The following is a 57,671-nucleotide window of genomic DNA, read 5'->3' on the forward strand; positions in this document are numbered from 1 at the left end:
TACAGTGGTATTCAGCCATCCACCAATCGGCACAATTGGTTTAACAGAGCAGCAAGCGATTGATCAATACGGCAGCGATAACGTTAAAGTATATAAATCAAGCTTTGCTGCAATGTACACAGCGGTTACTCAGCACCGTCAAGCATGTAACATGATGCTAGTGTGTGCAGGCGAAGACGAAAAAGTTGTTGGCTTACACGGCATTGGCTTTACCGTTGATGAAATGATCCAAGGCTTTGCAGTTGCAATGAAGATGGGCGCAAACAAGGCAGACTTTGATGCTGTTGTGGCTATTCACCCGACTGGCTCTGAAGAGTTTGTTACCATGAGATAAACTCGAGTTGCGAGTCAATTTTAAAACCTTGTGGTGCTGCCACAAGGTTTTTTTATGCCTATGATTACAAAGTGAGGGTGAGTTGTTAAACTCAGTTAAAAGAATAAAAACGTAAACTACTTTGCAATCAATCACTTTATTCCCTGTGCACCTTGTCCAGTGCATCTTTCTGTTTCAAATGTTATTTGGTGCATTATTAATTAATAGCCAAAAACAAAGTCGTTCCTTGGTGCTGCTGTTTGCGTTTCAAGGCTGTGTATGTGCCTTTAACCTGCTAGAAGGGTTAGGGTTTTCTAGTTACTTAATCACCCCTGCATTTACATTACTGTATGGGCCTATGATTTACTTTTTTACCTTGTCGATTACAGGTAAACAGCCCTTTAAAACATCACACTACGCGGTTCACTTAATTCCTGCGGCTATTTCCTTAGCCTTTACCCATTACACGCAAGCGATTATTTTACTTGGTTCGCTCAGTCAACTTGGCTACTTTTACTTTGCTTATTGCATTTTAAAGCGCTATCACAAACAACTTATGCATGCGCGATCAGATGCTGAGAGCCTTAAATTAAAGTGGCTGATCAAAGCATTATTTATTTTTGCCATTATTGTCATATTCGATTTGCTGCGCATGAATGCGCAACCAATTACTCCGCTCGATTTAAAGATGCACTGGTATTTATTAAACGAAATACTGTTACTGCTAATGTTTAGCTTTTTGTTGTTTCACACCATCAAAAATAGCTTTCAATTCGAGCCAGTCACATTGTCTGAAGAACCCGAAGCTGAACAAACTGATTCGTCTGACGAGCAACTTGCACAGCAAATTTTCTCAACCATTGATGACTTGATTATTAACGAATCGCTTTATCGACAACCTAGGCTCTCACTGAACGACTTAGCAAATCAAACTGGACTCGGTAGTAAAGAAATATCTTGGGCTATTAACAGCACAACGGGAAACAACTTTTGTGAGTACATCAACCAGCATAGAGTGAATGATGTTAAACGCGAAATAGAGCAAGACTCACCTCAAAAACTCAGCCTGATAGAGCTGGCATTTCAAGCTGGCTTTAATTCTAAATCGACGTTTAATGCCGTGTTTAAAAAAGAAACGGGATTAACACCGAGTCAATTTAAGAAGCAAACGCAAAATAATTAGCTCATAAAATAGACAAAAAACGTCCTAAATCCTGTTTTAGGACGCTTTTTTACAACCCAAACGCTAATTTAAACAAAAAACAGCTTTGAGACTCCTGATGAACAAGTCCTATTTTTTACTACTCACATTGTGCCTATTAATAAACTTTTCGGGTTTTGCGTTTGCAACGAATCACTCTTTAGAAGTAACGAATCAAGCCTTAAAAGTACAACCAAGTCGTGTTGGTGCAAGCGACCCAATCGCTTACTTTCAATCGAAAACAGCAGCAATAGAGTTTGCTAAACAACAAAACTGGGCTCAGGTGAATAAACTCACAGAAAAGCTCATTAATGAATATCAACATGATGGCGATACTTGGTATTTACTTGGTCTCAGTTATTTTCAATTGGCCGATTATCAAAATGCCAGCAATGCTTTGAAACGCGCACTTGCAATTGGAACTAGCTTAAAAGGCATTCCTAATGGGGCCAGTAACCCTAACGATTTAATGGTGAAAATTGCAGAGGCATATGCAGAGCTTAATAACCAACAGCAAGCCGAGTATTGGCTTAAAGAAGCACTGGCAGCAAGATGGGATGACCGCCCAACACTTGCTGGCACCAGCTTATTTAAATCTGGTATTAACCCTCACTTTGAAGGCTTTGCGCAATCAGCCAGTTATAAATCACTTGCAGGTAATGATTTAGATACTGAGCTCAATCGAGATCAAAAATGGCGCGCCGATTTAGCGTTTTTAGTCGCAGAGATTAAACGTTTACACGTGGCAATGTATCAAAACATGAGCTCACAACAGTTTGCAGAAAAAGTAGCTGAGATTGATAAATCGATTCCTGTTCTGACTGATCAGCAAATTGTTTTTCAGTTTATGGAGCTAATTGCATTGCTTGGCAATGGTCATAATCTATTGATCCCAGCATGGGGTAAAAAAGGCAACTTTCAGCAACTACCATTTCAGTTTTATCAATTTAGTGACGGTTTATATATCACCAAAGCTAGTAGCGATTACCAACAATATGTTGGCTATAAAGTTGAGGCATTTGCCGATACACCAGCCCAGCAAGCTCTTGAGTTAACTAAGCGTGTTAATGCTCGCGATAATGAAATGCAAACCCTTTGGCTAGGCCCATATTATTTAAGTTTGCTTAATGTGCTAAACGGGCTTGGCATTAGCAAAGGTAACGAGGTAACACTCACGCTCAGCTCACCAAAAGGCGCTATCACCACAATTACACCAGCGCTCAAATCAATGCAATTTGCAGGCTTTCCTAAGTTACCAAAACTTGCTGAACACCCTACGCTTAGATACTTAGCAAAAAACAATACGCCGTTTTGGAGCGAGCAAATCAAAACGAATAAATTACTGTATGTGCAATTCAATGATGTGCGTAATAGCAAAAATCTCACCCTTGCTGAATTTGCAATGCAGCTACAAGCACAAATCAAACACGATGGTATTGAGCATATGGTGCTAGACCTTCGCCATAACAGTGGTGGTAATGGCTCGCTCACCCCGCCTTTGGTGGCAACAGCCGCATTTTTTAAGGTATTAAAGCCACAAGGAAAGTTACTTTTATTAATTGGCCGCAATACGTTTTCGGCAGGTCATGATGTAGCAGTTAAGATAGCCAATATAGTGCCAGCGATTATTGTAGGTGAATCATCAGGCACCCGCCCTAATGTGGTAGGTGAAGCAGGCTGGTTTAACCTGCCATACAGTAAGCAAACAGGCCTTAATTCGAGCCAATTCCACCAGCAAAGCCGCGCAGAAGATCATCGTATTTGGTTAGCACCCGATATGCCAATTACGCTTTCTGCAAAAGACTACTTTGCAGGTGTCGACCCAGTAATGGATGCCGTTTTAACTATAACTAAGCAATAAACAGTGCTGGCATAAACCTTGTAACTGTTAATAAAGTAACCAGTTATAGCAACAATTTGCCCTTATTTACTGTGTAATTAAGCAATTATTACGCAGTAAACAAGGCATTTTTACAAGGAGGCACTGTGTCTAAGTCTGCAATTTTATATCGCATGGTAACCGATGAGCATATTTGCCCATTCGGTTTAAAATCAAAAGATTTATTAGAGCGTAATGGTTACGATGTTGATGATCGTCACTTAACCAATCGTGAGCAAACCGACGAATTCAAACAGCAGCATGATGTAAAAACCACACCACAAACCTTTATCAATGATAAACGCATTGGCGGTTACGATGATTTGCGCGACTTTTTTAATCTGCCCGAGGCAGGTCAGCAAGGTACTAGTTACACCCCTGTATTAGCGATTTTTGCAGTGACCATGTTACTAAGCTGCGGTTTTACTTATGCCAGCGGTGAAGCTTTATTTTCTATGCAAAATCTGATGCTGTTCGTGGCATTATCAATGGCGGTATTAGCGATACAAAAGCTGCAAGATTTATTCAGCTTTTCTAACTCATTTATTACCTATGACTTACTAGCCATGCGTGTCGTGCCCTATGCCTATGTCTATCCCTTTATCGAGGCGTATGTAGCGATTGGTATGGTGGCTGAATTACCCGCCTTAGCTGTAGCACCCTTTTCACTATTTATTGGTGGCATAGGTGCGGTATCGGTTATTAAAGCTGTGTATATCGATAAACGAGAGCTGAAATGCGCCTGTGTTGGTGGCGACAGTAATGTGCCGCTCGGCTTTATCTCACTGAGTGAGAACTTATTTATGATAGCCGCAGGTATATGGATGCTTATTACTTTTTAGCGTTTTATTAGTATTTAAAGTGGCTTAATTAAGTAATTAAGCCGCTTTAAACGAATGGTTAACCACCATTCCGTAAATCGCGCTCGAATTCACTTTCGGTTTTTACTGGATGACAGGTCGATTTAACCTCAGCCTTTTTGCTATCGTCATCATCGGTGCTAAAAATGGTATAGCTATAATCAGTTTCGAGTTCACCGCCTAAACACTCATGCTCAGCGTAAACCTCATTTGCAGAGCCATCTTTTACTGCCTGTGATGCACAGCCTGTAAACATTAAAAGCGCTATTAAAACTGTAAAAACTTTCATATCGTTATCCCCAAACTTACGTTTTTATTTTTACTGTAAGAAATAAGTTAACTATAAAGTACCTGTATTGGTACTGCTTTTATGTAAGTTTTTGTGTAAAGAGTAGGCAAACTGAAATAAGGCAGGTTAAGAGTTTAACCTGCCATAAGGTAGAACGAGCAAGTGGTTTTAAGCCGTACCACCCACCGTTAAGTTATCAATTTTAAGGCTAGGTTGACCCACTCCAACAGGAACGCTTTGGCCATCTTTACCACACACGCCAACACCTTTATCAAGCGCTAAGTCGTTACCTACCATCGAAATTTGCTGCATCACTTCTGGGCCATTACCAATCAGTGTTGCGCCTTTGATAGGTTGTGTGATTTTACCGTTTTCAATTAAGTAGGCTTCAGAAGCACTAAATACAAACTTACCCGACGTAATATCCACTTGGCCACCACCGAAGTTAGGAGCAAAGATACCTTTTTTCACTGAGCTGATGATATCGGCTTGGCTGTGCTCGCCACCTAGCATATAGGTGTTGGTCATACGTGGCATAGGTAAATGAGCGTACGATTCACGGCGCGCATTACCAGTAGGGTTTACACCCATCAAACGGGCATTTAGCTTATCTTGCATGTAGCCTTTTAGAATACCGTTTTCAATAAGCACGTTATACGCAGCTGGTGTCCCTTCGTCATCCACGTTCAATGAACCACGGCGATCAGCAATGGTGCCATCATCCACAACTGTGCACAGCTCAGATGCCACCTTTTGACCTACTTTACCGCTAAACGCCGATGCGCCTTTACGGTTAAAGTCACCTTCTAGGCCATGGCCTACAGCTTCGTGTAGTAACACACCCGGCCAACCTGCGCCTAGCACAACTTCCATACTACCAGCAGGTGCATCGATTGCTTCTAGGTTTACTTTTGCTTGGCGAACAGCTTCTTCAGCGTATTCCATCCAACGCGGTTTGCCATCGACTAATTCTTTAAAATAGCCATAATCTAAACGCGCACCGCCCCCTGCACCACCGCGCTCACGACGGCCGTTCTTCTCAAGTAACACTGAGCAATTTAAGCGAATAAGCGGGCGAATATCGGTGGCAAAGGTGCCATCACTTGCAGCAATTAACACTTCTTCATAAACCGCCGACATTGAGCTGATCACTTGCTCAGCATCCGGCGCTAATTGACGAATATAGTTTTCAAGTTCACGTAACAGGCTTACTTTGTCATCGTTGCTCATGCTTTGAATTGGTTGATGCGGTGCATACTGCTCTTTAGCAGCAACATCACTGAATACTTGAATCGTTTTGTTTTCGCCAGCATTGGCAATGCTGCGCGCTGCTGTTGCGGCTTTGTTTAACGCTTCAAGGTTAATCGCATCTGAGTATGAAAAACCGGTTTTTTCACCGCTAACAGCACGCACACCCACACCACGCTCAACGTTGTATGAGCCTTCTTTTACTAAACCGTCTTCAAGCACCCAAGATTCGTGGTGACTCGATTGAAAATACAGATCGGCATAGTCCACTTGGTGCTGATGAATAAAAGCGAGCGTTTTTTCTAATTCTTCTCTCGTTAGTTGGCTGTCATGTAATAAATGCTGTTCAACCGTGTTCATAATAAATGCTCTCTAAATCGTTGCTGAGACTGCACAGGCATGTCTTGGCGAATTGTATTCAAGCGGTTTAAATCAAGCTCATGGCTGATAAACCCGGTACCAGAGGCAAGCTCACTGAGCGTTTCTCCCCATGGTGAAATAATAATGCTGTGGCCATACGTGTGGCGGCCATTCTCGTGCTCGCCCCACTGTGCTGCGGCAACCACATAACATTGTGTTTCGATTGCACGCGCAGCTAATAAAATATGCCAATGAGCAGCGCCGGTAACTGTGGTAAAGGCACTGGGCACTAAAATAAGCTCAGCCCCTTGGCGCTGCATGGCGGTGAATAAGCCACTAAAACGTAGATCATAACATACTGCTAAGCCAATTTTACCAAATGGCGAGTCGACCACCACAATATCCTTGCCTGCTTGCGTCGCATCAGACTCTCGGTAACTGCGCGTAGTGTCGGCAACATCTACATCAAATAAATGAATTTTATTGTACTGCGCAACCACATCGCCTTGGTTATTAAATAAAAACGAGGCAGCTAAATACTTACCATTTTGCTGTGAAACAGGCAGGGTGCCAGCAGCTAACCAAATATCATGTTGCTTACATAAATCGGCAAGCTTCGCTTTATATGACTCACTTTGCAGACCTAATTCATAACTTGCTTGGCTTTGCTTACTAAAGATCAAAAAGCTTTCGGGTAAACACACTAGCAATGGCCGAGTTGCAGGAAGGGTTGATAATGTCTGTGCTAAAAAAGCGAGGTTTTGCTCAGCATTCATGCTTGAGCACATTTGCACTGCAACAACCTGTGGGTGAGGGTTAGCCTTCATTGTTATCTAAACTCGCTGAAGATGCGGCATCTTTTAATTTTAGTTGTGTCGACGACTGCGGCTGGCTTTGCGCAGCTTGCGGTAACGTCACTTCACGGCTCTTACGATCCACTTCTTTCACAACTGGGTCATTCATACTACCTGTTACTTTAAAGTTGATCTCTGAGATCACCCGCGCCGAGTGAATCACCTTATCGATTGCCAGCGCTGCCAGACCACTTACAGGGTTAACCATCCATGCCACAATCACTGGAATACTCGACGTCACCTGTGGTGCAACCGCTAGGTCGTAATCAATTTCAAAGGTGTTTAAATTAGTATGGCCTTTAATCGTTAGATCGGCAGGCACACCATCAAGCTTGGTATCTTGAGTGTAAGCTATGCCCTTTTCTAGCTGCATGGTGCCTTGCATGCTGTTATAGAAAAAGCCTTTCGAGAATACATCTCTAAAATCCAGTTTCAGCTTACGCACTAACGAATCTAAACTCAGTAAAGAGAATACTCGCGCACCACCATCACTTATTTCTGCAAGGTGCCCTTCACCTAAACGCCAATCTAATTCACCAGCTAAACTTGGTACATCAAAGCTATAAGGTGCGCCTTGCCAAGCAAGATCAAACTTAATATTGGCATCTGAATCTTTGACTGTGGTGGTGATATCAAACTCATCAAATAACTCGCCAATGTCGTCACTTTGTAAGTTACCGCTAAAGCGTGTTTGCCCATCAGCAAATTGCCCTTTACCACGTAATACGTGATCGCCTTTGTCGATGACCAGCTCAGTGAACAAGAGTTTATCGTTCTCCCCAACTAAGCTGCTTTTAATTTTATCGAGCTGATACTCAGCCACTTTACAATCTTCACAGTTAAACTCGATGGCTGGGACTCGGGTTAACCAGCTTAAATCTTCTGGTTCAGCGTCTTGCTCTGTTTGCTCTGTGGCTTCGTTAAAATTAATACGCAGGTAGTCTGTAAAAATTTGAATTGGTCTGCGTGTCTCACCTGTTGGAATAAGCGCATCGGCACGTAATTCTTTAGCATTTAGCTTTAACTCTAAATCTGATTGCTTTGGTGCTAAGCGAAATTCAAAATCATTAAAGTCGATATTGTGTAGTGCCAGTTTATTAAATTTACCCGTTACGTTATTGAACGCCGGCATCACACTTGGCGCATCTGACTTAACTTTGGTAAGCGCAATAATCTGATCAATTAAGCCAAACCAAGGCACTATTTCAGTTTCTGGTAAATCGATAGATACTGCAAAACCTTCACGATTAAGCCCTAAATCTTGTGCTCCCAAAATTAAATGGGCATTACTAAATTTCTTTTCGCTGTTATCTAAAATCGCATTAAAGAATAACTGCTCATCGATATTCGCGGTGATCAAGTTAGAAATACGGTCGCCCTGTACCACTGCGGTTAATGGCCATTTCTGCTCTGCGCTTTTGTTATAAGGTGCAGGCAGCTGGCTAGTCACACCGATTAAATTACCACTCACATCGGCGCGGTAATTAAAGTCATTCGGTAAAAAGTTAAGCGACACATTAATATCTACATCACTTTGGCCGCTTAAGTAACCGGCCAGTAAACCATGAGCTTGTTCAATTAAAGGCTCAGCTTCAAGGCCCAGCTTTACCGCAATTTCGGCGCGATAGGTATCAGCCACATTTTCACTGTTGTAGTTGGCTGTAAGTGGCATGCCCATCCAATCTGCTTTGGCATTTTTTAAGTCGATTTTATCGTTATTAAACTTAACAATACCGGTCATATGGTTAAGGGTGATACCTGGCTGTGCAAGGTAAACTGGAATATTAGCTAACTCAACTTCACCAATCGCATCAACATGACCCGAACGTAAATTTACTAACAGCTCAATATCGGCCGTCGCTTCGCCTTGCGGTTGCACAACTTCAAAAACACTCGCCAAAGGCTTAGCAAGCGGAGTTGCTGTAAAGAACGGATTAAGCTTATCGCCATGAGCACGTTTATTAATGGCAACTTTTAGAATTTCTGCATTCATTAAATCAGCAATACTGACATGAACACTCTCCCCTAGAGAGAGGTTAACCAGCTTGCCCGACTTACTATAGATATCCATACGCTCATTTTCGAAATGTAAAATGACGTTAGCATCTTCAACTTCAGGCCAGCTTGGTGAAAACTTATATTTAGCGTTTTCAACATTCGCTAACACTTCAAATTGACCTTGCTGCTCTTTAAACGGGAACCCTTTAAATGGCCCCGAGTACAGCACTTGAGCTTTATTGACTTCACCGCCCTTAATTGCGCCATTAAGGTAATTAACTAGCTTTTCGCTCATCACAGGTAACGGGAAATAATGCCCAGCGACTTTGGCATCAGGGGCATAGGCTTCGGCATATAAATCTAACCGCGGTTCATCGGTCAGGCTTAGCATCATCTCAGCAGCCACAGTTACTTCGTCGTTATCAAGCCAGATATTATCGCTACTGATACGCCAGCCATCATCGTAATGGTGAAGGTCGAGTTCTACATTTAATTGATTGTAGGCAATATCTTGGCTAAAGCTGCTGTTCGTTAGCAGTTGATTGTTCTCGCCATATAGCTGAATTCGCCCAGCTGATTGATTAATTAAGCCATCAACACGAATCGCCTGACCACCTGGAATGCCCTGCAGCGACAGCCAATTAATTTGTTCGCCCTGAAACCAAAGTTGCCAGTTATCTTGCTGACCTAACTCAAGATAGGCATCACTTAACTGACCATTGGGTTGACGGGCTAAAAACGGGGCAAGTACTTCAAAGTTACTTAACTGCGATAACTTTGCCAGTAATGCAAAATCAAATTGCTTTAACCAAATTTGGCTTTTATCGCCAAGTTGAGCTTCAAACTGTAAGGTTGGCCATTGTTTTAAGTCACTTTCAAAGGTGAGTCCGGTGCTTTTTAAGCGCCAGCCATTTTGCTTTGGAAATAAATGAAAACCACCTTCACTTAAACTAATTTGGTGCGCTTCTTGGTTTTGTTGCCAGTTAATGAAACTCGGTAGCCACTGCACTTTTACATCGCTGATCAGGCCTTTTTCAAGACTAAACCAGGTTTGTAAATTGATGTCTGAAGTAAGTTGCTGCTTGTCGGTATTAATATATTGCGCCAGCCACTTAGATACATCAACGTTAGCTGCTTGCACATAGATATCGCCAGCCATGGTTTCAAGAGTCGAACCATTCAGCGCCATGCGAGCGTCAAAGCTACCAACAGAAATTCCCGGTAAGGCTAATGTGCCTGAGCCTTGATGTTGCTCTGGGGTATTTTGCCAGACAATATTTTCAAGGATCAGTTTGCGCTCTTTACCATCATTGAGGGTAAAATTAAGGCTACTGTCTTGCACCGCAAAGTGACCAGTTTCACCAAGGAATAAGCCTTCAATTAGCTCTTTTTGCTCAAAGTTGCTGGTTTGCTGGTTATTTCCCAAATCAAGCATAGTGGGTAAATCAACATCAGCATGAAAACCATTGATCACAAAATAGTTCGATTTAAGCTGACGGGTTTTTACTGATTCCCATAAGTTAACTTCAAGGCTCGCTTTATCAATGGTGAGGGCAATCGGTGAGGTCTGGTTATCTTCAAAAGAAATATCTTCGATGACTAAGGCAGGGCCTTGCCCATGCCAACTGGCTGAAATTGAGCCAATCGCTAAATTTACATCAAAGCGTTCGTACAAAAACGCTTCAATGTCGTCTTTATAGTCATTCGCGTATGGTAGTGAATACTTTACCACAGAGACAATAACGGCCAGCAGTACGAGAGTAATAGCAAATACTTGCCATAACTTACGTAAACAATAAAAGCAGACCGTTTTTGCCTTCATTACATCATTACCACATCAAACTGTTCTTGGTTATATAAACTCTCTGTTTGAATACTGACTTGCTTACCGATAAATAGTTCCAGCTCAGCAAGGTTATGATACTCATCGTTGATCAATGCTTCGCTTACTGAAGGAGCTGCGTAAACCATAAACTTATCAGCTGCATAAGCACGGTTTACCCTAACGATTTCACGCAAGATTTCGTAGCAAACCGTTTCTACAGTTTTTTGCGAGCCGCGCCCTGAACACGCTGGACACACATCACAAAGAATGTGCTCTAAGCTTTCGCGGGTACGTTTGCGGGTCATCTCTACTAAGCCTAGTGCAGATAAGCCATTTATGTTGGCTTTTGCACGATCTTTTGCAAGCGCAGACTCAAGTGAATGCAAGACTCGGCGTTTATGCTCATCACTAACCATATCGATAAAGTCGATGATAATGATGCCGCCTAAATTACGTAAACGTAGCTGACGAGCAATTGCTGAGGTTGCTTCGATATTAGTATTAAAAATAGTTTCTTCGAGGTTACGATGGCCAACAAACGCACCGGTATTCACATCAACGGTTGTCATCGCTTCGGTTTGGTCGATAATTAAATAACCACCCGATTTAAGCTCAACTTTACGATGCAGTGCTTTTTGGATCTCGGTTTCAACATCGAATAAATCGAAAATAGGTCGCTCACCCGGGTAGTATTCTAATGCTCCCGATAACAGCGGCACAAATTCTTCAGTAAATTCTTTAAGCTCTTGATAGGTTAATTTTGAGTCAACACGAATACGCTCCATGTCTTCACCTACGTAGTCACGTAGAGTACGAAACGCCAGTGTTAAATCTTCATGCAAGATACTTTCTTTACTGGTTTTTTTGCGCTTAGTGACGATTTTTTGCCACAGTTTTTTTAAGAATTCCGCATCGTGACGTAGCTCAGCTTCCGACGCCCCTTCTGCTGCGGTACGAACAATAAAGCTGCCGTCATCATCACCATATTCGGCAACAATTTTCTTTAAACGCGAACGCTCTTCTTCGGTTTCAATGCGCTGGCTTACCCCTACGTGTGTTGCATCTGGCATAAACACTAAATAACGAGAAGGAATAGTGATATCAGTTGTTAAGCGCGCGCCCTTGGTACCTAACGGGTCTTTAACCACTTGCACCATGATATGTTGGCCTTGACGCACAAGCTCACGAATATCTTGTACTTTTTTTATTGGCTGCTCATCGACGCCTTCTACAATTGAGGCACTGTTTACAATATCTGATGCATGTAAAAAGGCGGCTTTCTCTAAGCCAATATCGACAAACGCAGCCTGCATACCCGGTAGTACGCGGCTGATTTTACCTAAGTAAATATTGCCCACAATCCCAAGGTTGCCAATACGCTCTAGTTGGATTTCTTGCAGTACGCCATTTTCGATAAGCGCAACGCGACTTTCGCTCGGTGTAACGTTGATCAGTAATTCGGTGCTCATGTTACCCTCTTAAAAATTCGTTTAATAACTGCTCTGTCTCATATAAAGGTAAGCCGACAACTGCAAAATAGCTACCCGAAAGGTGACTAACAAAGCGACCACCTAAGCCTTGAATGCCATAACCACCGGCTTTATCTTGCGGCTCACCACTATGCCAATAAGCATCAATTTCAGTATCGCTGAGCGGTTTAAATGTAACATCGGTGACAACAAGGCAGCTTTTTACTTGCTCACTATCAGCAATTGCCACAGCCGTCATCACTTGATGAGTACGGCCAGATAAGCGCTTCATGGTGGCGGTAAAATCAGCTTGGTCTAGCGGCTTACCAAGTGCGGTATCATCAATGACAACCACGGTATCGCTGCCAAGTACTGGGCGGTCAGTGTAACCCATAGCAACGCCCGATTGCGCCTTGAGTCTAGCAAGACGCTCTACATAGTCGCGCGGGGCTTCGTTTGGGAATTGGCTTTCATCAGCATCAACGCTAAATTGAGAAAACTCAACGCCAAGTTGGCTGAGCAACTCTTTTCGGCGCGGTGATGCAGACGCCAAATAAATTGCGGTTTGCATTATCTAATCCTGAAATGACGGCGATATTTACGCAAAATTAAGAATATCCACCACCAACAAAGCATGCCGGTTAGTACTGGCCACATATAATGCGGGCTAAAATAAACGCCCATTAAAAAGTGGTTAAGCCAAAATTGCATGAGGTGGTAAAGCGTTAAAAACAAAGCAATTAAAATGCTTTGCTGCCATAAAGAAAAGTTTCTAATTTTTTGGAAGTTACTCGCAGTGATAAATATACACACTGAATAAGTCAGTGAGTTCACACCGAGTGGCGAGCCTGATGCAAGGTCCATTAATAAACCAACCACCCAAGCTGTGCCAATATTTAAACGGTGTGGCACCGCTAACGACCAATACATTAATACCATTAACACCCAGTCTGGGCGGTATGGTTCAAACGAAATCGGTAACGGCATTAATGCCATTACCAATGCAAAGAAGATACTGATAGCAATCAGCAAAAAGTGACGACTATTCATTGCTGATGCTCTCCTGCTGATTACGCCACAGCACAACCAATAAGCGAATACGGTCAAGTTGTGCAATTGGCTCAGCATAAACCTGCGCAAAAGGACGCCCTTCATCACGGTTAATTTCGGTCACCACTGCAACCGGATAACCTTCTGGGAAAGTGCCACCTAGGCCAGACGTAACCAAGATATCGCCAATGCGAACATCAAGGCTATGTGGTACATGCGAAAGTTTTACCACGTTGATTTTGCCAATCCCCTCAACCACGGTACGCACATCGTTACGTAAAATACGCACAGGTGTGGCATGAGTTGTATCGGTCATCAGTAGTACGCGCGAGGTAGTTGAACCCACTTGAGTGATTTGCCCCACTACCCCCATTTCGTCAATCACAGCTTGGCCTTCGCTTAGGCCATCCGTTGTACCACGGTTAATAACCACTTGGTGGCTATACGGGTTTGAATGAACAGAGAGCACTTGTGCAATAATTTTACGATTTGATTGCTTAGCCGATGAACCGAGTAAAGCGCGTAACTTATCATTTTCACGAGATAAAAATTGCAGTTGTTGTAGTTGTTCGCTTTGTAGTAACTGCTTCTTTTTTAACGCTTCGTTTTCGGTTAAAAGCTGTTCGCGGGTATGAAGGTTTTTCGCGCCAATACTAAATAACTCATAGGGCAAGTTGGCAAGGTAAATAAGTGGGCTAACCAAAGTGTTTAGGCTGGTGCGGATTGTTGTACCACCTTGAGTGTAGCGATCGCCCACGATCAGCACGACACTCAAAAGCACTGCGACAAAAAGTCGCAGTTGCAAAGAGATGGTACGACCAAAAAGTAACTTCATTAGTCGTAGCTAAATACGTCACCACCGTGCATATCAATCATTTCTAGTGCCTTACCGCCGCCACGCGCAACACAGGTTAAAGGATCATCAGCAACCACAACTGGAATACCAGTTTCTTCCATTAATAGACGGTCTAAGTCTTTTAGTAATGCACCACCACCGGTTAATACCATACCGTGTGCAGAGATATCAGACGCAAGCTCTGGTGGAGATTGCTCTAATGCAACCATTACCGCGCTTACAATACCCATTAATGGCTCTTGCAGTGCTTCTAAGATTTCGTGTGAGTTAAGCGTGAATGAACGCGGTACACCTTCAGCAAGGTTACGACCACGTACTTCAATTTCAATAGGCTCGTCTGTTTTGAAAGCTGAACCGATTTGGTGCTTGATGTTTTCAGCTGTCGCTTCACCAATTAAGCTACCGAAGTTACGACGTACATAGTTGATGATAGCTTCATCAAATTTGTCACCACCAATGCGTACAGATGAAGAGTAAACCACACCATTTAAAGAAATAATGGCAACTTCAGTTGTACCACCACCGATATCAACAACCATTGAACCGGTTGCTTCAGACACTGGTAAGCCAGCACCGATAGCCGCAGCCATTGGCTCTTCGATTAGGTACACTTCACGAGCACCGGCACCCATAGCAGACTCACGAATAGCACGTTTTTCTACTTGCGTTGCACCACAAGGCACACAAATAAGTACACGTGGGCTTGGGCGCATAAAGTTGTTGTTATGCACTTGCTTGATGAAGTGTTGCAGCATTTTTTCAGTAACGTAGAAATCAGCAATAACGCCGTCTTTCATTGGACGAATTGCTTTAATGTTACCCGGTGTACGACCTAACATTTGCTTAGCTTCGGTACCTACAGATGCTACGCTCTTAGGGCCACCAGCACGCTCTTGACGAATAGCAACAACTGAAGGTTCGTTTAATACGATACCTTCTTCTTTTACATAAATTAGGGTATTGGCTGTACCCAAGTCGATCGATAGATCGTTTGAAAAAATACCACGGAGTTTTTTAAACATGAGGCTGGATGACCTTTGAAAATTCGTTCTTATACTAGCTGCTCTCACTCTATCATGCTAATCATGAAAAAGCGCAACTGCTTTAATTAAAATGCTAAAAAAGGAAGCATCCATTGCTTCCTTTTTAAATTCTTATCGTTCGCGTACTAAACGGAAACCGATATAGTTTGCACGAAAATCTGGCGCTAAGATTAAGCGCGTTGATACGCGTGCTAGGCTAGGAGCAAAATTCCATGCACCGCCTCGAACAGCCACATCAGACTGTCCTGACTTTTTGTTTGTCCATTCCCACACATTACCTACAGTATCGTATAGGCCATATGCGTTAGGAGAAAACGACCCTGTTGGTGCAGCGCTCTTGTTTGACCATTCGCTACCACACCAGCCACAGTTCGCTAAATTTTTACCAATTTCGTTACCCCAAGGGTATTCAGTTTCTTTACCTGCACGTGCAGCGTATTCCCACTCAACCTCATTTGGTAAACGAAATAGCTGACCTGTTTGACCCGACAACCAATCTGCATATGCTTTGGCATCGTTGTAAGTTAAACACACCGCCGGAAAATCACTTTCTTGATCAAAGCCTGGGTTACGCCAGTTTAAGGTTGCTTCCCACACTGGTTCGCCATTTAAGTAATACGCACAGCCGCGATCTTTTTCTGCTTCTGTTTTATAGCCGGTATTCGCAACGAATTGCTCATACTCACCAACGCTTACTTCTTTGCTTTGCATTGCAAATGAGTTAGCAATGGTTTTTTCTACCACTGGGCGCTCATTCGCTAACCCATTGCCGTTAATGTCACCCATCTTAAATTTACCAGCGGGAATAACTACAATGCTGGCAGAACTGGTTTTATTAACAATACTTGCAACAGGTGCTGTTACAGGTTGCTCTGGTGCCGCAGTCACTTCAGCAACAACAGGCTCTGGCACTTTAACTAGGTTTGCATTAATGGTTTGTGCTTTACGCAGATCAATTCGCGCTTTATAGCTTTTGTAGCCACGTTTGCGAATTTCAATATCATGAAAACCTTTTGGTAATGATGTCGTTAACCTAGTTGCACCATAGCTAACACCATCAATAAACACTTCATCGTCATAAACATTTGAACGCAGTGTTAATTCAACCATTTTAGATTTTTTTAGATCAGGTAATGGTTCAACCTTTATTGGCTTTTTTACAGAATAATCGCTTACTGGTTGCTCACTCATACGTGAAACCGATACCACCTGCCCATTATCCTGAGAGTCACTGAATGTTAACTGACTATCTGAATAGGTAGTGCCGTAGCTTGGCTGAAAGTTACCAGCCAGTGGCGTGCCATAGTCAGCACAAAAACGATTATCTAAGTTAAGTAAGCTACATAAACGGCTGCTGTTTACATCACCGCGCATCGTCACACTTAAGTTAACGTTGTAGTTACCTTGACCACTGAACGCGCTATTCACGACATGGCTACTTAAAATCTTAACTTGTGCACCAGCAAGGTTTCGTTTTGGCTCAACCAAACGCTCTTCAGTTAAGTTTGCAAAAATCTGGTCTACAAAACGTTTAGTGGCTTTTTGTAAGCCCATTTGTTGGCCACGTTGTTCACAGGCAGCAAGTGTTTCGGTGCGCTTACAGTTAATCGTGTGATTAACCTCTAATGTGCCTTCACGAGTGAATTCGTTACGTAAACGCTCAACACGTGCCGTTGCTAACTGCTCTTTTAAACTTTCTAAGGTGTTTAACTGGGTGTGCTTTGATACACGAATTTGCTCAATGTCTTTTCTATGTGAAGCAATTGCCGCCAATTGCATCGAAATATCATCTTTGTTTTGTTTGTGATCAACCACAGCTTTTTGATAGCGCGACTGCGCATTGCTGATATCAAGAGTTGGGTCATCAATAAGTCGGCGGTACATCTCGTTCATTGCATCTAGCGCTTGGTTTTTTTCTTTATCTAGCTCAGTTGAGCGGGCGCGCAATAATTCGAGTTGTTTTTGTAACTGACTTTCTTCTTTTAGGTGTTTTTCGAGGATTAAGGTCGAGTTATCGTATTCGGCTTGTTTTTTACTGATCTCTGATTCAATGCCAGTTACCGTAGCAGTATCTTGTGCAAATGCACTAGTTGCTAGCAAACTAACTGAAATTAACAGAGATAAAGGAGCAATTCGCATATATTCCATTCCCAAAAAGCGGCAATTATTTGGTCATTATTATTTTTTTATAATTAAACTCTTATGCTATGTACTTGCAAGGCAAAACACAAGCTTTGTTCAATTATTATCTGAGTTTACATCTATTACCTTAGTTGATGCCAGTAAATAACAAAATCATTTGAGTTTAATTGACTAATTTCTATCTGTAAGACGACTTTGCTACAATAAGACGTGTTTTTTTACGAAAATTAATGCCGTGAATAGTTCTTTTGAATCACCAGTACAAACAATTCATCACCCCTTATTAGCTGCACTTAAAATTCAGCTGAGCATCAAGCGAGATGATCTTATTCATCCGCAAATTAGTGGCAACAAATGGCGTAAGCTAAAGTTTAACTTAGATGTTATGCAGCAACAGGGTAAATCTGAACTACTCACTTTTGGTGGCGCGTTTTCAAATCATATTCATGCCACGGCAACTGCAGGTAAACTATTTGGCTTTAAAACCCACGGTATTATTCGCGGCCCTGAGCTAGACGAAGCAAATCCAACACTCAACTACGCAAAGCAATGCGGTATGAGCTTACACCCAGTAAATCGAATTACTTACCGCTTAAGGCACGACCAAACGTATTTAGCACAGTTACAAGCGCAGTTTCCGAATGCCTACATATTGCCAGAAGGTGGTACCAACTCAGCTGCTCTTTTAGGTTGTAAAGAATTAGCGCAAAGCCTACCAAGCTCTGATGTGATTGTTTGCCCAACCGGTAGTGGCGGCACACTAGCAGGTTTAATCGAAGGTGCACCACAACACACAAAGCTGTTAGGTGTCGCAGTACTGAAGCAAGCGCACTACTTAATTGATGAGATAAAGCAGCTAAGTAATAAAGCAAATCAGCAACAAAACTGGCAGCTGCTTTGCGACTTTCATGATGGTGGTTACGGAAAGTTTAGCGATGACTTGTGGCAATTTTGCCAAACCTTTAGTGAGCAGCACGTAATCCCGCTTGAGCCAATCTACAGCGGCAAAATGCTCTATGCCGTTTGGCAGTTAATAGAGCAAGGTTACTTTAGTCAAGGAACGCATATCATTGCAGTTCATACTGGTGGGCTACAAGGTTTAGACGGCCTTAAGTACCGAGGGCTAATTGTCTAGCTGTAAGGTGTAATATCCGCCAGTTTTTGCAATGGCTCAGCAAAGTAAAAGCCTTGAGCCGCAATGATCCCTAGGTTTTTTAAGGTCGCAAGTTCGTTCTGTGTTTCTACTCCAACCGCATAAACAGGAAAGTTTAGCTCAGTACCCTTAGAAATTATTTGCTTTACAATTTTTTGCTGTTGGGTGTTGGTATCTATATTGTGTATCAGTTCAAATGCTAACTTAATACTGCATACATTTTTGATATTTCTATAAGTTGCTATATGTTCTGCGCTACGCACGTTATCAATAACAATACCAGCAGACAGTTTCTCTAAACATTCAAACTGTTCACTGAGCTTTTTATGCTGTTTTAGATAATCGTCTTCGCTTAGTTCAAATTGCAATTTGTCTGCGCTATTAAACCCTTCCATTTGCTGTTTAAACCACAGCCAAAACTCGTCATTAAACCAGTTCATTGCGTGTAAGTTTATACTCACCGTTAATGAGCCCGTTTCGTTCAGCAGCATTTTCTTCACTTGAGAAATCACAGTTTGGTCCAATAACAAGACATCTTTTTTACTACTCATGTGAGGAATAAAATGCCGAGCCGCAAGCAAGCCTAAACTCTTGTGGCGAATACGGATCAACGCCTCATGCTGTAAAATATCGCCTGTTTGTAAGTCAAACAAAGGCTGAAAAAACAACATAAAATGTTTTTTCTTAATGTACTCAAATAGGTGTTCTTTACTATCAGCAAGCATGCTTGACTGCGTATGACCAAAGGGTAAGCGATGAATGTGCTGCCAAGCACTTTGTTTCGCCAGCGCTAATGCTGATTTAGTAAGCTGATAAACCACGGCCTGATCAGCCCCTGTGCGGTAATTACACACACCAATTTTTATATCAGCACGAGACAAGTCACTACGATAATTTAAACAAGCTTGATATATAACCTGATGTAATCGTTTAGTGTATTTATCAACTTCGGTGGCAGGCACACTGTTTAAGGTCACAGCAATACCACCCGATGGCAATAATTTCACAGAGCGATTTACAAGCTCACCAAATCCTTTTGCAATGACTAACTTAAAATAATTATCAACGTCGAGGTTAGCAGGGAAAGGGGTCTTCCAAAAGAATAGCGAAAACAAATGGTTATAGTTTGTTGGTACACCATACAAAATATTTAAATCCTGATGACCTAATGGTTTAGGTGATGCAACTTTCTTGGCTGTAACCTGAGTGCTTAATTGTTCAAATGGTTTGCTCAGCGGTTTTTCTGTTATTGCTAATTGCTTGAACATTTTTTTCCACCAGCGGAAGCCCCAATACCCAGTGCCAAGCAATATTAAATTTAGGAAAATAAATAAGTGACTTTCGACCAACCAAGAAGGCCAATGAAATAAACGCAAATTAACCGTTTTATAGCTAAATACCTCTTGCTCTAAGTCGATAAAGTTTGCAAAGTTATGTGGTACATCACTAGCGCTCATTGCAAAGCCTTGGCTTTTAACTAAGGTAGCAATAATATCTTGCGAGGCAATCGGGTCGAGGTTTAATTCATACACTTGTTTGGCAAGCTCTGTACCGGTGCGATGAACTTTGTCGTGCAACACATCACTTAAGAAAATATTAAAAACAACTAATAGCAAAAAAGCGGCCGCCACATAGATGGCCACCGGTTGCTTTATTTGTGAAGCTAAGTCTCGTTTCATTTCACAGGTTAGTTGCTTAAACATATACAAAGTGTTGTTCAAGAACCCTATAAATACAAGGCTACAGGGCGATTTAAAGCAATATCAGAAATATCCTAGAACCAGCGCTGTCAAAAGTTTTGTAATTTTAAACACCTAGCAAAAACAGTTAATGAGAATTATTTTGTAACTGGCAAACTGCTACTTAAAGAGTAGTAAGAAAGTTTGCAGTGCTGAAGCTTCCTCAAAATCAACGCAGTTGCTAATCAACTTTAAACACATTTAGGGCATCGGATGTTCTTTGCTGTGCATTTTCTAAATCTGTAATTAACTTCTCAAGTAACGCTAATTCGTTTTGAACATCATGCATGTTTGAAGTGATATTTTGACTTGCTTTGCTCGCTTCTTCAGCAAGCTGACTTTGCGATTCAATCGCATCGGATACCGTATTTGTTTGACTGCTCACATCAGCAATATTCGCTGTTAACGTATCTATATTCGTTAACGCTTGTTCACTGTTATCACTAACCATTTGCGTTGAGTCAGAGGTATTTTCCATATACACCTGCAACTGCTGAACCTGCTGTTTTATATCATCTAGTACTGAAGATATTTCAGATGTAGAGTCTTGGCTACGTGTAGCTAAACCACGAACCTCATCGGCTACAACAGCAAAGCCACGGCCTTGCTCCCCTGCCCGAGCAGCTTCTATTGCCGCATTCAATGCAAGTAAATTAGTTTGCTCTGCAATGCTCGAAATCGTATCGAGTACAGATTGAATACTGTTTGTTTTAGCACTTAGGGCATCTGATTGTTCATGGGCTTGCTGTATTAACTCTGACAACGAGCTAATACTTGCTTTATTCCTACCAATAATTTGTTTAGTACTTGCAGATAGATCATTCGCCTTTATCGTATTTTTAGAGCTCTCTTCTGCAGATACTGCTATTTGCTCTATCTGGCTATATAGCCTAGTGAAGTTGTCATGCAATGTTGCGGTCGTTGAATTAATATTTTCAACACGCTCAGATAGCTCTTTTGCAAATGTGATCAATGATTGAACACTGGATTCGCTGGTGTTATTTGCTTGCTGAACTTGCCTAATTAAATCGGTAAGCGCATCGACGAGCTCATCAACGCTTCTGGAGATTGCACCAATTTCATCACTCGAATTATCGTTAATTCTCACCGCTAAATCATGGCTGGTAGCAATAGTGCTAATCACATCTCTAACCCTAGTTACTTTTCTCGCCAGCGACTTAATAACGAATAACCCAAAAGCAAAGAACAAACCTATAAGAATAATGGCAAAGCCACTAGTGGCATAAACCCTAGTATTTGCACTACTACGACTTTGCTCAATCAGCGACTCTAAAACTTGCTGCTTTTGTAGAATATGCTTACGGACCTTACCTATTAACTCAGTGGAGTGAGCAAACCAATCTGATGGTGTTGGGTAGTTTAAAGATAACTCACCACTTTCTTGATTAAGCTTTTCAACAATGCTCTTTACATCTTGATAAGTTTGCGAGTTGGTCAATTCTGCTAACCACTTTTTATCAGCATCACCTGTGAGTGTTAAAGAAAGCAAAAACAAGGTTTCTTCAATATTGTGAAAATAGCTACTGACTAAGACTTGATTACTCTCAGAAATAGACTTGGAAGATAAGACACCATTCACTTTACCTCGCACTTGCCCAAGCCTCTCCTTCAATAAAGACATTTCGACTATTGCAAGACCAGAGGCGATTGCCTCACTTTGTTTGACCTGTGAGACTCGCCTGTTGGTAACATCGAGCATAAACTTGTTTGAATCAGAATAGACCACAAACGCTTGTTTACCTTGCTTCTTGTCGACACTTTCTCTCAGCTCAGTGATTTTCTTATGTTTTGCTAATACCGCATTGAATAGTGTTGATGAAACCTTATGCTGCTGAGTGTAACGGGCAAATTTATCAAATGCTTTATCGACCACTACACGCTGCTGTGCAACACGCTCTTTATTTTGACTATAACCAGAGCCAATTAGGCCTGCCGTTAAGCCTCTTTCAACAGCCGTTTCGTGAGCTATCTCATCAATCATTAAAGCTTCACGTATATATACAGCATCTTTCTCAACTGTGCTTTTTCTAACAAGCGACTCATTGATAACAGTATAAGACGCTGCAAACATCACAACCAAAGCAAAAGCGATAACCGCTGCAAGCGCCTGTTGAAAACTAATCTTCCTTAAAAGCTGCATAGTTAATAATAAAGTTGTGGAATTAAGGTTCTATAAACTTAGACCAGGTTTTGAATATAGCCAATTCAGCCTATCAAATTGTTTTTATACCAATCCGCTTAATTAAGTAGTCTATTTTGAGGCAATAAAACCTCGTTGATAACAAGGCAAAAATTTCGTTATTTAGTTGTTCTAAATGAGAAATTTTTAACGCAGTTAGCGACAGGTTTAATCCCTCAAAATGATTAAGTATTATTGCGGGTTGGTATTAGGTTAAGCATTAACTCTCGCACATAAAAAAGCCCCGCTAATGCAGGGCTTCTTAAAAACTAATTACATAGTTTTGTATATCATTTAGAACGGAATATCGTCATCAAAGTCGATTGGTGGTTCCATTGGGTTTGATGCGCCGCCTTGTGGTGCATTTTGTGGTTTAGGAGCAAAACCGCCTTGTTGAGGTGCGCTGCTTTGCTGCTGACCATAACCGCCACCATATTGGTTATTGCTTTGTTGTTGTGGTGCAGATTGCTGTTGTGGACGCTGTTGCTGCTGTGCTGGCGCAGACTGTTGCTGTGGAGCATAGCTATTATTACTTTGTGATTGCTGTGCACCACCGCCGTAACCGCCACCTTGTTGTTGACCACCTTGGTAACCGCCTTGTGATTGACCACCTTGATAGCCACCACCTTGCTGCTCACCACGACCGCCTAACATTTGCATTTGACCGCCCATGTCTACCACGATTTCTGTGGTGTATTTTTCTTGGCCTGATTGGTCAGTCCATTTACGCGTTTGTAAACGACCTTCAATGTACACTTGTGAACCTTTACGAAGATACTCACCAGCAACTTCTGCTAGTTTGCCAAATAACACAACACGGTGCCATTCAGTACGCTCTTGCATTTGCCCTGTGTTTTTATCTTTCCAGCTATCTGTCGTAGCAATGCTGATATTCGCTACGCCATTGCCATTAGGCATATAACGTACTTCTGGATCTTGGCCTAAATTACCAACCAAGATAACTTTGTTCACACCGCGTGCCATGGAACTTCTCCTATAAAACGTTAGATTAAACCAGCCACTTTGCGTGCTTGGTCTAGGTCAAATTCTTTATCATTAATCTTTAAATAGCTGCGATTTTCATCACAGACAACCGTTGCTTCAATTACGCCCGGTAAAGCAACAAGACGAGAAGCAAGCGCTTGTGCCTGCTGCTCTGAACTTAATTCAGTCATTAAGCTAATTATTTTACTTCTTGGTGGGACTTGCATATTCCAAGCAAGGATAAGCCATATTACCCCAACAAGTGCCGCCGCCGCAAACACTGCTTGCGCACTTAATGCTTGAGCAACGTAACCCCCTAATAAACCACCTAAAAAGGCACCAAAAAACTGCGTAGATGAAAATACTCCCATCGCAGAACCTTTCTGGTTTGCAGGGGCAATACGCGAAACAAGTGCAGGCATGGTTGCTTCTAAAAAGTTAAAAGCAATAAAGTAAACCAACATACAAATACCGATGCCAATCACCGAATCAACCCATAACGACATCGCGAGCATACTTAAAACAAGCAGCGCGATTGAGCCAATAAAGGCTTGTTTTTCTTTTTCTTTACGAATAGCCACAATCATCATTGGTGCCATTAAGAAAAACGCTAAAAACAGTACAGGGATATATAAATACCAATGGTGGTCTGCGACTAAGCCATCTTTTATCAGCTGGCCCGGTAAGGCTACAAATACGGTAGTTAATGTAAGATGAAGCAGCATCACACCAAAATCAAGGCGTGCTAATTGTGGGTGTTTAATTAGTTGCTTAATATCATCAAGGGTAGCAAGTGTGTCACCTTTTGGCGCCTTATTGACAGCATTTGGCACTAAAAACAACACAATTAAAATACCTAAAATGGCCAGTCCTGCAGTAAGCCAAAATACTCCAGCAACTCCCCACGATGCAGCAACAATTGGCCCTAGTAGCATAGCAATGGCAAAGCTCATACCAATACACATACCAATAACGGCCATAACTTTCGGACGTTGTTCATCACGGCTTAAATCAGAAGCAAGCGCCAATAAGGCACTGGCAATTGCCCCCATGCCTTGTAGTGCACGCCCTAGCGTAACCATTTGCACAGACTCAGCGGTTGCCGCAATAACAGAGCCAAGTGCAAACACACAAAGGCCACCAATAATCACTTTTTTACGACCAATTTTATCAGACAACCAACCCATAGGAATTTGCAGCACGGCTTGCGTTAAACCATAAGCACCAATAGCAAAGCCAATCCAAAGCGGCGAAAACCCTTCTAATTGCTGACCATAAATCGCCAATACTGGCATCAGCATAAATAGGCCAAGCATACGAAATGCAAAGACGCTCGCCAACGAAACGGCAGCGCGTTTTTCTCGAGAGTTGAGTGAAGATGCTGTCATGAATTACTGATCTTGCTGTCTATTAAAATTTGAGCGTGGATTCTACCACAAGCGAAAACTAAATAATCACCTGTAAGTGATGATTTTTTCTTTGATCAAGGATTAATCTTATCGCGTATTATGAGATACTGAAAAAATAATTAGGTAATAAAACGAGATAGCATGGAAAACATTGAAGTCCGAGGCGCCCGTACGCACAATTTAAAAGACATCAGCCTAACCATTCCCCGTGATAAGCTGATAGTTATCACTGGCCTATCTGGTTCAGGGAAATCGTCTTTAGCGTTTGATACTTTGTACGCAGAAGGGCAACGTCGTTATGTTGAATCACTGTCAGCGTATGCAAGACAGTTCTTATCGCTAATGGAAAAACCCGATGTTGATCACATCGAAGGTTTATCACCAGCTATCTCTATCGAACAGAAATCAACGTCACATAACCCGCGTTCAACGGTCGGTACTATTACCGAGATTTACGATTACCTTCGTTTATTATTTGCCCGTGTAGGTGAGCCACGCTGCCCTACTCACGACTTGCCACTTGCCGCACAAACTATCAGCCAAATGGTCGATACGGTTTTAGCTCTGCCAGAAGGTAGTAAGCTAATGCTATTAGCACCAGTGGTAAAAGATCGTAAAGGTGAGCACGTTAAGCTGCTTGAGCAACTCGCAAGCCAAGGCTTCATTCGCGCCCGTATCGATGGCGAAGTCTGTGACTTATCAGATCCACCGACCCTTGAGCTTCATAAAAAGCATACTATCGAGGTTGTGGTTGACCGCTTTAAAGTAAAAGATGGTCAGCAACAGCGTTTAGCTGAATCATTCGAAACGGCACTTGAGCTATCAAGTGGTATTGCCCATGTAGCGGCAATGGACGATTCACTCAGCGAAGACATGCTGTTTTCTGCTAATTTTGCCTGCCCAACGTGTGGCTATGCCATGAGTGAACTTGAGCCGCGTTTATTCTCGTTTAACAACCCTGCGGGTGCGTGTCAAAGCTGTGATGGTTTAGGTGTGCGTCAGTATTTTGATCCAAACCGTGTTGTGCAAAACCCAGAACTAAGCTTATCGGGTGGTGCTATTAAAGGCTGGGACAAACGTAGCTTTTATTACTTCCAAATGCTGCAAGCAGTCGCAGAGCATTATAAATTTGACCTAGAAGTGCCTTTCCAAGAACTTAGTAAAGAAGCGCAAAAGGTGATTCTTGAAGGTTCAGGTAAAACTAAAGTTGCCTTTAACTATCGTAACGACCGTGGTGATTTAATTACGCGTAACCATGAGTTTGAAGGCGTTTTAAATAATATGAATCGCCGCTACCGTGAAACCGAGTCAAACTCAGTGCGCGAAGAGCTTGCTAAATACCAAACAAGCCAAGCGTGTCCGAGCTGTCATGGCTCTCGATTACGCGAAGAAGCTCGCCACGTATTTATTGGCCAAACAAACCTGCCAGCCATCACCACGATGAGTATTGGTGAAAGCATGGCATTTTTTGATGGCTTGAACCTAACTGGTCAGCGCGCCCAAATTGCCGAAAAAATTCTCAAAGAAATTCGCGACCGTTTATCTTTCTTAATTAATGTAGGCCTTAATTATTTATCACTTGAGCGAAGTGCCGATACCCTGTCTGGTGGTGAAGCGCAGCGTATTCGTTTAGCGAGTCAAATCGGTGCAGGTCTTGTTGGTGTTATGTACGTATTGGATGAACCATCAATTGGTTTGCACCAACGCGATAACGACCGCCTACTAAAAACCCTTATTCACTTACGCGATTTAGGCAACACCGTCATTGTGGTTGAGCATGACGAAGATGCTATTCGCGCTGCCGATCATATTATCGATATCGGCCCGGGTGCCGGTGTTCATGGCGGCCATGTTATTGCACAAGGTACCCATGACGATATTCTAGCCAGTAAAGATTCAATCACGGGTCAGTACCTCTCTGGTGAGAAGAAAATTGAAGTACCGGAGGCTCGCCATCAAACCAACGACAAATGGCTTGAGTTATTTGGTGCCACAGGTAACAACTTAAAGAACGTTGATTTACGTATTCCATTTGGCTTAATGACCTGTATCACAGGTGTATCAGGCTCAGGTAAATCGACGCTTATCAACGACACTTTATTTAAACTGGCTCATACCGAGTTAAATGGCGCAACGACCGCAGAAGCGGCACCGTATAAGTCAATCAAGGGTCTAGATCATTTTGATAAAGTGATTGATATTGACCAAAGCCCTATTGGCCGTACTCCGCGTTCAAATCCTGCCACTTACACCGGCATTTTTACCGGTATTCGTGAGCTATTTGCGGGTACTCAAGAAGCCCGTTCACGTGGCTATAAGGTCGGTCGTTTTAGCTTTAACGTTAAAGGTGGTCGCTGTGAGGCCTGCCAAGGTGATGGCGTGATCAAGGTAGAAATGCACTTTTTACCTGATGTGTATGTACCTTGTGATGTATGTAAAGGTCAACGCTACAACCGTGAAACCCTTGAAGTACAGTACAAAGGTAAAAACATTCACCAAGTACTCGAAATGACCGTAGAAGATGCCCGTGACTACTTTGATAAAATTCCGGCTATTGCACGTAAACTGCAAACATTAATGGATGTAGGCTTGTCGTATATTCGCTTAGGTCAAGCTGCTACTACTCTCTCGGGTGGTGAAGCGCAGCGTGTGAAACTGGCTCGTGAACTTTCAAAACGCGATACCGGTAAAACCTTATATATCCTTGATGAACCAACTACGGGTTTACACTTTGCTGATATTCAGCAATTATTAGTAGTACTTCACCGCTTACGCGATCACGGTAATACCATTGTTGTTATTGAGCATAACCTTGATGTGATCAAAACCGCAGACTGGATTGTCGACTTAGGCCCAGAAGGTGGCTCTGGCGGTGGTGAAATTTTAATTTCTGGTACACCTGAAGACGTTGCCGACTGTGAGCGTTCACACACAGGAAGGTACTTAAAACCACTACTATAAAAAGGATATTGCGTGCGTAGGTATTTAAAAATTGCAAAATGGCGCGCTAATAAACAGTTTCAACAACAGCAACGGAGCTGGCAGCCTCATAAAACGAGGCTGGTCGAACGATTACAAGCCATTTGGTTTAACTTAAGTACCGCACAAAAGCTCTATCTTTTAGCATTAAGCAGCCTGATTGTTCTGCAATCGGGCTGGTTAAGTGCCACCATCACCATTATTGCGCTTGTTATTGAGTTTTGGCCTAAGTTTAACCAACTTTGGCACTCTCTTGCCGGCAAAGCACTGATTTTAATCTTCTATGCCAGTATCGCTAATTTTGTATTAGCTGGTGCGAGCGGCATAGTTAATGATGTAACTCATGTGTCTTCCAGTCATTTTAACTACACCCATAACTTTGCAACCCTGTTATATTTACCCCCTTGGGCAATGGGAATAACCTTAGGTACTTTATTGTTATTTCAACTTTTTTTACCCTTCTATATCTTTGTTTTATTGCTAATAAAGCCATTTGGCTCTGAGCGAGTTAAGTTTATTAGTCAAAGCTATTCACCACTGTTAACTGCCATCGTGCGCTTTGTTTTAGCGTCAGTGGTCTTTATTAACCTAATTTCGTTCCTTGATGATAAGCCACCTGAAGAAGTACTCGATAATATGGTTAGCACCTTTTTAGATAGCAAAGTTATTGCTAAAGAATCAGGTGAAGAGCAGCAAAAAGCAGTCGAACAACTCGGTGAAAAACTCGAACAACAACTTCCTGAAAGTACACAAAACTCAACCCCTAACCAAGACGTCAATATAGAAGGTGACAGTGAAACCGCCGAAAACCTTCGTCAGTTTCTAGATACCAAAGGTTACTTTGAGCGTAGCAAACGTTTAATTGCGATGTTTGCTTACAGCTTTGAAGCCGATAGCTATTCACGCTGTTTAAAAGCAGAAAACAGTAAAGCCGTTGAGCTGAATGATTACGAAATAGTGCAAGTAACCCCTGATCACCATGCTGAGTATGGCTATCGATTTGAAGTCATTGCTTGTGACTCGCCAGGCGTTACCCCTGTAGAAAAATAGCGCAGCAATCTATACTACTCACTTGGCTTACTGCGTTTTTCTCTTATGAAATGAAATATCGAAAGCCCAATAAAACCAAAGCAAACTAAGGCGATTACTAAATTAGGTATAAAAATAAGTAACATAGTAGCATCATAGCCGATCTTTGCGAATGCAGCACAAAGGCTACCAATAATCAGTTCGGTTAAAATTAGCTCCCATTCTAATGAGCTATTCGCAGGTACAGTTTTAGCCGCATAATGTTTTACTTTAAAACCCATATCAAAGCCTCCAAGCTCCTATTTGCTACATTCAAATTATCATCAATAGGCAAAAACACAAAAATAAAATGATTTAAAACCTTATTTCCTCTCATAAGAATTACACTTAAACTATTGAAAATATTTAAGTTAACATTTTAAAACCTTATATATAAATCGCTTAGAACTAGATAAGCGACTCAAGCAACTTTCCTCGCTATTGTAGTTTCCATCAACGGGCCACCAACCAACTTTGCTTCGCTGATAAAACTAATCAACCAATTAAGAGAATAAAGTTATGAGCAACTCAGCTTTAAAAATAGTGTCGATACTCGCAGTAAGCACGCTTGTTGTTACACTGCCAAACCCCTTATTTAATAGCCAAGATACTCAAAAATTAGAACAACATCTTGAGATATCTATCGAGGTTTCTATCGAGCAAATGAACAAAAAAGTTGACCATCAAATTGAGTTAAAACTCAACAAGTAATGCCCTGCTTGCCCAGAACATTGGGCAAGCTTTTTCAATTAACAGGCTAAAAGAATGAAACAACTAACTCAATTACTGCTCTCAACAATTGCTGCATCATGCTTGTTAACAACGAGTATTTGTAATGCAAAAAGTGCCGTTTGGCAGGTAAGTAAAGGTGATGAATTTATTTACATTGCCGGGTCAATTCATGTTTTACCGACCAAGGAACTACCGCTACCGGCCGAATTTAATCAAGCATATAAACAAGCCGATACCCTAGTACTTGAAGCCGATATGCCAGCGCCAAGTAATAGCTCAGCACAACTTACTATGCTTAAAGCACTAAGCTACCAAACTGGTGAAACATTAAGTAGTAAGCTCTCTGCAACAGTAAAAAAACAATTAGAAGCACAGCTTACTCAATACGATATGCAACTTAGCGAACTCGACAGCTTTCGCCCTTTTATGGTGAGCTTGCTGATGATGTCGCTAGAACTACAAAAGCAACAGCTTTTCGGTGAAGGTGTTGATAGCTATTTCGCAAAGCGAGCCAAACAAGACAGCAAAGAATTAGCTTTCCTCGAAACCTTGGCATTTCAATTACACCTTTTTAAGCAATTAGGCAGCCAAGACGAAGATGCCTTTATTCAGTCACAGTTAGCTCAAGTATCAAGTTACCAAGCGCTTTACAGTGCAATGCTTGATGCATGGCGCAATGGCGATATGCACGCAATGAATGAGCTAACTATCATGCCATTAAAACAACATGATCCCCTCACCTACCAAATACTCATTAAGCAACGTAATTTGAATTGGCTTAATCATATTGAGGATTACTTTACTGATCAGCAAAAAGAGTTGGTACTTGTTGGCGCTGCTCATTTGGCCGGTGAAGATAGCCTATTAGCCTTGTTAGAAAGTAAAGGCTACGTGATTGCACAGTTGAGCGCTGATGAGGAGTAAAAAAATGGAAAAAACAGACAAAACCGCTGCCGCACTTATCTGCTTGTTTACTGTTTTAATTGTGCTGAGTTTTTAATAAAAAAATACCGCTTTATAGCGGTATTTTTATTTCAATAATTTGTGCAAGCTTACGGGCGAGGAATAAAACCTACCGCATCGTAGACTGCTTTTAATGTTTTTTCAGCGCGAATACTCGCCTTTTCAGCACCTGACTTCATAATGCTATCAAGTAGTGACTGATCTTCGCGAATTTCTTTAAAGCGCGCTTGGATTGGCTCAATCATATTAACGACCGCTGCTGCAGTGTCTTTTTTCAGGTGACCATACATTTTGTCTTCATATTCAGGCACTAAGTCTTCAATTGAGCGCTTAGTTGCGACTGATAATAAAGTAAGTAGGTTTGATACACCTGGTTTTTCTTCACGATCAAAGTAGATACGAGCTTGCTCGTCTGAATCGGTTACAGCTTTCTTCAGTTTCTTTTCAATCTTCTTCGGCTCATCTAATAACATGATGTAACCGTTTGGATTTTCATCTGATTTAGACATTTTCTTGAGCGGATCTTGTAAGCTCATTACACGCGCGCCAAACTCAGGAATGTAAGGCTCAGGTAATTTGAACACGTCACCGTATAGGTTGTTAAAACGTGTTGCGATATCACGTGTCAATTCAAGGTGTTGCTTTTGATCTTCACCCACTGGCACTTGATCTGCTTGGTATAACAAGATGTCTGCAGCTTGCAGTACAGGGTAAGAGAACAAGCCCACATTAACGTTATTCGCATGCTTAGAAGACTTATCTTTAAACTGCGTCATACGGTTAAGCTCACCCATTTGAGCGTAACAGTTTAAAACCCAACTAAGCTGTGCATGTTCTGGCACTTGAGATTGTACAAATAACGCCGCTTTTTCTGGGTCGATACCACATGCAGCATAAAGCGCAATACCGTCAAGCACGCGCGAGCGTAGCTGCTCAGGATCTTGGCGTACAGTAATGGCGTGTAAATCTACTAACATAAAGAAACTTTCGTGGTCTTCCTGTAGCTTAAGCCACTGGTTAATAGCGCCAACATAGTTGCCTATTGTCATACCACCGGTTGGCTGAATGCCACTTAACACTACTGGTTTACTCATGATGTTCCTTTATATTTTTACTAAACTAAAAAGACGAAATTAAAATGCACTTACCTTTGGGTAAGAACGGGTATTATATCTAAGAAATTCTCGCAGAGGTACTCTGGATTGAAATCAGCGAGGTTTTCACCTTGGTTATAGCCATAACTGAGTGCGACAACATCAACCTTAGCAGCTTTTGCTGCCAAAATATCACTTTTTGAGTCGCCTATCATAACCGCTTTGGCTGGGCTGACATCTAATTGCTGACAAGCAAATAGTAAAGGCTCAGGTGATGGTTTCTTTGCCATATCATCACCACATACAATCAACTGAAAATGACTAGTCAGTGAAAGCTTATCAAGTAACTTTTCGGTAAAACGACGTGCCTTATTGGTGATCACCACTTTAGGAATACCAGCAAGTGCAGCAAGCCCAGTTTCTACATGTTGATAAAGCGCACTGTAGTCACCTACAACTTGGTCATAGTGCTGATAAAACAAATTAATTGCACGCTCAGTAAGGGCTTCATCTAAATGCTCACTGATTTGCATATCGCCACTTAAACCACGCTTTACAAGTGTTTCTATGCCATTACCTACCCAGCTCTCAACTAGCTTTTGTGTAACAACCGGAAATGCGAGGTCAGTTAGAGTCAGATTCATCGCAATGTATAAATCATAAACACTGTCGACTAAGGTGCCATCTAAATCGAAAAATGCCGCATCGTATTTCATGACTCAACCTTTGCAAGCTCGCTGCGCATCGCATCGATAACCGCTTTGTAATCTGGTTGATTGAAAATCGCTGAGCCTGAAACAAACATATCAGCGCCCGCTTCTGCAATTTCAGCAATGTTATCAACACCAACGCCACCATCAACTTCTAAACGAATATTGCGACCTGAGTCATCAATAATTTTACGCGCTTGACGAAGCTTTTCGAGGGTATGAGGAATAAAGCTTTGGCCGCCAAAGCCAGGGTTAACCGACATTAATAGCACTACATCAACTTTATCGAGCACATGCTCAAGGTAGCTAAGGCTGGTTGCAGGATTAAATACAAGCCCTGCTTGGCAACCACTGTCTTTTATAAGTTGCAAGGTACGGTCAATATGCTCGCTAGCTTCTGGATGAAAGCTAATAATAGAAGCGCCTGCTTCAGCAAAGTCGGGAATTAGGCGATCGACAGGCTTAACCATAAGATGCACATCTATCGGGGCTGTAATACCGTAATCGCGCAGTGCTTTACAAATCATTGGGCCAAAGGTTAGGTTTGGCACATAATGGTTATCCATCACATCAAAATGTACAACATCTGCCCCACTTGCGAGTACACGATCAACATCTTCACCTAAACGGGCAAAGTCAGCTGATAAAATAGAAGGGGCTATTAAATACTTTTGTAATGTTTCCAACATGAGAGATTCCATCATAATTTGCGACTGCAAGAAGAGCGCATAATGTAACCCAATCGACAGCTGATTAAAACACCACAGCTAACTGTTAAAACGCTATTACTCAAGGCTAATCCTTTTAGCTTATTGAATTAATGTAAATTTAATCAAAAATTGAACAATCGTTCTATTCAGCTGCTTGCATAAATGCATTTAAATGAAACAAAATATAAACATAAAATTTACTTTAAAAGACTAATTTTATTAAATTTTTATTTAATTCAGCCGTAATTAAGTTTGTTATTTGAGCAATTGTTATGTATGCTTGTCTAAATAACACAAACAAGGGTTATTCTCATGCGTGCTTTTAAAATAGGGATCTTAATCGCGTCCGCACTTACGGTTGCTGCGTTTGTATCTTTTTCATCTGCTGATGAAGACGACTTTTTAGCAGCGGCGTCTGGCTGCTCATGCAATACGCTTAACGCATCATCATCTTCTGCTCAATGTATGAAAGCAGAACAAGAAACAGGATGGTTTTCTTGGTTAACGGGTGATAGCCGCAGCGCTCAGTTCCATTATCTTGATTTACTTGAGTTATTAACAAGTAGTGAAGAGTCAAAGAAAGTTAGCGGTTTAGGTTCTAAGTTCTAAATCGCATGAACAAATTCATTAGTGCATTACAAAGTGTCTTTGCGGCATTTTTTGGTGTGCAATCAGAAAATAAGCGTCAAGCTGACTTTAAAGAGCATTCGCTCAGTACTATTATCGTCATTGCCCTCGTTTTATTCAGCCTGTTTGTCGCAGCGATTTATTTCACCGTTTCTTTGGTGCTAAATACATAGCCATTAGCTCATTCACTTTATTGCGTGAACCGCCCTTCGGGCTAATCGTGCGTTTTACCTGAATTTCATCCAGTGATGCTTGGCTGTAAATTTTACGAGTCCACACTGTATCGTGGTTAGAAATAAGTACCGGCGTGTTATTTTCGAATGCTGCTTGCTCAGCTAAATTCGCCAAGTTTGCTTGATCATCTAAATTGAAACCGCCTTTAGCGTAAGAAGTAAATGATGCTGTTTTACTCAAAGGCACATAAGGTGGGTCGCAATACACAACCGCATTATTAGGAATAAGCTTAAAGACCTCGTCATAACCTAAACACGTAAAGGTTGCTTGCTGGGCTTTTTCAGCAAAGAAGTGCATTTCTTTTTCAGGAAAATACGGGCGCTTATATTTACCAAAAGGAACGTTAAAAATACCTTTAAGATTGTAGCGGCACAGACCGTTATAACCATGACGATTCATGTATAAGAATAAAATTGCGCGCTCATACACATCGCTGCTCTGATTAAACTGAACACGGTACTCATAATAGGCTTCAGGATGGTTATTGAGCTCTACAAATAGTTTTTTTGCATCGCTAATAAATTCGTCAGGCGTTCGCTTTAGCTCGGTGTACAGGTTGATCAGATCCGCATTAATATCATTTAAAATATAATGCTTAAAATCAGTATTGAGGAATACAGAGCCAGCACCAACGAAAGGTTCAACTAAGGTGTCAGCATCCATACTCGCTTGCTTTAAGCGGGTACGAATATCTTCAACTAGGCTGTATTTTCCACCCGCCCATTTAAGGAAGGCTCTGGTCTTTTGCTGCATCTGCTCTTAACTTCAATTCGGTGTTGCGCGATTTTACACTAATCAGTTTTAATTTACTGATTTAGTGAAGCGATTTCTTGCTTAATTTTACTTATTTTTTTATAAAACGGCTGATTTTTACGCACATTATCAGAAAGTGTTGTTATGCCCTTCTTAGCCTCATTCAGTGTGGCATAACTGCCATAAGTGACAATCCACCACGGCTTACCGCTCCGTAAGCTTTGGTAAGTATTTACCTGCCCTTGCAAGCCATTTTCATTAATAAACTTATCACTGATCTCTTGCTTAGTGACCGCTAGTAATTGGATTACAAAATTGTCGTCTGGCTGAGACAAATACCACGCATTCCCCACTAATGGCTGCTCTGCTTCAATTGCAGACTCAGCTTGCTCAGCATCGCTGATAATGGCTGCTACAACTTCATCTGTCGTTGGTTGCTCAGTCTCTTGTGTAACTGGCTCTGCTGGCAAGAGGCTATCAACAATCGCAGCCACGTTATTGTTATGGTTTTCATTTTCAGGTTTTTTATTGTCAGAGCTACCAGCTGGTAAATTAGCTGCATGAGTCGTGTTGTCATCATCATTAGTATCAACTTGCTGCTCGGCTTGAGGCCCATCTTGAGCTTGCTCTGTAACGAGCTCAGGGCCATTAACTACTGCTTCTGCAGGTAATGCTGTTGCCACAGAGCTTGTTGTATCTTGTTGGTAATGTGCTTTCCACCACTCGGTCATATCAGCTTTATATAAAAAGCCAATGATCAACAGCATGGTTGTGATTAAGAGCAAAATTAAATAAAGCAGTTTATAGCTTTTCTCGGGTGTACGAATATCCGCAGTTTGCTGTTCAGGCTGCCAAGCTAGCAATAAGGCAGGGTTACCATGCGCTTCTTGTAAAAATGTGCGAAAAACTGGGTCTTCTTCAACAGGGAGGTTATCGAAAAACCAACGCATAAGTTGCTTACTTTCGCTCAAGTTAAGCGCTTCAAGGTGAATTTCGACCGCTTGGCTAAACTGGCCGACCGATTGTGATGCAATCAATATGTATAACGTGCTCGGGCTTTGCTTGGCAAGAATTTCTAATTGCTGAATTAACTCTTCAGATAAATGACGCCCTCCATCAATCACCCATAAACAATCACCACAAGGCTGTTGCTTATAGAGTTGATAGAAGTTTTCAGACAAACTTAAAGAATGATCAATTAGCGGATTGCTAAAGCTTTGTTCTAACAGTTCAGTCATAAACTGTTGGTCGGTCATTTTTCCAGACAACTGAACAAACGCTTTATTAAAGTCGAGGTATTTATCAGTAATGAAGGTTTCTAATAAATAGCTTTTACCAAGGCCTGACGGGCCAAGTAAGCAAATTAGATTTTGCCCATATTCAAACTGCAGAGCGATTCGATCAACTAGCGCAGCACGGCTAGGCAATATTTGCGATTGCATTAGCGCGCTATTAAATCACAAACCTGCTGATCAGTAACATCACTTACCAGCGCACATTGACCAAATTGAGTAGGTAGAATAAAGCGAATCGTACCTTTTTTGTTTTTCTTATCTTTACGCATGTGCGTTAAAAACTGCTCGCTTGTCATTTCTGCCGGAATATCGACTGGTAAATCATACTCAGCAATCAATTTAACAATGCGTTCAACTTCTGCAGTAGTTAAGTCATCACGGGTATGTGCAAGGCGTGCTGCCAGCACCATACCTGCCGCAACGGCTTCGCCGTGTAGCCAGTTACCGTAACCCATTTGTGCTTCGATAGCATGACCAAAGGTATGCCCTAGGTTAAGTAAGGCGCGTAGACCTGCTTCTTTTTCATCTTGCGCAACAATCAAGGCTTTGATTTCACAACAACGGTAAATCACATGCTGCAATGTTTGCTCATCAAGTGATTTAAGATTAGCGATATTTTGCTCTAGGTAAGCAAATAGCTCTGTGTCGTAAATGAGGCCGTATTTAATTACTTCAGCCATACCTGCTGCGAATTCACGCTCAGGTAAAGTATGAAGTGATTGCGTATCGATAAATACTGCTTGTGGTTGGTAAAACGCACCAATCATGTTTTTACCAAGTGGATGGTTTACTGCCGTTTTGCCACCAACCGATGAATCCACTTGAGAAAGCAAGGTAGTTGGTACTTGAATAAAAGGCACGCCACGCTGATAACATGCAGCAACAAAACCCGTTAGATCACCTACAACACCGCCACCTAAGGCAATAAGGCAAGTATCACGACCACAGTTATGTTCAAGTAAGAACGCCGATATCTTTTCAAACCACTCAAGTGATTTATATTGTTCGCCATCAGGGATGGTAAAAGATAACGGGTTAAGATCAGCCAAAGACGTCATTACATCATCAAGATATAAAGGTGCAATGGTGTCGTTGGTGATAATGATAGGTCGACAATCGCCGATGTGCTCGCGTAGCCGACCAGTCTCTTTAAGAGCAGATTGACCAATATAAATAGGATAACTTCGCTCGTCCAAATTAACTGTTAATTCAAGCATAGCTAGTTTCCTTTTTATTATTGGTTTTTAAAAATCTAATTTCTCGATGATTTGATTAGCAACAACTTTCGCGCTTTGCTCATCAGTGCGGACAACAAAATCAGCAACTTCTTTGTATAACGGTTCGCGTTCTTCAGCTAAGCGTTCTAATACATCACGCGGTGCTTCTTCTGTTTGCAATAATGGGCGACGCTTGTCGCGCTGCGTGCGTGCAACTTGCTTTTCGATTGGTGTCTCTAGGTATACAACGATACCGCGAGCTGATAGCTTGTTACGCACTTCTTTACTGATCACAGAACCACCACCAGTAGCAAGAACAATACCTTGCATCTCAGTTAGGTCTGAAATTACAGTTTCTTCACGAAGTCGAAAGCCCTCTTCACCCTCAAGATCGAATACCCAAGCAATGTCTGCTCCAGTACGACGCTCGATCTCTTGATCTGAATCGAAAAATTCAAGGTGTAATTGGTCAGCAATGTGACGACCAATTGTGCTTTTGCCAGCCCCCATAGGGCCCACTAGAAATATATTACGTTTCTCAGCCATATCTTTTTAGTACAAACGAACTCTAAAATTTGAAATAAAACCCCGCCTAACGACCTGGCCCCAAAATTAAGGAGGGGATTATCTCAGTAATTGCTTGGGTATTTCAAGTCAATTAGCATAAAAAGCTAGATAACGAGCAATTAAACATGCTAATTGCTCGTTGCTTAAGAAAAAATCACTTAATCGATTTGAATTTTTGGTGTTACAAAGATTAACAGCTCTTTCTTCTCGTTAAATTCACTCGTACTTTTGAACAATACTCCTAAGTAAGGAATATCGCCTAACAGAGGTACTTTCTTAGTTGAGTTAACGATTTGCTGTTGGAAGATACCACCAAGCACCACAGTTTGGCCATTTTCTACTAATACCTGAGTTTGAATTTCTTGGGTATTAATTGCTACAGCAGAACCTGTTGGTGTTTGTACTGTATCACCACGCGTGTCTTGCGTGATAACGAGATCTAAAATCACTTTGTTATCAGGGGTGATATGTGGCGTTACTTCTAAGCTCAATACTGCTTTTTTGAAGGTTACTGTCGTTGCACCACTTGATGCTGCTTCAACGTAAGGGATCTCAGTACCTTGCTCAATACGGGCTTTTTGTTGGTTAGCCGTCGTAATACGAGGACTTGCGATAATCTCACCACGGTTTTCTTCTTCAAGGGCACTTAACTCTAAATCTAATATTGTGCCGTTAGCTAATTTAGCTACTTGAACACCAATACTACCCGCTGGGCTAGAAACCGGTAAGTTAACATTTAAGCGGTCAGAAATACTTGGGATATTATCGTAAGAGCCAGCACCAAACATGCCACCAGCGCCCTCTAATGTGCCAGAGATAGCACCGTCGCTACCTACATCGCTTATACCCCAGCGCACACCTAAGTCTTCTTGCACATTATCATTCACTGTTACCATGCGTGATTCAATCACCACTTGCTTAACAGGAATATCTAAGGTTTCCACCATACGGCGCACGCTTTCAATGCTTTTCGCTGTATCTTTGATAAGTAAGGTATTAGTACGTTTATCAACAGACACACTGCCTCGCGCAGAAATAATGCTGTTGGTGTCTGTTTTCAATAAGTCAGCAAACTCTTCTGCTTTAGCATAGTTAAGGCGGATATATTCACTGTAAAGTGGCTCTAAATCCTCAACTTGCTGTTTTGCCTTAAGCTCTTTTGCTTCACGTGCGGCAAGCTCTTCTGATGGTGCAACCATCAAAATAGTACCGTCCATGCGCTTATCAAGACCTTTAATTTTAAGCACAACATCAAGTGCCTGATCCCAAGGAACACCATCTAAACGCAATGTGATATTGCCTGTAACTGAGTCACTGGTTACTAAATTAAACTCGTTATAGCCCGCAATAATCTGTAGCACAGAGCGAATTGGAATATCTTGGAAGTTAAGGCTCATTGGGCGACCTTGATATTCAATACCGCCTTCGAGGTAGGCACGCTGTGTATCATCTTTTTCAACAGTTAGCGTAAAGATATTTTCAATTTGTTGGTGAGTAAACTTAAACGCTGCATTTGGCTCAACCACAATGCGCGTCATATTACCTTCTTTGAAGGTTTCGATGTTACTTACAACCGTACCAAAATCCATCACATCTAATTGATACAATAAGTCGTCTAAAATATCAGTGTGGTGGAACTCAGCAATAATTTTGCCGCCACTCTCATGAACATCAATTGCTGCTTGCGTATCTTGTAAAAAAACTAACAGGCGAGCTTCGCCTTTCTCACCACGGCGAAAATCAATCGACTGTACTGTATTAATAAAGTTGCTAGACGCTGTCAGTCCATCCGCTGAATCATCCGTTGCGATTGGGTTATCTGAAACATGCAAAGTAACGATATTGTCTTTCGCCATTGTTTTATAAATTTTTAGCTTATCTAACGTTACAACAACTTTTAAACCGTCTGCGGTCAAGGTGCTGGTTACATGCTGGATACCTGCTTGGTTAACTGGCACATCACGCACTTCATTATCAACACCTACATTGCTGAAAAGCATTTCAATACGAGCAGGGGCGTTATATACCTGAACTTTTGGTTCAAATGTTAGCGCTTCATCAAATACTAGCTGTAATTGTGTTTCGCCTTTCATTAGCGGGTTATAACGTACGTCATACAGTAAAGGGGCAGCGATTGCTGTCTGCGTCAAAATTAAGGCTAATGCAGCTAACATGAATTTATGCATGTGTTTTAACCAAGCCATTCCTTTATGCATCTTCTTTTTACCTTTCATAAGATTAACTTGCACCATTTGTTTCCGCCTCTAACATTTCTAGCTTAGTCAGGCGCTCTTTCCAACAACCAGCCCCATCCGGGATTAATTCTAATAATTCTATATAATTGTCGTGCACTTGTTTAATTTCACCATGATACAAACCAATATAATTACCTACAGTAACTCGATAAAGCGTATCGTCTGCAGCTTTTATCAGCGCCCACGTATTACCAACACGGCCAATAGTTCCTTGCATAACAAGGTTATCTAGCGGGTATTTTTCAAGTGGTTGACGAACACGATCAGGGTCTGGGTGTAAGCAGTTTTTAACTTGCACTAAATTGCTCTGAATAATTTCCGGTTTAGGCGCCACAAATGGACTACGTAATTTTCCGGCATTATAAGCAAAGTGCTCGAACTTAGTGATCTCAGGAATCGGCTCAACTTTAGGTGTTGTACTTGCTTTAACTTGATCAATAAACTCTTTTTGTTCTGAAGTATCATCATTACACGCGCTAAGTACAAGTGTCATGGCAATAATTAAGGGAAGCTTTTTCATTTTTTAGTGCCCCCTTCATATCGATAAGTCTTAGCAACAACACTAAAAGTGAGTTCATTATTGCCGAGAGTTTGGATTGTAAAATCATGCAAACTTACAATTCGCGGTAACTGAGCAACTTTACCAACAAATTCACCAAATTCATGGTACGTCCCGACGACTTCTATTTTAATTGGCAGCTCTGTATAAAACTCTTTTTCAACTTCAGGTAACCAGCCAATTTTCAAAAATGTCAAACCACTAGTAGTGCCAACGTAAGATAAGTCGTCTAACAAACCAGGTGTCTCGTTCGAGGTTGGTAAGCGCTTTAATAGCTGCGAGAACTTATCTTCCATCTCAACCATTTGCTGGCGATAAATCTCTAAATTACTCGCAATAGCATATTTTGCTTTATATGTTTGGCGTAGCTCAGTTTCTTTGGCTACGGCACTGTGATAACTGGCGATTTCGTCAGAAACTAATAAGCTGTAACTAAAGTATAAAACCAGCGCAGCCACAAACGCACAGCACAGAGCTTTAACAGCAATAGGCCAATCGCCCATGTTTTCAAGCTCAATTTCATTCCAATCTATGTCTGTTAACGCTTTGATATCAAGGTTCATTGCGTGCCTCACCTATCTGATCAAATGGTTTAACGTAAAAATCCATATTAAAGTCACTCAATAATCTTGAGGTTTGTTCACCTGCGACAATACCTTGCATAATAGGTCGTTCTAATAAATATGAGCTCTGAACTTGACGCAGCATGGTAGATAAACGGTTATTTGATTCACTGCGACCAATTACATGAATGCGGTCATCACGACGTTCAAGTTTCGTTAAATAAACCCCAGCAGGAACAATCTTGGCGACTTCATCCATGATTTGTGTACCTAGGTTACGGTTACTTTGTAGCTCTTCGATTAGACGCATACGCTGTTGTAAGTTTTCTTTTTTCTTATCAAGTTCGTTAATTTCACGAATACGTTGGTTCAATAAAGCGATTTCTGTATTCAAAAAGTTATTTTTTACATTTTGCCCATCGCGTAATCCGCCATAAAAAGAACTTAGTAAATACATACTTAAGAAGCTAATAACAACAACACCAAACAACACAGTGACGAACTTATTTTGTGAGTCTTTTCTTTGTTGTTCGCGCCAAGGCAGCAGATTTATATGTGGCATGATGAAAAGCTCCTTAATGCCAATCCTGTGGCTATCGCAAATTGAGTGCGGTGACGCTGCAACATATTGCGATCAATCTTTGGCGAAATTTCAATGTTAGCAAATGGCTCTGCAACAACAGTGTGAATGCCTAGCTCTTCAATTAGGAGCCTATCTAAGCCTTCGATCATAGCAGTGCCGCCAGTCAGGACAATGTAATCAACTTGATCTTTACCACTGGTTGTTAAGAACATCTGCACTGCACGACGAACTTGTTGCAATAATGAAGTTTGGAATGGGGCTAAAACTTCGAAGGTATAATTTGGTGGTAAATCACCTGTAGTTTTACCAATTTCAGCTTCATCAAAGCTTTTGTTGTAATACGCAACAATGCTATTGGTATACTGGTCGCCACCAAATACTTGGTCACGGGTGTAAATTGTTTCACCTTCTTGTACAACGCTAACAAGCATCAGCACAGCACCAATATCAACCACAGCGACACATTTATTGTATGCATCACTAGGTAATTGTTGATAATACACATCCATTGCTCGACTTAGCGCATAAGTTTCTACATCGACAACCGCAGCTTTTAAGTTGGCTGTTTCAAGAGCACCAACTCGCGCTTGCACACTTTCAGTTCGCGCAGCAGAGAGAAGAACATTCACTTTACTTGGATCAGCTTCATTGATGGCAAGTTTTTCAAAATCGATATTTACTTCATCAAGTGGATATGGGATTAAACTATCAGCTTCGATGGCAATTTGTGACTCTAATTCAGCATCTGTTAATGATACATCCATAAAAATCACTTTCGTAATTACAGTTTGACCTGAAACAGCTACTGCTGCGGTTTGCACTGATTTAGGAATTTTTCTTTTTAGTTTAGCGATAACATTACCTATCGCTTCTATGTCTTGAATAGAACGCTCAGACATAGCGCCTTTAGGCATAGGTTCAATAGCTAACGCTTCAAGCCGCAAACCTGCGTCTGTCTCTTGCAACAACACTGCTTTTATACAGTGCGATCCGATGTCGATTCCTACCATCATAGATGAAGGCTTTTTAAATAGCTGACTTAGCATGTTTGCAACTTGGCCTTTGTTTTAATAATAAACAAGTTATAATTTTTATCTGAAAAAATATTATTCATTTTTTAATCAATATATACTAGCAGTCTCCGATTCTAATTGGGAGTCCATTTAGGGAAAATATAAGTGATTTTATTAAAGCGAACTTTACAATTTATTATCATCTGCTCATTTTTAGGACTAATCACTTTAGTTGGTCTATACTATTACGTTAAACCTGATATTCCTAGCGTACAGGTTCTAAAAGACGTTCAATTACAGACACCTATGCAGGTATTCTCACGTGATGGATTATTGATTAACCAATTCGGTGAAAAACGCCGCATTCCCGTTACAATAGACCAAATCCCCCAACCATTAATCGATGCAATTTTAGCAACAGAAGATAACCGTTTTTACGAGCATATTGGTATCGATCCAATTGGTATCGTACGTTCAGCCATTGTACTCATATCTACAGGCGAAAAGAAACAAGGCGCAAGTACTATAACCATGCAGCTTGCCCGTAACTTCTTCTTAACTAGAGAAAAAGCATACATTCGTAAGGTCAAAGAGATCTTCATCGCTTTACATATTGAAAGTATATTAAGTAAAGACGAAATCCTCGAATTATATTTAAATAAAATTGAATTAGGTAACCGCGCTTTTGGTATTGGTGCAGCAGCACAAGTTTACTACGGCAAAGACCTCAATGAGCTTACTTTAGCGCAAATGGCGATGATCGCTGGCTTACCTAAAGCTCCTTCAGCCCTTAACCCTATTCGCAACCCTGTACGCGCAAAGGCACGTCGCAACGTTGTACTAGGCCGTATGTATACCGAAAAGTATATTACACAGAGTGAATACGAAGAGGCTATCAATGCACCAATTACAGCTAAATTCCATGGTGCAGAAATTGAAGTGTACGCCCCTTATATCTCTGAGATGGTGCGTGCTGAAATGGTTGAACGCTATGGTCATGAGCGTGCTTACAATACTGGTTTTAAAGTTTACACCAGTGTTGATTCAAATATTCAGCAAGCTGCACAAGATGCCATTGTTGATAATCTACACGCTTACGACATGCGCCATGGCTACCGTGGTGCTACGGCTCAGTTATGGGACAGTGAAAACGAAAGTCCACTTAACCAAGAAGAGATCTTATCTAAATTAAAAGATGTCAAAGAGTTTGGTCCACTATTAGCTGGTGTTGTCACTAATGTCGCAGAGCAATCAATTGATGTGCTATTAAAAAGCGGCGAACAAGTGACGGTTGAGTGGGATGGTCTAAAATGGGCACGCAAATATATTACCCGTTACCGTCAAAGTTTCGCACCAAAAACGGCTACTGAAATTTTATCAGCGGGAGCGCAAATTTGGCTGCGTAAAAATGCAGATGAAAGCTACATTCTTAGCCAAGTGCCAGAAGCATCGAGCGCACTTGTTTCACTTGACCCACAAGATGGTCGTATTAAAGCCATTGTCGGTGGTTACAGCTTTGAACAAAGCCAATACAATCGCGCAGTTCAAGCTAAACGCCAGGTTGGTTCAAATATCAAGCCATTTATTTATTCAGCAGCACTTGAAAACGGCTACACACTCGCTTCAATTCTTAACGATGCACCAATTAATCAATGGGATAAAAGTCAAGGTGTAGCATGGCGCCCTAAGAATAGCCCGGCGGTTTATAATGGCCCTATCCGAATTCGCCGTGCACTCGCTCAATCGAAAAACGTAATTTCTGTCCGTTTACTACGTGGTGTAGGTCTTGAACGTACTGCAGATCACTTACTTAAGTTTGGTTTTTTAAATAGTGATATTAATCGTAGCGAGTCATTGGCCCTAGGTAGTGCCTCAATCACTCCTCTTGAACTAGCTCGCGGGATGAGTACTTTCGCCAATGGCGGCCACTTAATTACCCCTTACTTTATTTCTGAAATTCAGGATTCTGCTGGTAATGTGTTATTCAAAACAGAGCCAGAACTGGCCTGTGATGAACCAGAGCAAGTTGTTACACCAGAGTTTGCATCATTAGATGATAACCAATTGGATCAAGCACAAAGTGTGAGCACGCCACGTTGTGCTCCGCGTATCATTTCAAAGCAAAATGCATTCTTAATTTCGCAAGCTATGCACAGCGCAATTTGGGGTGGTGGTAGCTGGACTCACAAAACAGGCTGGAGTGGTACAGGTTGGCGTGCACAGGCCCTTGACCGTCGTGATCTAGCAGGTAAAACAGGTACCACCAATGACTCGGTTGATACCTGGTTCAGTGGCTTTAACCGCAATGTGATGACCTCGGTATGGGTTGGTTTTGATAACCCTGGAAAAGCCCTTGGCCGTTCGACCTACAATAGTAACCTCGATAAGTCACAAATCTCTGGTGCAGAATCGGGTGCTAAAACCGCGCAACCTGCATGGGTCGACTTTATGCGTGCGGCTCTTGATGGCATGCCAGAAGCACCTATTGAGTTTCCTGAAGGTTTGGTATCGGTTCGTATCGACTTAGCAACAGGTCTTTTAAGCCATAAGAATGACTATACCAGTCGTTTTGAATACTTTATCAAAGGAACAGCACCAACCAAGTACGTACTTGATCAACCAACAGACGTATTTGAAGAAAAGCTCACCACAGAGGAAGAGTTGTTCTAAATAACTAAGTTGCTATAAGACATAAAAAAGCGCCCTTCTGGGCGCTTTTTGCTTAGCTATTTAAACTAAGATCAGCAAAATTATTTTAGGTTATTTACCAGCCAATATAGGTCTGAATGAACCCCAGCCGCAGTGACTTCTTTACCCGCTCCAGGGCCTTGGATCACTAATGCATTATCTGTATACCACTGTGAATTGATCACAAAAATGTTATCGCCCGGTTTAAGGCTGGCTAATACATCATCTTTGCCAACATTGACTAAACCAACTTGAGCCTGAACCTTACCATCAACGAGTGTAATAGCACCGGTGTAGCGCACTACTTTATCTTCAGCTGCAGCTTGCGCTGCTTTTTCTGTCATGAATTCATCGAGTAGCTGTTTGTTTGCAAGAAAATCTTGCCAGCTACCTGCTGCAAGCTGTTCAGGCATAAGTGGTGTCAAAGCAATATCATCTAGCTCTAAATCAAGGCCTAGATCACGCGCTAAAATCAGTAGTTTACGCTGCATATCACGGCCAGATAAATCTTCACGAGGATCTGGCTCTGTATAGCCCATTTGCTGAGCTTGGAGCACTAAATCTGAAAACGGCACGCTGCCATCGTAACTGCTACATAACCACGATAAAGTACCCGAGAATACCCCTTCAATACGGTTAATGCTGTCTCCGCTATTTTGCAAATCAGCTAAAGCAAAGTTAATCGGTAAACCTGCGCCCACACTGGTGTTATAACGCCACAACAAGTTTCGCTCAGCCAAATTAGTGCGTAGGTTTTGATACCAGCTATTTTCTGCGGTACCCGCATATTTGTTTGCACTGATCAAATGACAGTTAAGCTCTACAAAGTCAGGATATAACTGACTGAAAGCCTCACTGGCAGTGATATCAATCACCACTTTGTGCTCATAATCTAGCTCATTGATACGTGCTAATAACTCAGCTTTGTCGTAGCTTTGCGCTTCATTATGCCACTGCTCTTGCCATGTTTCGGTATTTAAACCACTAGCACTAAAAAGCATTTGCTTAGAGCGTAAAAGAGCTACTACTTTTACTTTGTACTGAGCAGATAAACGAGCAAACTGAGCTTGTAGTTGCGATAAAAACACTTCGCCTACATTACCAAGGCCGGCAACAATAATAGCAAGCTCTTGGCCTTTATTTACCAGCTTGTCATGTAGAAGAGTTAAAACATCACTATCAATTGCCTGATCGTTTAAGATCAACACATAGTTATCGTCTTGTTGTACAAAACGAGGATGAATGCTTTGCTCTTTTAAAAGCGCTGTTGCTTGCTCTGTCAGCGCAATTACATCAGCCGTTGGTGCAACCACTGCACAACCACTTAAATTAGACTCGACAATATTGGCACGGCCCGCTAAGTGGCTTACAACTTGGTGAGTGCTTTGACCTGGCACTAATAAGTACGTATCGCCATCTTTAGTAAAGTGGTGCAGGCTGTGTTGAATTAATTGACTAAGCTCACCGACTTCACCACCGCTTAGTTTATCAACCCGTAATAAATCGATGTTATCTAAGGTAGTAATAAAACGCTTTGCTTTACTGTAACCTTCTTTGACTACTTCGGTTGGCGTTGCATCGCAATCAAAGCTACTTCTTACCACTAATTTGATTTCTGTGTCTTTTAACGGCGACAGGGTTTTTGCATGCAATACTGGGTTACCTAAACGCGCTAATAAGTTAGCTTGCTCGCGGCACACCTTGGCATACTTAACTGCATTTTTAACTTTACGAGGGTCAGTACTAAATACACCTTGTGTGTCTGTCCAGATAGACACTTGCTTGGCAAAAGTATAACTCGCTAACAAGGTGGCACTGTAATCACTGCCATTTCGGCCTAATGTCACCGTATTACCTTGGCAATCTGCTGCTATAAAACCCGTTACTACGTTGATATGTGTTCTGCTAATCGCATCACTGCATTGCTGTTGGTTTTTTTGATGTAAAAGCTGACCATCATTTAGAGTAAATAACTGCCTTGCATCAACATCTTGCGCATCAACACCTAACTGATTTAGGTAAGCGGCCAATAACCGCGCCGACCACACTTCACCATGAGCAAGTAAAGGGGCTTCAAGTAACTGCTGCTGACTAATTAATTCATTTAATACAGCAAGTTCATCTTTTAACTGTGCCAACGCCTGTTGTTTATTCTGCCCTGTAAGTAGCTGCTCTATAAGCGCACGTTGATTATTATCAATAAGCAATAGAATATCGCTAACAGCTTGGCTATCTTGCTGCTGGTAACTTTGCCAAAGCTTTACTAGGGTATCGGTTGTTTTACCCGATGCCGACACAACGATGCAATCGCCCTGCTCAGTATTCGCAAGAACAATGTTCGCTACCGCATGGTATCGATCTGCCGAGCTTAAGCTTGAGCCACCAAATTTATGAACAATATTTACCATTTCTTCTACCACAATGCCGTATGTGCTGGCGTTAACTTAAATGACGCGTTTTGCTGTGTATCTTGCTGTGCTTGCTTAGCTTCAGCTTTTGTAACTTGTTGGCCTTGACCTGGTTTTACTAAATTGAAAACACGGTCTAAATCTGCAATGAGATCTTTTACGTCTTCAATGCCTACAGAAATACGGATCAGCGTATCGCCCACACCAGCTTCAAGGCGCGCTTTAGGCTCCATGCCTGCGTGGGTCATTGTTGCAGGGTGACAAATCAAGCTTTCTACCCCACCTAGCGACTCAGCAAGGCTAAAGTCTTTAAGGCTGGTTAAAAACGCTGCGGCATCGTTAATGTCGCCTTTAATATCAAAGCTCACCATGCCACCAAAACCGCGTTGCTGTGCTTTAGCAAGCTCATGTTGTGGGTGAGAAGCAAGGCCTGGGTAGTAAACTTGGCTTACATAAGGTGAACTCTCTAAATACTCAGCAATGGCAAAGGCATTTTCTTGGTGCTGCTTTAAACGTACATTTAAAGTACGTAAACCACGAAGCGTTAAGTAGCTGTCAAATGGTGCACCAGTAATACCGATATTATTCGCCCACCAAGCAAGCTCATCGCCTAGCTCTTGCGTTGCAGCAATCACTGCACCGCCCACTACATCAGAGTGACCATTGATGTATTTAGTGGTTGAGTGCACAACAATATCAACACCAAACTCAATGGGGTTTTGTAATGCAGGTGATAAGAAGGTGTTGTCAGCCGCAACCAAAGCACCACACTGCTTAGCAATACTAGTAATTGCTTTAATATCTGTTAAACGCAAGATTGGGTTACTTGGCGTTTCAATCCAAATCAACTTAGGTTTAATCGCTAAAATTTCTTGGAGATTTTCAGTTTTAGTTAAATCCAAAACTTTTAGTTTTAACAGGCCACGTTTTTCAAGCGAGGTGAATAAACGGTAACTACCGCCATAACAGTCATGTGGGATCACTAACGTATCGTCACTGTTTAATAGCTGAGTGGCTAAATGCACAGCAGACATACCTGTTGCAGTTATAATACCTCTAGCACCACCTTCAAGCTCAGCTAAGGTTTCAGCTAAAATATCGCGATTTGGATTACCGCTACGACCATAGTCATACTGGCGCTTAGTATCAAAATCAGCAAATGAATAGGTGGTTGATAAGTAAATTGGCGGTACAACCGCACCATGATGTTTATCGGCTTCGATGCCGTGACGAACAGCAATCGTCGCTTTATTTTTTTCGCTCATTTCATCACCTATTCTTAAATTGGATGTTTAGACGTCTAAAAGGTTAGATGATCAAATATGAGAAGTCAAAGCATTTATGGCTTACACATAGAAGTTTATACATTTACACCACTAGATGGCTAAATAACTAGTATTTGACTATCTTTTTTAAAGAGATAGAATTTCCGCATCTTGCGCTGTGAATAAGGCGTAAATCACTGACAACCGAGGCAACGAAACAACTTATGGCTAAATGGAACGGTGAATACATTCACCCATATGCAGAACACGGTAAAAAATCAGAACAAGTAAAAAAGATTACCGTATCAATCCCACTTAACGTATTAAAAGTATTAACTGACGAGCGTACACGCCGCCAGATCAATAACCTGCGCCATGCGACGAATAGTGAGTTATTGTGTGAAGCTTTCTTACATGCTTTTACAGGTCAACCATTACCAAATGATGACGACCTACGTAAAGACAACCCTGAAAAGGTACCTGAAGAAGTTAAAAGAATTATGCAAGAAATGGGATTAGATATCCCAGTGCTTGATTCAGAATAAGTATTTCGGCCATCGGATCACCGCCGATAATCGCAGATATAAAAAAACTCAGCCTAGGCTGAGTTTTTTATTGCGCGTTATACCTAATAGCTAATTAAGCTTAACGCATGTAATCTTCTGGCATGTCGATTTGCGCCACACCCGACTCTACTGCTGCTTCAGCAACAGCACGTGCAATACGTGGTAATAAACGCGGATCCATAGGCTTAGGAATGATGTACTCGGCACCAAACTCAAGTGACTCAACGCCAGCTGCTTTTAATACTTCACTTGGTACAGGCTCTTTCGCGATGCCGCGAATAGCATGAACTGCAGCAATTTTCATTTCATCATTAATTGCCGTTGCACGAACATCTAACGCACCACGGAAAATGAATGGGAAACAAAGCACATTATTTACTTGGTTAGGGAAATCTGAACGACCCGTTGCCATAATTAAATCGTTACGCGCACTGTGTGCAACTTCTGGAGCAATCTCAGGATCTGGGTTTGAACATGCAAACACCACTGGCTTATCAGCCATCAGCTTAAGATCATCTGCAGTTAACAGGTTAGGACCTGATACACCAACGAATACGTCAGCATCAGCAATAACATCTTGTAATGTACGCTTATCGGTATTGTTAGCAAATAATTGCTTATACTCGTTTAAGTCATCACGACGTGTATGGATCACACCTTTACGGTCAAGCATATAAATGTGTTCACGCAGTGCGCCACACTTAATTAAAAGCTCCATACAAGCAACAGCAGCAGCACCGGCACCTAAACATACGATGATGGCATCTTCGATGTCTTTACCTTGCACTTCAAGGGCGTTAAGCATACCAGCAGCAGTTACAATAGCTGTACCATGTTGGTCATCGTGGAAAACTGGAATATCACAGCGCTCGATAAGTGCTTTTTCGATTTCAAAACACTCAGGCGCTTTAATATCTTCAAGGTTGATACCACCAAACGTATCAGCGATGTTAGCAACCGTATTAATGAAATCTTCTGTTGTGCGGTGTTTAACTTCAATATCAATTGAATCAAGACCAGCAAAACGTTTGAATAGTAACGCTTTACCTTCCATTACAGGTTTTGATGCAAGCGGACCTAAGTTACCTAAACCTAAAATTGCGGTACCGTTTGAAATAACTGCAACCATGTTGCCTTTGCCTGTGTATTTATAGGCATTTGCTGGATCAGCAGCAATTTCACGGACTGGTTCAGCCACACCTGGGCTATAAGCTAAAGCGAGATCGTTAACCGTTTCGGCTGGCTTGGTTAGTTCAACACTAATTTTACCTGGAACGGGGTGAGCGTGGTAATGTAATGCTTGTTCACGAAAATCTGACATAACGCGATAGTATCCTGCAAAAAGTTAAAAAGTGAGAGAGCTTGCATCAGTACGATACCTGTAATGTATAAAAATTCCAAGTATTATCAGGTCTATCCTGTTATATGCTATATCGCTTAATTTTAAAGGATTTCCCAACAATTTCTGCGCATAGTTGCGATTAATCAGACATAAAAATTCACCTATTTATGACCTTTTAAGCACGTGTTTTTGTATTTTATACGCACGTACACTGCAATTAGCCGAAATTAGCCCCAAATAGCCATTTCAACGAAGTTCACAGCATTTACTCACAAAGTTATTTAAATTTATTATTTCTAATAACTTTTAGATACCAATACGCTTAATTAAGTAGTCTATTTTGAGGCAATGAAACCTTGTTGATAGCAAGGTAAAAATTTCGTTATTTAGTTGTGTTCTAAATCAGAAATTTTTAACGCAGGTAGCGACAGGTTTAATCCCTCAAAATGATTAAGTATTATTGCGGATTGGTATACTCATTTATACAAAAAAGAATATAGCCAAGGGGTGGCGCTTTGTCTGCAAAATTAGCGACATAATGGGCATAACAACCAGAAATAGTTATGCAAGATACATAAGTGAAGATGATAAGTAAGTGGCAGCGTTAATAATGAGTTTTGTGAATTTTAGGCATAAAAAAAGCACCCTAAGGTGCTTTTTTTAACTAAACAGCAGAGATTACTTCTTGCTGCTAAGTGCACCGAAGCGCTTGTTGAAACGATCAACACGGCCGCCAGTGTCTAAAATCTTTTGCTTACCAGTGTAAAACGGGTGACACTCAGAACATACGTCTAAGTGGATGTCTTTACAAAGAGTTGAGCTAGTTTCGAATTTGTTACCACATGAACAAGTTGCAGTGATAGCTTCGTACTTAGGGTGAATACCTTCTTTCATAGGGAACCTCTAGTTAAGGCCGTATCGCTCTCCAAACCCGAAGTCTGGCACCATACGCAGTTAATACAATTAATAGGCCGCGTATTTTATAGCTCAAGTGACCTTGCGACAAGCTTTAAATGCATCTTTCGCTAAAAAAATAATCAAGTGGGCTGTTGTTCAGTATTTGTTGGTAGGTTTTTAACAGTAATTTTAGTACATTATCTTTCTATCTTTGTTTCAGTTGAGTTGTTATGCACTTTGTAGAAGTTGCCATAAAAGTCCCTTTACAGCGTACCTTCGATTATAAAGTTGAACAGCTGCTGCATAGCCCTGAGTTAAAGCCAGGTATGCGCGTTCGCGTGCCATTTGGTAGCCAAAAAAAGGTTGCCGTGGTCTTGGCTCTTAAAACATCAACCGATGTTCCCGCTGACAAAATAAAGCCGATTATTGATGTTATAGACGACACGCCAGTGTTATCTGAGCAACACTTAGCATTACTAAAATTCACAGCACGCTACTACTGTTACCCATTGGGCGAGACTATTCATACGGCACTTCCGGCTGCATTAAGGCAAGGCGAATGCCCAGATAAAACCAGCATTAACATGGTTGAGCTAACCGATAAAGGTGCAAAGCTGCCGTCGCTGAAAGCAAAAACCCAGTTGAGTTTATTAAAACAGCTAGCCGAATCAGGCAAATCATCGGTTACAGAATTAAAAGCACTCGGATTTACCAAAAAAACCATCGACAGTCTGCTTGATAAAGAACTGATCACTCAGTTTATTGAACATGATAACCAATGGCAGCAACGCGCGCCGACTGTTGGTAGCAAGCCGGTGCTTAATAAAGAGCAAGCTGTTGCCTGCACTAGCATTAACCAAGCTCGTGGCTTTACCAGCTTTTTGCTTGAAGGGGTTACCGGAAGTGGTAAAACCGAAGTGTATTTGCAATGCCTAGAAGAAGTACTAAAAAAAGGTCAGCAAGCCTTAGTATTAGTGCCTGAAATTGGCTTAACACCCCAAACAGTCAACCGTTTTCGTCGTCGCTTTCCTGATACTCCGATTATGCTATGGCACTCAGCTCTAACAGATAACGAACGCTTACAGACCTGGCGTTTTTGTGAAAAAGGCAGCTGCGCCATAGTGATCGGCACACGTTCGAGTATTTTCTTACCTTTTTTATCACTTGGCATGATCATCGTTGATGAAGAGCACGACAGCTCGTTTAAGCAACAAGATACATTGCGCTATCATGCTAGAGACCTAGCCGCTTATAGAGCATACCAGCATAATATTCCTCTGGTTTTAGGTAGTGCCACACCGGCACTTGAGACCTTACATAAAGCAATTAATAACAAATATCAGCTGTTGAGCCTCACTGAGCGTGCTCAAACCAGCACCGATAACCAGTTCCACTTAATGGATATGAAAGGTCAGCCTGAGCAAGCAGGGATTGCCCATGCTAGCCTTGCCTATATGCGTCAGCATTTAGAACGTGGCAAGCAAGTGATGGTGTTTTTAAACCGTCGTGGTTTTTCGCCTACCCTCATATGCCATGAGTGTGGTTGGCTAAGTGAGTGCTCACGTTGCAGCACCAGTGCAACCTTTCATAAAGCCATTGGCCAGATGATATGTCATCACTGCGGTGAGCAACATCAGGTGCCCCATCAATGCCCTGATTGCGGCAGTACGCAGATTTTTCCAAATGGCAAAGGCACTGAGCAAATCGAAGAGTTTTTAACGCAAACCTTCCCTGACATTCCGATTAGTCGTATTGACCGAGATTCAACTCGTCGTAAAGGCAGCTTAGAAAAAGCCCTTGATGATATTAATCAAGGCGGTGCGCGCATCTTAGTTGGCACGCAAATGTTGGCAAAAGGCCACCATTTTGCCGATGTTAGCCTTGTTTTAATCCTAGATGTCGACAGTGGATTATATTCGTGTGATTTTCGCGCCACAGAGCATTTAGCGCAACTGGTTACGCAAGTGGCAGGCCGTGCTGGTCGAAGTGGTGAACCTGGGCAAGTATTATTACAAACTCACTTTCCTGAGCACCCGCTACTGCAAGACTTAGTTAATAATGGTTACCAAGATTTTGCCCGTTACGCACTCACAGAGCGAGAAGACGCGCAACTTCCGCCAATCACAAATATGGCTATGGTTCGTGCTGAAGGACATAACATAAATCAAGTGATGGATTTTTTAACTGATTTGGTTCCTGTCCAGAACGTATCTGGTATACAATTGCTCGGTCCGATACCTGCACCACTGGAACGTGTAGCAGGTAAATATCGCTTTCAGTTACATATTCAGGCGCAGGAACGCTCCCACTTACACCAATATTTAGCGCAAATGGTCGACTATATAAGTACCAGTAAATTAGCGCAAAAGGTGCGTTGGAGCTTAGATGTTGATCCTATAGATATGATTTAAAGGCCAATTAAGAGTCATGGCACAACACGATTACATAAATAAAAAACCAGCAAATCGAAATAATAAAAAACAAGCCCCGGCGAAAAAGCCCTTCCCTATTATTCTTGTTTTAATTGCGCTTATCTTAGTAGGCGGGTTTGGTTACGGCCTATGGTATATCAAACATAATGCTGATCCTGAGTTAGTAGAGCAGCAAGCAAACCCGACTAAAAAAGAAGAAGTAGTTATTCCACCACCTAAGACACCTGAATTTATCAAAGAGATTAAAGAGCACGAAGTTCAGGTTGAAGTAAAAGAGATTGAACAAAAAGGCCCATATGTAATGCAATGCGGCTCTTTTAGAACATTAGAGCAAGCACAAACATTAAAAGCTAAAATCGCTTTTGCCGGCTTAGTGGCCGAAGTTAAGAAAACACAAGGCAGCAATGGTGTTTGGTATAAAGTGCGCTTAGGCCCATACGATACCAAACGTTTAGCCGAAAGTGACAAGAATAAACTTAAACGCATCAAAATAATGGGCTGCGGAATTTGGCTTTGGACTTGATTTTAGTTCATTCACCCATATAAACACCTCATCAATCGCTTTTTACGAGCGGCCTTGCCGCTCGATGATGAGGAATAATCATGACCACTATTGTAAGTGTACGCCGCGACGACAAGGTCGTTATTGGTGGCGACGGCCAAGTTTCACTTGGTAACACCGTAATGAAGGGCAACGCCCGCAAAGTTCGACGTCTTTATAATGGCAAAGTAATCGCTGGTTTCGCTGGCGGTACTGCTGATGCCTTCACCCTTTTCGAACGATTTGAAAGCAAACTAGAAATGCACCAAGGCAACTTAACCAAAGCTGCCGTAGAAATGGCCAAAGATTGGCGTAGTGATCGCGCACTTAGAAAGCTCGAAGCACTATTAGCAGTTGCAGACGAAACTGCTTCATTAATTATCACAGGTAACGGTGATGTTGTGCAGCCAGAAAACGACCTAATTGCGATTGGCAGTGGTGGTAACTTCGCGCAATCAGCAGCCACAGCGCTACTAGAAAACACCGACCTAAGTGCACGTGACATTGTAGAGAAAAGCCTTACTATTGCAGGCAACATCTGCGTATTCACGAATAATTTCCAAACTATTGAAGAATTGTAATAGGAACTGCCATGTCTGAGATGACTCCAAGAGAAATCGTTCACGAGCTTGATCAACATATTATTGGCCAAGCTAAAGCTAAAAAAGCAGTTTCAATCGCGCTACGTAACCGCTGGCGCCGTATGCAACTGAGCGATGATTTACGTAGTGAAGTAACACCAAAAAACATTTTAATGATTGGTCCAACTGGTGTGGGTAAAACTGAAATTGCACGCCGCTTAGCTAAACTTGCTAATGCACCTTTCATTAAAGTTGAAGCAACAAAGTTCACCGAAGTGGGCTATGTTGGTAAAGAAGTAGAAACGATCATCCGCGATTTAGTTGATATCTCAATTAAAATGACGCGTGAACAGCAAACCAAAAAATTCAAACATCGCGCTGAAGAAGCGGCAGAAGAGCGTATTTTAGATGCTCTTTTACCACCAGCACGCGATACCTTTGGTGAGTCAAAAACAGAAGAGAACTCTTCTACTCGTCAATCTTTCCGTAAAAAATTACGTGAAGGTCAGTTAGACGATAAAGAAATTGATATCGATGTTGCACAAGCTCAACCTAATGTTGAGATCATGGCTCCTCCTGGTATGGAAGAAATGACCAACCAGCTTCAGAGCATGTTCCAAAACATGGGTGGCGATAAGCGCAGCAAGCGTAAGCTAAAAATCAAAGAAGCGTTCAAGCTATTAGTTGAAGAAGAAGCAGCAAAACTTGTTAACCCTGAAGAGTTAAAAGAGCAAGCTATCTTCGCAGTTGAACAAAACGGTATCGTGTTTATCGATGAGATCGATAAAATCTGTAAACGTGGTGAAGCATCTGGCCCAGATGTTAGCCGCGAAGGTGTACAGCGCGACTTACTTCCTCTAATCGAAGGTTCAACAGTAAGCACTAAACATGGCATGGTTAAAACTGACCACATGTTGTTTATCGCATCTGGCGCATTCCAAATGTCTAAACCATCAGACATGATCCCAGAGCTGCAAGGCCGTTTACCAATCCGCGTTGAGCTTGAAGCACTAAGTGCTGATGACTTTAAACGTATCTTAACTGAGCCTCATGCATCATTAACTGAGCAACAACGTGAGCTGTTAAAAACAGAGCAAGTTGAGGTTGAGTTTACTAATGATGCGATTGAACGTATCGCGAAAGCGGCTTGGCAAGTAAATGAGAAAACCGAAAACATCGGTGCCCGTCGCTTGCATACAGTGATGGAAAAACTAATGGAAGAAATTTCATTTGATGCCTCAGAAAAAGCAGGTTCAACACTAACAATTGATGCCAATTACGTTGAGCAGCATTTAGGTGCACTTGTTGAAGATGAAGACTTAAGTCGTTTCATTCTTTAATCAACAAATTAGCGTTATACTAAAAAGCCTCCATTTGGAGGCTTTTTAGTTTATAAATCGTATATTCGAGGCTCACATGAAAGAAGTCACTAAAGTGCATTATCACAGCGTTAGCAAAGTATTAGATGTTCATTTTGATGATCAGACTATTGCTCAATTTAGTGCTGAATTTTTGCGTGTTCACTCACCTTCTGCTGAAGTACAAGGTCATGGCAATGAACCAATGAAACTCGTACTTGGTAAGCAACAAGTAGGAATTAGCAAGATTGAGCCGGTTGGTCATTATGCAATTCGACTGGTGTTTAGCGATAATCACAATAGCGGTTTATTCAGCTGGCACTATTTAAGTGAGCTGCAAGCTAACCATGATGAGCTTTGGCAACAATACCAAACGAGAGTCTCTGAGCACGAGGCAAGCAAAGACAGCGTGCCTATTAAGTTTGTGCCTTAATACCTTGTCGCGGTATACACACCCAAACAACAAAAAAGCGCGATGACGACACCGTCACCGCGCTTTTTTTATATACCCAAACCACCTCAAGATGCGAGTTTCAGTTGGAATTAAAAGCGATTTAGGCAAGGCATTGATTGCAAGTAATAGTGGTTCTATTGTTCAAATCAATAACGCAGTATAAGTCGCTTTTAAACCAACCCGTTGGGCGCTTCACAGGAACTTACTCTCACCGTTGTTACTTCTTAAAAGGGACTGACTCTTGCAAAGTAACGCCTTGATATTAATCACCTGTGAAACGCTGAATTCTGCATCTTGGGGTGGCTTGGGTATCATTATTAAACTTTAAACTTATCGATTGCCTGA

The 57,671-nt window shown here is 41.7% G+C and carries 50 protein-coding genes (2 of these 50 cut by a window edge); 18 read left to right on the top strand and 32 right to left on the bottom strand.

Annotated elements, in window-relative coordinates:
- The 4 genes from gorA to WA256_RS15740 form a co-directional block, all read left to right on the top strand.
- On the top strand, nucleotides 1-334 hold the final stretch of the coding sequence (gene gorA / locus WA256_RS15725; protein WP_335992594.1) for a glutathione-disulfide reductase. The gene continues 1,028 nt to the left of window position 1, outside the view; only the last 334 of its 1,362 coding nucleotides appear in the window; the start codon falls outside the window, past its left edge; it ends in the stop codon at nucleotides 332-334.
- Nucleotides 335-455: 121 nt separating this feature from the next.
- Nucleotides 456-1,496, top strand: a complete 1,041-nt coding sequence (locus WA256_RS15730; RefSeq protein ID WP_335992595.1) for a helix-turn-helix domain-containing protein — start codon at nucleotides 456-458, stop codon at nucleotides 1,494-1,496.
- Between the two features lie 97 nt (nucleotides 1,497-1,593).
- Nucleotides 1,594-3,375, top strand: a complete 1,782-nt coding sequence (locus WA256_RS15735) for a hypothetical protein (protein ID WP_335992596.1) — start codon at nucleotides 1,594-1,596, stop codon at nucleotides 3,373-3,375.
- A gap of 125 nt (nucleotides 3,376-3,500) precedes the next feature.
- Nucleotides 3,501-4,235 carry a glutaredoxin family protein gene (locus WA256_RS15740; protein ID WP_335992597.1) on the top strand — a complete coding sequence of 245 codons (735 nt, stop codon included), beginning with the start codon at nucleotides 3,501-3,503 and terminating at the stop codon, nucleotides 4,233-4,235.
- A gap of 58 nt (nucleotides 4,236-4,293) precedes the next feature.
- Here the strand turns inward: WA256_RS15740 and WA256_RS15745 are convergent, their stop codons facing one another.
- From WA256_RS15745 to WA256_RS15790, 10 genes are all read right to left on the bottom strand, one after another.
- Nucleotides 4,294-4,542, bottom strand: a complete 249-nt coding sequence (locus tag WA256_RS15745; protein WP_335992598.1) for a hypothetical protein — start codon at nucleotides 4,540-4,542, stop codon at nucleotides 4,294-4,296.
- Between the two features lie 168 nt (nucleotides 4,543-4,710).
- Nucleotides 4,711-6,150, bottom strand: a complete 1,440-nt coding sequence (gene tldD / locus WA256_RS15750) for a metalloprotease TldD (RefSeq protein ID WP_055021391.1) — start codon at nucleotides 6,148-6,150, stop codon at nucleotides 4,711-4,713.
- Nucleotides 6,147-6,977 carry a carbon-nitrogen hydrolase family protein gene (locus WA256_RS15755; RefSeq protein WP_335992599.1) on the bottom strand — a complete coding sequence of 277 codons (831 nt, stop codon included), beginning with the start codon at nucleotides 6,975-6,977 and terminating at the stop codon, nucleotides 6,147-6,149. Before WA256_RS15755 ends, tldD begins: the two co-directional genes overlap by 4 nt.
- Nucleotides 6,967-10,824: a YhdP family protein gene (locus WA256_RS15760; RefSeq protein ID WP_335992600.1), complete on the bottom strand. Its 3,858-nt coding sequence runs from the start codon at nucleotides 10,822-10,824 to the stop codon at nucleotides 6,967-6,969. Before WA256_RS15760 ends, WA256_RS15755 begins: the two co-directional genes overlap by 11 nt.
- Nucleotides 10,824-12,296 carry a ribonuclease G gene (gene rng, locus WA256_RS15765; RefSeq protein WP_054563357.1) on the bottom strand — a complete coding sequence of 491 codons (1,473 nt, stop codon included), beginning with the start codon at nucleotides 12,294-12,296 and terminating at the stop codon, nucleotides 10,824-10,826. The genes WA256_RS15760 and rng overlap by 1 nt, the downstream gene beginning before the upstream one ends.
- Nucleotide 12,297: 1 nt before the next feature.
- Nucleotides 12,298-12,867, bottom strand: a complete 570-nt coding sequence (locus WA256_RS15770; protein WP_304637520.1) for a Maf family protein — start codon at nucleotides 12,865-12,867, stop codon at nucleotides 12,298-12,300.
- The gene (gene mreD, locus WA256_RS15775; RefSeq protein ID WP_058583828.1) at nucleotides 12,867-13,346 is read right to left on the bottom strand and encodes a rod shape-determining protein MreD; all 480 of its coding nucleotides are present in this window, start codon (nucleotides 13,344-13,346) and stop codon (nucleotides 12,867-12,869) included. Before mreD ends, WA256_RS15770 begins: the two co-directional genes overlap by 1 nt.
- Complete coding sequence (mreC, locus tag WA256_RS15780; RefSeq protein WP_054552786.1) at nucleotides 13,339-14,181, bottom strand: rod shape-determining protein MreC; 843 nt, start codon at nucleotides 14,179-14,181, stop codon at nucleotides 13,339-13,341. Before mreC ends, mreD begins: the two co-directional genes overlap by 8 nt.
- Nucleotides 14,181-15,224 (bottom strand): rod shape-determining protein, encoded by a 1,044-nt coding sequence (locus tag WA256_RS15785; RefSeq protein ID WP_054552787.1) that lies wholly within the window; start codon nucleotides 15,222-15,224, stop codon nucleotides 14,181-14,183. Before WA256_RS15785 ends, mreC begins: the two co-directional genes overlap by 1 nt.
- Before the next feature lie 132 nt (nucleotides 15,225-15,356).
- A complete protein-coding gene (locus WA256_RS15790) occupies nucleotides 15,357-17,384 on the bottom strand; it encodes an SUMF1/EgtB/PvdO family nonheme iron enzyme (protein WP_335992601.1) in 2,028 nt (675 codons plus the stop codon).
- A gap of 238 nt (nucleotides 17,385-17,622) precedes the next feature.
- On the opposite strand from WA256_RS15790, the gene WA256_RS15795 reads away from it, so the two are divergent.
- Entirely contained in the window at nucleotides 17,623-18,522 is a 900-nt protein-coding gene (locus WA256_RS15795; RefSeq protein WP_442961443.1) for a 1-aminocyclopropane-1-carboxylate deaminase/D-cysteine desulfhydrase, read from the top strand.
- Here WA256_RS15795 and WA256_RS15800 read toward each other — a convergent pair.
- The 4 genes from WA256_RS15800 to WA256_RS15815 all read right to left on the bottom strand — a co-directional run bounded on the left by WA256_RS15800 (nucleotide 18,519) and on the right by WA256_RS15815 (nucleotide 24,851).
- Nucleotides 18,519-20,219: an EAL domain-containing protein gene (locus tag WA256_RS15800; protein WP_335992602.1), complete on the bottom strand. Its 1,701-nt coding sequence runs from the start codon at nucleotides 20,217-20,219 to the stop codon at nucleotides 18,519-18,521. The two genes, WA256_RS15795 and WA256_RS15800, sit on opposite strands and share 4 nt — an antisense overlap.
- A gap of 241 nt (nucleotides 20,220-20,460) precedes the next feature.
- Entirely contained in the window at nucleotides 20,461-22,440 is a 1,980-nt protein-coding gene (locus WA256_RS15805) for a methyl-accepting chemotaxis protein (RefSeq protein ID WP_335992603.1), read from the bottom strand.
- Between the two features lie 333 nt (nucleotides 22,441-22,773).
- Nucleotides 22,774-23,463: a single-stranded DNA-binding protein gene (gene ssb / locus WA256_RS15810; RefSeq protein WP_054563349.1), complete on the bottom strand. Its 690-nt coding sequence runs from the start codon at nucleotides 23,461-23,463 to the stop codon at nucleotides 22,774-22,776.
- 20 nt (nucleotides 23,464-23,483) lie between these two features.
- Nucleotides 23,484-24,851 carry an MFS transporter gene (locus WA256_RS15815; RefSeq protein WP_062565992.1) on the bottom strand — a complete coding sequence of 456 codons (1,368 nt, stop codon included), beginning with the start codon at nucleotides 24,849-24,851 and terminating at the stop codon, nucleotides 23,484-23,486.
- 162 nt (nucleotides 24,852-25,013) lie between these two features.
- Here WA256_RS15815 and uvrA point away from each other — a divergent pair, with 162 nt between their 5' ends.
- Together uvrA and WA256_RS15825 are read left to right on the top strand one after the other, a co-directional pair.
- Nucleotides 25,014-27,833: an excinuclease ABC subunit UvrA gene (gene uvrA, locus WA256_RS15820; protein ID WP_335992604.1), complete on the top strand. Its 2,820-nt coding sequence runs from the start codon at nucleotides 25,014-25,016 to the stop codon at nucleotides 27,831-27,833.
- 12 nt (nucleotides 27,834-27,845) lie between these two features.
- A complete protein-coding gene (locus WA256_RS15825) occupies nucleotides 27,846-28,901 on the top strand; it encodes a hypothetical protein (protein ID WP_130167278.1) in 1,056 nt (351 codons plus the stop codon).
- Between the two features lie 14 nt (nucleotides 28,902-28,915).
- Here the strand turns inward: WA256_RS15825 and WA256_RS15830 are convergent, their stop codons facing one another.
- Entirely contained in the window at nucleotides 28,916-29,161 is a 246-nt protein-coding gene (locus tag WA256_RS15830) for a hypothetical protein (protein ID WP_055197515.1), read from the bottom strand.
- A 277-nt stretch (nucleotides 29,162-29,438) separates the two neighbouring features.
- Between WA256_RS15830 and WA256_RS15835 the strand changes: the two genes are divergently transcribed.
- Both WA256_RS15835 and WA256_RS15840 read left to right on the top strand, forming a co-directional pair.
- A complete protein-coding gene (locus WA256_RS15835) occupies nucleotides 29,439-29,630 on the top strand; it encodes a hypothetical protein (protein ID WP_062565996.1) in 192 nt (63 codons plus the stop codon).
- A gap of 54 nt (nucleotides 29,631-29,684) precedes the next feature.
- Nucleotides 29,685-30,575 (top strand): TraB/GumN family protein, encoded by an 891-nt coding sequence (locus tag WA256_RS15840; protein ID WP_335992605.1) that lies wholly within the window; start codon nucleotides 29,685-29,687, stop codon nucleotides 30,573-30,575.
- 128 nt (nucleotides 30,576-30,703) lie between these two features.
- Here the strand turns inward: WA256_RS15840 and trpS are convergent, their stop codons facing one another.
- From trpS to rpe, 3 genes are read right to left on the bottom strand one after another with little or no spacing between them, the layout of a single operon-like run.
- Nucleotides 30,704-31,708, bottom strand: coding sequence for a tryptophan--tRNA ligase (gene trpS, locus WA256_RS15845; RefSeq protein ID WP_054552798.1), 1,005 nt, complete (start codon nucleotides 31,706-31,708; stop codon nucleotides 30,704-30,706).
- A 50-nt stretch (nucleotides 31,709-31,758) separates the two neighbouring features.
- Nucleotides 31,759-32,424 carry a phosphoglycolate phosphatase gene (locus WA256_RS15850; protein ID WP_062565998.1) on the bottom strand — a complete coding sequence of 222 codons (666 nt, stop codon included), beginning with the start codon at nucleotides 32,422-32,424 and terminating at the stop codon, nucleotides 31,759-31,761.
- On the bottom strand, nucleotides 32,421-33,107 hold the full coding sequence (gene rpe / locus WA256_RS15855; RefSeq protein ID WP_054563342.1) for a ribulose-phosphate 3-epimerase: 687 nt from the start codon (nucleotides 33,105-33,107) through the stop codon (nucleotides 32,421-32,423). The genes WA256_RS15850 and rpe overlap by 4 nt, the downstream gene beginning before the upstream one ends.
- Nucleotides 33,108-33,440: 333 nt before the next feature.
- Here rpe and WA256_RS15860 point away from each other — a divergent pair, with 333 nt between their 5' ends.
- Complete coding sequence (locus WA256_RS15860) at nucleotides 33,441-33,737, top strand: hypothetical protein (protein ID WP_054552801.1); 297 nt, start codon at nucleotides 33,441-33,443, stop codon at nucleotides 33,735-33,737.
- Between the two features lie 5 nt (nucleotides 33,738-33,742).
- Nucleotides 33,743-33,928, top strand: a complete 186-nt coding sequence (locus WA256_RS15865) for a DUF2970 domain-containing protein (RefSeq protein WP_054563341.1) — start codon at nucleotides 33,743-33,745, stop codon at nucleotides 33,926-33,928.
- On the opposite strand, the gene WA256_RS15870 is transcribed toward WA256_RS15865, so the two are convergent.
- The 9 genes from WA256_RS15870 to WA256_RS15910 all read right to left on the bottom strand — a co-directional run bounded on the left by WA256_RS15870 (nucleotide 33,900) and on the right by WA256_RS15910 (nucleotide 42,827).
- Nucleotides 33,900-34,742, bottom strand: coding sequence for a Dam family site-specific DNA-(adenine-N6)-methyltransferase (locus WA256_RS15870; protein WP_054563340.1), 843 nt, complete (start codon nucleotides 34,740-34,742; stop codon nucleotides 33,900-33,902). The genes WA256_RS15865 and WA256_RS15870 overlap by 29 nt on opposite strands.
- A 53-nt stretch (nucleotides 34,743-34,795) precedes the next feature.
- Nucleotides 34,796-36,184: an AAA family ATPase gene (locus tag WA256_RS15875; protein ID WP_335992606.1), complete on the bottom strand. Its 1,389-nt coding sequence runs from the start codon at nucleotides 36,182-36,184 to the stop codon at nucleotides 34,796-34,798.
- Nucleotides 36,184-37,254, bottom strand: a complete 1,071-nt coding sequence (gene aroB, locus WA256_RS15880) for a 3-dehydroquinate synthase (RefSeq protein ID WP_130167274.1) — start codon at nucleotides 37,252-37,254, stop codon at nucleotides 36,184-36,186. The genes WA256_RS15875 and aroB overlap by 1 nt, the downstream gene beginning before the upstream one ends.
- A gap of 27 nt (nucleotides 37,255-37,281) precedes the next feature.
- Complete coding sequence (aroK, locus tag WA256_RS15885; RefSeq protein ID WP_036973192.1) at nucleotides 37,282-37,800, bottom strand: shikimate kinase AroK; 519 nt, start codon at nucleotides 37,798-37,800, stop codon at nucleotides 37,282-37,284.
- 179 nt (nucleotides 37,801-37,979) lie between these two features.
- A complete protein-coding gene (locus tag WA256_RS15890) occupies nucleotides 37,980-40,073 on the bottom strand; it encodes a type IV pilus secretin PilQ (protein ID WP_082401713.1) in 2,094 nt (697 codons plus the stop codon).
- The gene (locus WA256_RS15895) at nucleotides 40,060-40,596 is read right to left on the bottom strand and encodes a pilus assembly protein PilP (protein WP_054563337.1); all 537 of its coding nucleotides are present in this window, start codon (nucleotides 40,594-40,596) and stop codon (nucleotides 40,060-40,062) included. The genes WA256_RS15890 and WA256_RS15895 overlap by 14 nt, the downstream gene beginning before the upstream one ends.
- Nucleotides 40,593-41,198 (bottom strand): type 4a pilus biogenesis protein PilO, encoded by a 606-nt coding sequence (locus WA256_RS15900; protein WP_054563336.1) that lies wholly within the window; start codon nucleotides 41,196-41,198, stop codon nucleotides 40,593-40,595. Before WA256_RS15900 ends, WA256_RS15895 begins: the two co-directional genes overlap by 4 nt.
- Nucleotides 41,188-41,760, bottom strand: a complete 573-nt coding sequence (locus WA256_RS15905) for a PilN domain-containing protein (protein ID WP_055021382.1) — start codon at nucleotides 41,758-41,760, stop codon at nucleotides 41,188-41,190. The genes WA256_RS15900 and WA256_RS15905 overlap by 11 nt, the downstream gene beginning before the upstream one ends.
- Nucleotides 41,748-42,827: a pilus assembly protein PilM gene (locus WA256_RS15910; protein ID WP_054563334.1), complete on the bottom strand. Its 1,080-nt coding sequence runs from the start codon at nucleotides 42,825-42,827 to the stop codon at nucleotides 41,748-41,750. The genes WA256_RS15905 and WA256_RS15910 overlap by 13 nt, the downstream gene beginning before the upstream one ends.
- 132 nt (nucleotides 42,828-42,959) lie before the next feature.
- Here WA256_RS15910 and WA256_RS15915 point away from each other — a divergent pair, with 132 nt between their 5' ends.
- Nucleotides 42,960-45,464, top strand: coding sequence for a penicillin-binding protein 1A (locus WA256_RS15915; RefSeq protein ID WP_063528766.1), 2,505 nt, complete (start codon nucleotides 42,960-42,962; stop codon nucleotides 45,462-45,464).
- Nucleotides 45,465-45,544: 80 nt separating this feature from the next.
- Here the strand turns inward: WA256_RS15915 and metL are convergent, their stop codons facing one another.
- Together metL and metB are read right to left on the bottom strand one after the other, a co-directional pair.
- Nucleotides 45,545-47,890, bottom strand: coding sequence for a bifunctional aspartate kinase/homoserine dehydrogenase II (gene metL, locus WA256_RS15920; protein ID WP_269408142.1), 2,346 nt, complete (start codon nucleotides 47,888-47,890; stop codon nucleotides 45,545-45,547).
- 5 nt (nucleotides 47,891-47,895) lie between these two features.
- On the bottom strand, nucleotides 47,896-49,155 hold the full coding sequence (metB, locus tag WA256_RS15925) for a cystathionine gamma-synthase (protein ID WP_055021379.1): 1,260 nt from the start codon (nucleotides 49,153-49,155) through the stop codon (nucleotides 47,896-47,898).
- A 224-nt stretch (nucleotides 49,156-49,379) separates the two neighbouring features.
- On the opposite strand from metB, the gene metJ reads away from it, so the two are divergent.
- On the top strand, nucleotides 49,380-49,700 hold the full coding sequence (metJ, locus tag WA256_RS15930) for a met regulon transcriptional regulator MetJ (protein WP_036973203.1): 321 nt from the start codon (nucleotides 49,380-49,382) through the stop codon (nucleotides 49,698-49,700).
- Between the two features lie 100 nt (nucleotides 49,701-49,800).
- Here the strand turns inward: metJ and WA256_RS15935 are convergent, their stop codons facing one another.
- Both WA256_RS15935 and rpmE read right to left on the bottom strand, forming a co-directional pair.
- Nucleotides 49,801-51,042 (bottom strand): malic enzyme-like NAD(P)-binding protein, encoded by a 1,242-nt coding sequence (locus tag WA256_RS15935; RefSeq protein ID WP_054552813.1) that lies wholly within the window; start codon nucleotides 51,040-51,042, stop codon nucleotides 49,801-49,803.
- Between the two features lie 699 nt (nucleotides 51,043-51,741).
- Nucleotides 51,742-51,957 (bottom strand): 50S ribosomal protein L31, encoded by a 216-nt coding sequence (gene rpmE, locus WA256_RS15940; protein WP_036973208.1) that lies wholly within the window; start codon nucleotides 51,955-51,957, stop codon nucleotides 51,742-51,744.
- Nucleotides 51,958-52,190: 233 nt separating this feature from the next.
- Here rpmE and priA point away from each other — a divergent pair, with 233 nt between their 5' ends.
- The 5 genes from priA (at nucleotide 52,191) to WA256_RS15965 (ending at nucleotide 57,305) form a co-directional block, all read left to right on the top strand.
- On the top strand, nucleotides 52,191-54,371 hold the full coding sequence (priA, locus tag WA256_RS15945) for a primosomal protein N' (RefSeq protein ID WP_250659823.1): 2,181 nt from the start codon (nucleotides 52,191-52,193) through the stop codon (nucleotides 54,369-54,371).
- A gap of 16 nt (nucleotides 54,372-54,387) precedes the next feature.
- Complete coding sequence (locus tag WA256_RS15950; protein ID WP_335992607.1) at nucleotides 54,388-54,915, top strand: SPOR domain-containing protein; 528 nt, start codon at nucleotides 54,388-54,390, stop codon at nucleotides 54,913-54,915.
- Between the two features lie 80 nt (nucleotides 54,916-54,995).
- Nucleotides 54,996-55,514, top strand: coding sequence for an ATP-dependent protease subunit HslV (gene hslV / locus WA256_RS15955; protein ID WP_054552816.1), 519 nt, complete (start codon nucleotides 54,996-54,998; stop codon nucleotides 55,512-55,514).
- A gap of 11 nt (nucleotides 55,515-55,525) precedes the next feature.
- The gene (gene hslU, locus WA256_RS15960; protein WP_335992608.1) at nucleotides 55,526-56,854 is read left to right on the top strand and encodes an HslU--HslV peptidase ATPase subunit; all 1,329 of its coding nucleotides are present in this window, start codon (nucleotides 55,526-55,528) and stop codon (nucleotides 56,852-56,854) included.
- Between the two features lie 76 nt (nucleotides 56,855-56,930).
- Nucleotides 56,931-57,305 (top strand): gamma-butyrobetaine hydroxylase-like domain-containing protein, encoded by a 375-nt coding sequence (locus tag WA256_RS15965; RefSeq protein ID WP_055021375.1) that lies wholly within the window; start codon nucleotides 56,931-56,933, stop codon nucleotides 57,303-57,305.
- A gap of 338 nt (nucleotides 57,306-57,643) precedes the next feature.
- Here WA256_RS15965 and WA256_RS15970 read toward each other — a convergent pair whose 3' ends face one another.
- Nucleotides 57,644-57,671, bottom strand: partial view of a methyl-accepting chemotaxis protein gene (locus WA256_RS15970; protein ID WP_335992609.1) — the 3' end only. 1,853 nt of this gene lie beyond the right edge of the window; only the last 28 of its 1,881 coding nucleotides appear in the window; the start codon falls outside the window, past its right edge; the stop codon is at nucleotides 57,644-57,646.

The organism is Pseudoalteromonas sp. CH_XMU1449-3 (assembly GCF_037027245.1).
Taxonomy (GTDB): Bacteria; Pseudomonadota; Gammaproteobacteria; order Enterobacterales; family Alteromonadaceae; genus Pseudoalteromonas; species Pseudoalteromonas shioyasakiensis.

Excerpts from the sequence above, each read along its gene's own strand:
- WA256_RS15735 (WP_335992596.1), top strand. The coding sequence starts at position 1,594 with ATGAACAAGTCCTATTTTTTACTACTCACATTGTGCCTATTAATAAAC.
- WA256_RS15745 (WP_335992598.1), bottom strand. The coding sequence starts at position 4,542 with ATGAAAGTTTTTACAGTTTTAATAGCGCTTTTAATGTTTACAGGCTGT.
- tldD (WP_055021391.1), bottom strand. The coding sequence starts at position 6,150 with ATGAACACGGTTGAACAGCATTTATTACATGACAGCCAACTAACGAGA.
- WA256_RS15755 (WP_335992599.1), bottom strand. The coding sequence starts at position 6,977 with ATGAAGGCTAACCCTCACCCACAGGTTGTTGCAGTGCAAATGTGCTCA.
- WA256_RS15760 (WP_335992600.1), bottom strand. The coding sequence starts at position 10,824 with ATGAAGGCAAAAACGGTCTGCTTTTATTGTTTACGTAAGTTATGGCAA.
- rng (WP_054563357.1), bottom strand. The coding sequence starts at position 12,296 with ATGAGCACCGAATTACTGATCAACGTTACACCGAGCGAAAGTCGCGTT.
- WA256_RS15770 (WP_304637520.1), bottom strand. The coding sequence starts at position 12,867 with ATGCAAACCGCAATTTATTTGGCGTCTGCATCACCGCGCCGAAAAGAG.
- mreD (WP_058583828.1), bottom strand. The coding sequence starts at position 13,346 with ATGAATAGTCGTCACTTTTTGCTGATTGCTATCAGTATCTTCTTTGCA.
- mreC (WP_054552786.1), bottom strand. The coding sequence starts at position 14,181 with ATGAAGTTACTTTTTGGTCGTACCATCTCTTTGCAACTGCGACTTTTT.
- WA256_RS15785 (WP_054552787.1), bottom strand. The coding sequence starts at position 15,224 with ATGTTTAAAAAACTCCGTGGTATTTTTTCAAACGATCTATCGATCGAC.
- WA256_RS15790 (WP_335992601.1), bottom strand. The coding sequence starts at position 17,384 with ATGCGAATTGCTCCTTTATCTCTGTTAATTTCAGTTAGTTTGCTAGCA.
- WA256_RS15800 (WP_335992602.1), bottom strand. The coding sequence starts at position 20,219 with ATGAAACGAGACTTAGCTTCACAAATAAAGCAACCGGTGGCCATCTAT.
- WA256_RS15805 (WP_335992603.1), bottom strand. The coding sequence starts at position 22,440 with ATGCAGCTTTTAAGGAAGATTAGTTTTCAACAGGCGCTTGCAGCGGTT.
- ssb (WP_054563349.1), bottom strand. The coding sequence starts at position 23,463 with ATGGCACGCGGTGTGAACAAAGTTATCTTGGTTGGTAATTTAGGCCAA.
- WA256_RS15815 (WP_062565992.1), bottom strand. The coding sequence starts at position 24,851 with ATGACAGCATCTTCACTCAACTCTCGAGAAAAACGCGCTGCCGTTTCG.
- uvrA (WP_335992604.1), top strand. The coding sequence starts at position 25,014 with ATGGAAAACATTGAAGTCCGAGGCGCCCGTACGCACAATTTAAAAGAC.
- WA256_RS15830 (WP_055197515.1), bottom strand. The coding sequence starts at position 29,161 with ATGGGTTTTAAAGTAAAACATTATGCGGCTAAAACTGTACCTGCGAAT.
- WA256_RS15835 (WP_062565996.1), top strand. The coding sequence starts at position 29,439 with ATGAGCAACTCAGCTTTAAAAATAGTGTCGATACTCGCAGTAAGCACG.
- WA256_RS15840 (WP_335992605.1), top strand. The coding sequence starts at position 29,685 with ATGAAACAACTAACTCAATTACTGCTCTCAACAATTGCTGCATCATGC.
- trpS (WP_054552798.1), bottom strand. The coding sequence starts at position 31,708 with ATGAGTAAACCAGTAGTGTTAAGTGGCATTCAGCCAACCGGTGGTATG.
- WA256_RS15850 (WP_062565998.1), bottom strand. The coding sequence starts at position 32,424 with ATGAAATACGATGCGGCATTTTTCGATTTAGATGGCACCTTAGTCGAC.
- rpe (WP_054563342.1), bottom strand. The coding sequence starts at position 33,107 with ATGTTGGAAACATTACAAAAGTATTTAATAGCCCCTTCTATTTTATCA.
- WA256_RS15860 (WP_054552801.1), top strand. The coding sequence starts at position 33,441 with ATGCGTGCTTTTAAAATAGGGATCTTAATCGCGTCCGCACTTACGGTT.
- WA256_RS15865 (WP_054563341.1), top strand. The coding sequence starts at position 33,743 with ATGAACAAATTCATTAGTGCATTACAAAGTGTCTTTGCGGCATTTTTT.
- WA256_RS15870 (WP_054563340.1), bottom strand. The coding sequence starts at position 34,742 with ATGCAGCAAAAGACCAGAGCCTTCCTTAAATGGGCGGGTGGAAAATAC.
- WA256_RS15875 (WP_335992606.1), bottom strand. The coding sequence starts at position 36,184 with ATGCAATCGCAAATATTGCCTAGCCGTGCTGCGCTAGTTGATCGAATC.
- aroB (WP_130167274.1), bottom strand. The coding sequence starts at position 37,254 with ATGCTTGAATTAACAGTTAATTTGGACGAGCGAAGTTATCCTATTTAT.
- aroK (WP_036973192.1), bottom strand. The coding sequence starts at position 37,800 with ATGGCTGAGAAACGTAATATATTTCTAGTGGGCCCTATGGGGGCTGGC.
- WA256_RS15890 (WP_082401713.1), bottom strand. The coding sequence starts at position 40,073 with ATGGTGCAAGTTAATCTTATGAAAGGTAAAAAGAAGATGCATAAAGGA.
- WA256_RS15895 (WP_054563337.1), bottom strand. The coding sequence starts at position 40,596 with ATGAAAAAGCTTCCCTTAATTATTGCCATGACACTTGTACTTAGCGCG.
- WA256_RS15900 (WP_054563336.1), bottom strand. The coding sequence starts at position 41,198 with ATGAACCTTGATATCAAAGCGTTAACAGACATAGATTGGAATGAAATT.
- WA256_RS15905 (WP_055021382.1), bottom strand. The coding sequence starts at position 41,760 with ATGCCACATATAAATCTGCTGCCTTGGCGCGAACAACAAAGAAAAGAC.
- WA256_RS15910 (WP_054563334.1), bottom strand. The coding sequence starts at position 42,827 with ATGCTAAGTCAGCTATTTAAAAAGCCTTCATCTATGATGGTAGGAATC.
- metL (WP_269408142.1), bottom strand. The coding sequence starts at position 47,890 with ATGGTAAATATTGTTCATAAATTTGGTGGCTCAAGCTTAAGCTCGGCA.
- metB (WP_055021379.1), bottom strand. The coding sequence starts at position 49,155 with ATGAGCGAAAAAAATAAAGCGACGATTGCTGTTCGTCACGGCATCGAA.
- metJ (WP_036973203.1), top strand. The coding sequence starts at position 49,380 with ATGGCTAAATGGAACGGTGAATACATTCACCCATATGCAGAACACGGT.
- WA256_RS15935 (WP_054552813.1), bottom strand. The coding sequence starts at position 51,042 with ATGTCAGATTTTCGTGAACAAGCATTACATTACCACGCTCACCCCGTT.
- rpmE (WP_036973208.1), bottom strand. The coding sequence starts at position 51,957 with ATGAAAGAAGGTATTCACCCTAAGTACGAAGCTATCACTGCAACTTGT.
- priA (WP_250659823.1), top strand. The coding sequence starts at position 52,191 with ATGCACTTTGTAGAAGTTGCCATAAAAGTCCCTTTACAGCGTACCTTC.
- WA256_RS15950 (WP_335992607.1), top strand. The coding sequence starts at position 54,388 with ATGGCACAACACGATTACATAAATAAAAAACCAGCAAATCGAAATAAT.
- hslV (WP_054552816.1), top strand. The coding sequence starts at position 54,996 with ATGACCACTATTGTAAGTGTACGCCGCGACGACAAGGTCGTTATTGGT.
- hslU (WP_335992608.1), top strand. The coding sequence starts at position 55,526 with ATGTCTGAGATGACTCCAAGAGAAATCGTTCACGAGCTTGATCAACAT.
- WA256_RS15965 (WP_055021375.1), top strand. The coding sequence starts at position 56,931 with ATGAAAGAAGTCACTAAAGTGCATTATCACAGCGTTAGCAAAGTATTA.